At 43.0% G+C, this 57671-nt stretch carries 47 protein-coding genes (1 of these 47 cut by a window edge); 27 read left to right on the top strand and 20 right to left on the bottom strand.

Translation table 11 applies throughout. The annotated features are described in order from the left end of the window. Positions 1-849, bottom strand: partial view of an alpha-L-fucosidase gene (locus tag BMZ72_RS05985; protein WP_177222687.1) — the 5' portion only. It extends 786 nt beyond the left edge of the window; the window shows 849 of its 1635 coding nt (coding positions 1-849); the start codon lies at positions 847-849; the stop codon falls past the left edge of the window. Positions 850-1034: 185 nt separating this feature from the next. Here BMZ72_RS05985 and BMZ72_RS05980 point away from each other — a divergent pair, with 185 nt between their 5' ends. Continuing rightward, positions 1035-2951 carry an alpha/beta hydrolase-fold protein gene (locus tag BMZ72_RS05980; RefSeq protein ID WP_089806198.1) on the top strand — a complete coding sequence of 639 codons (1917 nt, stop codon included), beginning with the start codon at positions 1035-1037 and terminating at the stop codon, positions 2949-2951. A 77-nt stretch (positions 2952-3028) separates the two neighbouring features. On the opposite strand, the gene BMZ72_RS05975 is transcribed toward BMZ72_RS05980, so the two are convergent. Beyond that, positions 3029-3715 carry a hypothetical protein gene (locus tag BMZ72_RS05975; RefSeq protein WP_089806197.1) on the bottom strand — a complete coding sequence of 229 codons (687 nt, stop codon included), beginning with the start codon at positions 3713-3715 and terminating at the stop codon, positions 3029-3031. 436 nt (positions 3716-4151) lie between these two features. Between BMZ72_RS05975 and BMZ72_RS05970 the strand changes: the two genes are divergently transcribed. From BMZ72_RS05970 to BMZ72_RS05955, 4 genes are all read left to right on the top strand, one after another. Further along, positions 4152-5741, top strand: coding sequence for an ABC-F family ATP-binding cassette domain-containing protein (locus BMZ72_RS05970; protein ID WP_089806195.1), 1590 nt, complete (start codon positions 4152-4154; stop codon positions 5739-5741). A 6-nt stretch (positions 5742-5747) separates the two neighbouring features. Next, positions 5748-6338, top strand: coding sequence for a TetR/AcrR family transcriptional regulator (locus BMZ72_RS05965; RefSeq protein WP_089806193.1), 591 nt, complete (start codon positions 5748-5750; stop codon positions 6336-6338). Between the two features lie 169 nt (positions 6339-6507). Continuing rightward, positions 6508-7434 (top strand): hypothetical protein, encoded by a 927-nt coding sequence (locus BMZ72_RS05960; protein WP_089806191.1) that lies wholly within the window; start codon positions 6508-6510, stop codon positions 7432-7434. Positions 7435-7646: 212 nt separating this feature from the next. Beyond that, on the top strand, positions 7647-8936 hold the full coding sequence (locus tag BMZ72_RS05955; protein WP_089806189.1) for an esterase-like activity of phytase family protein: 1290 nt from the start codon (positions 7647-7649) through the stop codon (positions 8934-8936). A 121-nt stretch (positions 8937-9057) separates the two neighbouring features. Here the strand turns inward: BMZ72_RS05955 and BMZ72_RS05950 are convergent, their stop codons facing one another. Beyond that, on the bottom strand, positions 9058-11559 hold the full coding sequence (locus BMZ72_RS05950) for a tetratricopeptide repeat-containing sensor histidine kinase (RefSeq protein ID WP_089806187.1): 2502 nt from the start codon (positions 11557-11559) through the stop codon (positions 9058-9060). Positions 11560-12493: 934 nt separating this feature from the next. Here BMZ72_RS05950 and BMZ72_RS05945 point away from each other — a divergent pair. Together BMZ72_RS05945 and BMZ72_RS05940 are read left to right on the top strand one after the other, a co-directional pair. Next, on the top strand, positions 12494-13450 hold the full coding sequence (locus BMZ72_RS05945) for a heme-binding domain-containing protein (RefSeq protein ID WP_089806185.1): 957 nt from the start codon (positions 12494-12496) through the stop codon (positions 13448-13450). Positions 13451-13454: 4 nt separating this feature from the next. After that, the gene (locus tag BMZ72_RS05940) at positions 13455-13931 is read left to right on the top strand and encodes a cytochrome P460 family protein (protein ID WP_143087615.1); all 477 of its coding nucleotides are present in this window, start codon (positions 13455-13457) and stop codon (positions 13929-13931) included. A 121-nt stretch (positions 13932-14052) separates the two neighbouring features. Here BMZ72_RS05940 and BMZ72_RS05935 read toward each other — a convergent pair whose 3' ends face one another. Continuing rightward, positions 14053-15114 carry an alpha/beta hydrolase gene (locus BMZ72_RS05935; RefSeq protein WP_089806181.1) on the bottom strand — a complete coding sequence of 354 codons (1062 nt, stop codon included), beginning with the start codon at positions 15112-15114 and terminating at the stop codon, positions 14053-14055. A gap of 472 nt (positions 15115-15586) precedes the next feature. Between BMZ72_RS05935 and BMZ72_RS05930 the strand changes: the two genes are divergently transcribed. Next, on the top strand, positions 15587-16813 hold the full coding sequence (locus tag BMZ72_RS05930; RefSeq protein ID WP_089807267.1) for an MFS transporter: 1227 nt from the start codon (positions 15587-15589) through the stop codon (positions 16811-16813). 20 nt (positions 16814-16833) lie between these two features. On the opposite strand, the gene BMZ72_RS05925 is transcribed toward BMZ72_RS05930, so the two are convergent. From BMZ72_RS05925 to BMZ72_RS05915, 3 genes are all read right to left on the bottom strand, one after another. Beyond that, a complete protein-coding gene (locus BMZ72_RS05925) occupies positions 16834-18219 on the bottom strand; it encodes a sigma-54-dependent transcriptional regulator (RefSeq protein ID WP_089807265.1) in 1386 nt (461 codons plus the stop codon). Positions 18220-18407: 188 nt separating this feature from the next. Next, positions 18408-21188 carry a sigma 54-interacting transcriptional regulator gene (locus tag BMZ72_RS36925; RefSeq protein WP_255373122.1) on the bottom strand — a complete coding sequence of 927 codons (2781 nt, stop codon included), beginning with the start codon at positions 21186-21188 and terminating at the stop codon, positions 18408-18410. Between the two features lie 276 nt (positions 21189-21464). Next, positions 21465-22472 (bottom strand): MBL fold metallo-hydrolase, encoded by a 1008-nt coding sequence (locus BMZ72_RS05915; RefSeq protein WP_218155208.1) that lies wholly within the window; start codon positions 22470-22472, stop codon positions 21465-21467. 580 nt (positions 22473-23052) lie between these two features. On the opposite strand from BMZ72_RS05915, the gene BMZ72_RS05910 reads away from it, so the two are divergent. Next, positions 23053-23844, top strand: a complete 792-nt coding sequence (locus BMZ72_RS05910; protein ID WP_089806180.1) for an SDR family NAD(P)-dependent oxidoreductase — start codon at positions 23053-23055, stop codon at positions 23842-23844. Between the two features lie 76 nt (positions 23845-23920). On the opposite strand, the gene BMZ72_RS05905 is transcribed toward BMZ72_RS05910, so the two are convergent. Beyond that, positions 23921-24709 (bottom strand): alpha/beta hydrolase, encoded by a 789-nt coding sequence (locus BMZ72_RS05905; RefSeq protein WP_089807258.1) that lies wholly within the window; start codon positions 24707-24709, stop codon positions 23921-23923. 654 nt (positions 24710-25363) lie between these two features. Between BMZ72_RS05905 and BMZ72_RS05900 the strand changes: the two genes are divergently transcribed. From BMZ72_RS05900 to BMZ72_RS05875, 6 genes are all read left to right on the top strand, one after another. After that, positions 25364-26203 carry a sulfite exporter TauE/SafE family protein gene (locus tag BMZ72_RS05900; protein ID WP_089806178.1) on the top strand — a complete coding sequence of 280 codons (840 nt, stop codon included), beginning with the start codon at positions 25364-25366 and terminating at the stop codon, positions 26201-26203. Then, complete coding sequence (locus BMZ72_RS05895; RefSeq protein ID WP_089806176.1) at positions 26200-26571, top strand: DUF1634 domain-containing protein; 372 nt, start codon at positions 26200-26202, stop codon at positions 26569-26571. The genes BMZ72_RS05900 and BMZ72_RS05895 overlap by 4 nt, the downstream gene beginning before the upstream one ends. Positions 26572-26901: 330 nt before the next feature. After that, positions 26902-28641, top strand: coding sequence for a thiamine pyrophosphate-dependent enzyme (locus tag BMZ72_RS05890; RefSeq protein ID WP_089807256.1), 1740 nt, complete (start codon positions 26902-26904; stop codon positions 28639-28641). A 10-nt stretch (positions 28642-28651) separates the two neighbouring features. Next, complete coding sequence (locus BMZ72_RS05885; RefSeq protein WP_218155207.1) at positions 28652-29911, top strand: MFS transporter; 1260 nt, start codon at positions 28652-28654, stop codon at positions 29909-29911. Positions 29912-29936: 25 nt separating this feature from the next. Continuing rightward, the gene (locus BMZ72_RS05880; RefSeq protein ID WP_143087614.1) at positions 29937-31397 is read left to right on the top strand and encodes a porin; all 1461 of its coding nucleotides are present in this window, start codon (positions 29937-29939) and stop codon (positions 31395-31397) included. A gap of 90 nt (positions 31398-31487) precedes the next feature. Continuing rightward, positions 31488-34931, top strand: coding sequence for a T9SS type A sorting domain-containing protein (locus tag BMZ72_RS05875; RefSeq protein ID WP_089806172.1), 3444 nt, complete (start codon positions 31488-31490; stop codon positions 34929-34931). A gap of 215 nt (positions 34932-35146) precedes the next feature. Here the strand turns inward: BMZ72_RS05875 and BMZ72_RS05870 are convergent, their stop codons facing one another. The 3 genes from BMZ72_RS05870 to BMZ72_RS05860 form a co-directional block, all read right to left on the bottom strand. Further along, complete coding sequence (locus BMZ72_RS05870) at positions 35147-35494, bottom strand: 4Fe-4S binding protein (protein ID WP_089806170.1); 348 nt, start codon at positions 35492-35494, stop codon at positions 35147-35149. Between the two features lie 261 nt (positions 35495-35755). Further along, on the bottom strand, positions 35756-36481 hold the full coding sequence (locus BMZ72_RS05865) for a YoaK family protein (RefSeq protein ID WP_089806168.1): 726 nt from the start codon (positions 36479-36481) through the stop codon (positions 35756-35758). A 60-nt stretch (positions 36482-36541) separates the two neighbouring features. Then, the gene (locus tag BMZ72_RS05860) at positions 36542-37147 is read right to left on the bottom strand and encodes a methyltransferase domain-containing protein (protein ID WP_089806166.1); all 606 of its coding nucleotides are present in this window, start codon (positions 37145-37147) and stop codon (positions 36542-36544) included. Positions 37148-37408: 261 nt separating this feature from the next. On the opposite strand from BMZ72_RS05860, the gene BMZ72_RS05855 reads away from it, so the two are divergent. Together BMZ72_RS05855 and BMZ72_RS05850 are read left to right on the top strand one after the other, a co-directional pair. After that, positions 37409-38116 carry a Crp/Fnr family transcriptional regulator gene (locus BMZ72_RS05855; protein ID WP_089806164.1) on the top strand — a complete coding sequence of 236 codons (708 nt, stop codon included), beginning with the start codon at positions 37409-37411 and terminating at the stop codon, positions 38114-38116. Positions 38117-38178: 62 nt separating this feature from the next. After that, positions 38179-40149, top strand: a complete 1971-nt coding sequence (locus BMZ72_RS05850) for an SEL1-like repeat protein (RefSeq protein WP_089807253.1) — start codon at positions 38179-38181, stop codon at positions 40147-40149. Between the two features lie 138 nt (positions 40150-40287). On the opposite strand, the gene BMZ72_RS05845 is transcribed toward BMZ72_RS05850, so the two are convergent. After that, positions 40288-41076: a hypothetical protein gene (locus tag BMZ72_RS05845; RefSeq protein ID WP_089806162.1), complete on the bottom strand. Its 789-nt coding sequence runs from the start codon at positions 41074-41076 to the stop codon at positions 40288-40290. 103 nt (positions 41077-41179) lie between these two features. Here BMZ72_RS05845 and BMZ72_RS05840 point away from each other — a divergent pair, with 103 nt between their 5' ends. The 4 genes from BMZ72_RS05840 to BMZ72_RS36280 all read left to right on the top strand — a co-directional run bounded on the left by BMZ72_RS05840 (position 41180) and on the right by BMZ72_RS36280 (position 44702). Beyond that, the gene (locus tag BMZ72_RS05840; protein ID WP_089806160.1) at positions 41180-42109 is read left to right on the top strand and encodes a winged helix-turn-helix domain-containing protein; all 930 of its coding nucleotides are present in this window, start codon (positions 41180-41182) and stop codon (positions 42107-42109) included. Between the two features lie 152 nt (positions 42110-42261). Further along, complete coding sequence (locus tag BMZ72_RS05835; protein WP_089806158.1) at positions 42262-43014, top strand: hypothetical protein; 753 nt, start codon at positions 42262-42264, stop codon at positions 43012-43014. A 412-nt stretch (positions 43015-43426) separates the two neighbouring features. Further along, the gene (locus BMZ72_RS05830) at positions 43427-44215 is read left to right on the top strand and encodes a hypothetical protein (RefSeq protein ID WP_089806156.1); all 789 of its coding nucleotides are present in this window, start codon (positions 43427-43429) and stop codon (positions 44213-44215) included. A gap of 220 nt (positions 44216-44435) precedes the next feature. Next, positions 44436-44702, top strand: a complete 267-nt coding sequence (locus BMZ72_RS36280; protein ID WP_143087612.1) for a hypothetical protein — start codon at positions 44436-44438, stop codon at positions 44700-44702. A gap of 695 nt (positions 44703-45397) precedes the next feature. Here the strand turns inward: BMZ72_RS36280 and BMZ72_RS05815 are convergent. Then, the gene (locus tag BMZ72_RS05815) at positions 45398-45730 is read right to left on the bottom strand and encodes a hypothetical protein (RefSeq protein ID WP_089806150.1); all 333 of its coding nucleotides are present in this window, start codon (positions 45728-45730) and stop codon (positions 45398-45400) included. A gap of 263 nt (positions 45731-45993) precedes the next feature. Between BMZ72_RS05815 and BMZ72_RS05810 the strand changes: the two genes are divergently transcribed. Both BMZ72_RS05810 and BMZ72_RS05805 read left to right on the top strand, forming a co-directional pair. Next, entirely contained in the window at positions 45994-46839 is an 846-nt protein-coding gene (locus tag BMZ72_RS05810) for a hypothetical protein (RefSeq protein ID WP_143087611.1), read from the top strand. A 43-nt stretch (positions 46840-46882) separates the two neighbouring features. After that, a complete protein-coding gene (locus BMZ72_RS05805; protein ID WP_089806146.1) occupies positions 46883-48001 on the top strand; it encodes a WD40 repeat domain-containing protein in 1119 nt (372 codons plus the stop codon). An 85-nt stretch (positions 48002-48086) separates the two neighbouring features. Here BMZ72_RS05805 and BMZ72_RS05800 read toward each other — a convergent pair whose 3' ends face one another. From BMZ72_RS05800 to BMZ72_RS05770, 7 genes are all read right to left on the bottom strand, one after another. Further along, entirely contained in the window at positions 48087-48509 is a 423-nt protein-coding gene (locus BMZ72_RS05800) for a cupin domain-containing protein (protein ID WP_089806144.1), read from the bottom strand. A 212-nt stretch (positions 48510-48721) separates the two neighbouring features. Beyond that, the gene (locus BMZ72_RS05795; RefSeq protein ID WP_089806142.1) at positions 48722-49585 is read right to left on the bottom strand and encodes an SDR family oxidoreductase; all 864 of its coding nucleotides are present in this window, start codon (positions 49583-49585) and stop codon (positions 48722-48724) included. A 76-nt stretch (positions 49586-49661) separates the two neighbouring features. Further along, positions 49662-50231 carry a Crp/Fnr family transcriptional regulator gene (locus tag BMZ72_RS05790; RefSeq protein WP_089806140.1) on the bottom strand — a complete coding sequence of 190 codons (570 nt, stop codon included), beginning with the start codon at positions 50229-50231 and terminating at the stop codon, positions 49662-49664. 104 nt (positions 50232-50335) lie between these two features. Next, positions 50336-51235 carry a pirin family protein gene (locus tag BMZ72_RS05785; RefSeq protein ID WP_089806139.1) on the bottom strand — a complete coding sequence of 300 codons (900 nt, stop codon included), beginning with the start codon at positions 51233-51235 and terminating at the stop codon, positions 50336-50338. Between the two features lie 66 nt (positions 51236-51301). Continuing rightward, a complete protein-coding gene (locus tag BMZ72_RS05780) occupies positions 51302-51616 on the bottom strand; it encodes a MoaF-related domain-containing protein (RefSeq protein ID WP_089806137.1) in 315 nt (104 codons plus the stop codon). Continuing rightward, positions 51606-52001 (bottom strand): nuclear transport factor 2 family protein, encoded by a 396-nt coding sequence (locus BMZ72_RS05775; RefSeq protein ID WP_089806135.1) that lies wholly within the window; start codon positions 51999-52001, stop codon positions 51606-51608. The genes BMZ72_RS05780 and BMZ72_RS05775 overlap by 11 nt, the downstream gene beginning before the upstream one ends. Before the next feature lie 185 nt (positions 52002-52186). Next, positions 52187-52840: a hydrolase gene (locus BMZ72_RS05770; RefSeq protein ID WP_089806134.1), complete on the bottom strand. Its 654-nt coding sequence runs from the start codon at positions 52838-52840 to the stop codon at positions 52187-52189. Between the two features lie 316 nt (positions 52841-53156). Here BMZ72_RS05770 and BMZ72_RS05765 point away from each other — a divergent pair, with 316 nt between their 5' ends. The 4 genes from BMZ72_RS05765 to BMZ72_RS05750 all read left to right on the top strand — a co-directional run bounded on the left by BMZ72_RS05765 (position 53157) and on the right by BMZ72_RS05750 (position 57663). Continuing rightward, positions 53157-53750, top strand: coding sequence for a Crp/Fnr family transcriptional regulator (locus BMZ72_RS05765; protein ID WP_089806131.1), 594 nt, complete (start codon positions 53157-53159; stop codon positions 53748-53750). 100 nt (positions 53751-53850) lie between these two features. Next, the gene (locus BMZ72_RS05760; RefSeq protein WP_089806129.1) at positions 53851-54300 is read left to right on the top strand and encodes a cupin domain-containing protein; all 450 of its coding nucleotides are present in this window, start codon (positions 53851-53853) and stop codon (positions 54298-54300) included. A gap of 357 nt (positions 54301-54657) precedes the next feature. Beyond that, positions 54658-55026 (top strand): helix-turn-helix transcriptional regulator, encoded by a 369-nt coding sequence (locus tag BMZ72_RS05755; RefSeq protein ID WP_089806128.1) that lies wholly within the window; start codon positions 54658-54660, stop codon positions 55024-55026. Positions 55027-55218: 192 nt separating this feature from the next. After that, the gene (locus tag BMZ72_RS05750; protein WP_089806126.1) at positions 55219-57663 is read left to right on the top strand and encodes a TonB-dependent receptor; all 2445 of its coding nucleotides are present in this window, start codon (positions 55219-55221) and stop codon (positions 57661-57663) included. The last annotated feature ends 8 nt before the right edge of the window (positions 57664-57671 follow it).

The raw sequence follows: 57671 nt of genomic DNA, 5'->3' as shown, positions 1-57671 counted from the left end.
ATCATCAAAATATACCAGATCCGGATCATATTTGTTGATCAGGTCGATAGTTCTGTTATAGAATTTTTCACAATAGTCCCTGGTCGGAGGACACACTCCGTTCCCCCAGTTCCACTGACGGTGTATCATGCCATTATCAAGACTATTTTCGCTCAGGGGATGATCCTGCGCATAAAGGGCCTGAGGATCAAGTTTATTCCACCACTTGTTTTTACCATCGCTTTTTCTCAATTTTCCATCATAAGGAATGTTAGCATAAGGCCCCTTTGTATCGGCGCGCTGAGCGGTCTCCATCCAACTCCATGTATGTGCAGCATGTACACTAACCCCAAAATGGAGACCCTGATTTCTGGCTGCTTTGGCCCATTCTCCGATCAGGTCCCTTTTCGGCCCCATTTTGACACTATTCCATTCCGGCTGATACTTACTGTCAAACAAATCCATGTTGTCATGATGGTTTGCCAATGCTACAAAATATTTAGCACCAGCCCTTTGATACAAAGACAATAACTCTTCAGGATGCCATTGTTCGGCATTCCATTCATTTATCACATCCTTAAACCCAAATTCCGAAGGATGACCATATTTTTTTAAATGAAAATTATAATGATGAGTTCCTTCCATATACATCTCACGGGCATACCAGTCACCATTCTCAGGCTGACACTGCGGTCCCCAATGTGCCCATATACCAAACTTAGCATCACGATACCATTCCGGTATTTTGTAATTTGACAAAGATTCCCACGTAGGACTAAACGGCCCATTAATCATTTTCTCTCCCGACCCTATACTAATTCCAGACCTGCCTGACAGATTGTTTGACAAAATTGTAGCAGGTAACGCCATTCCCAATTGCTTTAACAATGTCCTTCTGTTCACTTATAATAAATTAAGTGTTATAAATACAATTAACATTGCTTAAATTAGGTAATAAATTCAATATAATTGCATTAAAAGAACAAGACCCGCCACGTTTATGCAGTTTCGTATCAATGAAGCAATAAAACATTAAACCTAAATTTACAATAACTATGAAAAGGCAGATACTTGCCATGGCAGCTTTTTGTATGGCCTATGTAACCGGGCATACGCAGGCGATTGTTACCCATGCGCCTCCAGGATTTGATACCCTGCGCAACAATATTATCCACGGAAAGATTGATACTATCCGGTATTCGTCGGCAACTGTAGGTACCACCCGCAGTGCCCTGGTTTATACGCCTCCCGGGTATTCTAAAAAGAACAGATATCCTGTGTTGTATCTACTGCATGGTATTGGTGGCGATGAGAAAGAATGGCTCAATGGCGGCACTCCTCAGGTAATTCTGGACAACCTGTATGCCGATAGCAAATTAGTACCAATGATCGTAGTTATGCCGAATGGAAGAGCTATGAAGGATGATCGCGCTACTGGTAATATCATGGCGCCCGACAAAATCCAGGCATTCTCTACTTTTGAACAGGACTTACTTCGGGACCTTATTCCCGCAGTGGAAAAGCAGTTCCGGGTGTTTACCGACAGGGAGCATCGTGCCATTGCCGGTTTATCTATGGGAGGAGGCCAATCGCTTAACTTTGGTTTAGGTAATCTCGACAGGTTCGCCTGGGTAGGAGGTTTTTCATCAGCGCCTAATACCCGAAAGCCTGACTTACTGGTTCCTGATCCTGAAAGAGCGAAAAAGGAGCTTAAGCTACTTTGGATTTCATGTGGCGATAATGATAATCTGCTCAGCTTCAGCAAACGTACACATGACTACCTATATGAAAACAAAGTACCACACATCTACTATATAGAACCGGGTAGACATGATTTCAATGTATGGAAAAATGCACTTTACATGTTTTCCCAGTTGCTATTCAAGCCAGTTGACCCCTCTGCTTTTACGAAGTATACGGTGCTCGGTACACCTGCAGTCACTAATGTACGTAATGCCGCTTTTCCGCAGGTATTGCCCGACAACCGTGTTGCATTTCGCCTGAAAGCTCCACAGGCCCAAAGGGTGCAGATCGATCTTGGTAAAAAATATGATCTCATAAAAGATACTGCAGGATATTGGACAGGTACCACTGATTCCGTTGGTGAGGGATTTCATTATTACTCGCTGTTGATTGACGGCTTAGCAGTGGCAGACCCTGCCAGCGAAACCTTTTTTGGAATGGGACGTATGGCTGCTGGTATTGAGATCCCTTTTGCTGATGGCTCTTTTTATGCGCTCAAAGACGTCCCTCACGGCGACGTACGCATTAAACGCTACTATTCACCGGTAACAAACTCCTGGCGCCGCTGTTTTGTATACACACCTCCAGGCTATGATAGTGCCGTAAATCAGCGATACCCTGTTCTATACCTATTGCATGGTGGTGGCGAGGACGAACGAGGATGGAGTACACAGGGAAAAACAGACCTGATTATCGACAATCTCATTGCTGCCCGGCAAACTAAGCCTATGTTGATAGTGATGATGGATGGCAATGTCTCTACAGGAAACTTTAATGAGCAATCGTTGAGGGCCTTTGAAAATGAGCTGATGAATGTTGTTATCCCATTTACTGAAAAAAATTTTCGAACAATAGCGAATGCGGAACACAGAGCGCTGGCGGGCCTGTCTATGGGCGGCATACAAACGCTTTATGCAGGTGTCAATAACACTGAAAAATTCGCTTATCTGGGCATCTTTAGTTCCGGTTGGTTTGGCGGACAACAACCAGTAGCAGAGCAACAATATGAATTTATGAAGCAGTCGGCAGATAAAATCAATGGCAACCTGAAACAATTTTGGATCGCCATGGGAGGAAGAGAGGATATCGCCTATAATAACTGCCAGAATATGCTGACCAGATTTGATGAATTGAAAGTTAAATATAGCTACAGCGAATACCCTGGTGGCCATACCTGGCCTGTTTGGCGTAATAACCTCTACAAGTTTGCTCAGTTGTTATTTAAATAACAACTGAGCTTTGAGGAAGATATATTCTTTGCCCTACACGGTAATTAAATCTGTTAGCTTTTTATTTTACTTCCAGACTAAACTCTTATAGATGTAAATGCACTTTGTATCACTTGCCCTATCTCATTTTTTATGATCAATTCAGAATCCCTGGGTTGATAGTTAATACACTTCATTGAACCATTTTTGTCAAGCACAACGCTGTCATCCCATGTAGATCTTACTATGTACTCATAGGACCTCACTTTATAACCTTTCTTTGCCGCATACCTGATCAGCGAGGCATAGGTCGGTTCATTCAAAAAGTGCCCTTCATCTTTTACAGGATAGGTTCTTTTATCCAGGTGATTGTCGGCCAGGATACCTTCCGCAAGGAAAACATTATAACCCTGCTGATACAAGGCGCTTAAAAGTGATTTGGTAAAAAGTCTATGCTGCGGACGGTAATGTGCTTCATTGATCAGTAGAATCCGATGTTTCGCAGCTTCTCTGAGAATAAGTTCGCGCGCATCAAGAATATGCTTATTACTGAGCGTAATCCGAATAGGTTCTTTCGGTGTAATGATCGAATCTTCATATACCATACTTTCATGGTAATATCCTGCAACAGACAACGAGGACAGATTCATTTCTACGGCATCAGGACCCCGGCTGTTCCTCGCGATTATAGAGTCTGCAAAATCATACCTCGGATTACCCGGTTCGGCCCGGTCTGCCGATAATAAAATGATAAGACAAAAGATGGGAAGGACAACGGCTTTCATGGGTGTGATTCTTCATCAGGATCATATGAGAAAGTACCGTGATCGGGAAATCCGGCTAAGAACAGGGAATAAGGAAATAGTTGTTACGAGTTCCATGAATCAGGGGAATGTTGGTCGATAGTGGTAAGCAATCTTATAAATTAACGAACGGACTATTGATATAGTATATTTCCGGTAATACTTTTTATAAATACTTTGCAAAGTATACAAGTAAAACATGAAACGAGCCAGTTGCTATTATCTTGCACGACTGTTGCTACCTACGTACATTATACCTTTCAATTAGATAGCACAATTTAAATATATCACGGTATTTCAATACAAAAGAGCGCCTCTGCCCCCTTGTCTTTTTTCTTAACATTTTTGTCTAACAAAATAAATATTTATCGCATATTTGTATTGTCAGACGAAAGCGTTAACATTTAAATGAGAACCCGTGCGCGTAATTATCCGATCATTAAGTTATGTGCATCCGGACAATGCAGAGCTATTCCATGATTTGAACCTTGTCTTAAACGAGGGGGACAAAGCCGCATTAGTTGGAATAAATGGTGCCGGAAAGTCAACACTATTGCGCATGATGTCCGGACAACTGCAGCCAACAGCCGGAGAGATCATCAGTGCCGAACAAGCCTGGTATGTACCGCAACACCTTGGTGAATATGACACATGGTCGGTAGCCAGGGCGCTGGGGGCCGATGCCAGGCTAAATGCATTACAGGCGATCCTGGCAGGCAATACTGATTTACAACACTTTACTACACTGGGCGACGACTGGGATATTGAGCACAAAGTGAAACGGGCCCTGGAGAAATGGGGACTCAGACATATCGATGTGAATCGCTTACTCGGGAGCCTGAGCGGCGGTCAGAAAACAAGAGTCTTCCTGGCTGCCATGGATATGAACAGTCCTGCACTTGTTTTGCTTGATGAGCCCTCCAACCACCTGGATAGAGGAACCCGGATGAAGCTTTACCATATGATCATGCAAAGCAGGTCCACCATGTTGATCGTTAGTCATGACAGATCATTGTTGAATCTTATGACCAAAATTCTGGAACTCAATGAAAAGGGCATAGAGGCATTCGGCGGTAACTTTGACTTCTATCAACGTAAAAAAATGGAAAAGGTCCATGCCTTGCGTGCTCGGCTAAACACGCAATCCAAAGCATTGAGGGAATCAGAGAAAAAGGCGGAAGACATGGGTGGACTGAGAGCCCAGCAGGAACTTAAGGGGAGATCGGTGGGACTCAGCAACTCCATACCACGTATTATCGCTGGCGGATTAAAAAATAAAGCAGAGCGCAGTACCGCAAGAATGCTGAATGCCCACGAAGAAAAAGTTGCTAGCCTTCGTCATAACATTGAAGCAACCAAAGCCATGATCGAGGAATATGAACTGCTGAAATTCGATATCAGGACGCCCGAACTAACGCCTGGAGAAGTGCTCATTGATATAGCAGATGTCAACTTCAAATATACCGATAGCACATTATGGCATAACCTTAGTTTTCAGATCAGATCAGGCGAAAGAGTGCGGATCGAAGGAGATAATGGAAGTGGAAAAACCACTTTATTGAAGATCATCACACGCCAGTTACAACCCTTCGCCGGCAGCTATAAAAGTACAGATTTCTCTTATTTCTATCTTGACCAGCACTACTCAGCAATAGATCCGGCACTCACTATTTATCAACAAATAGAATCCTATAATAAATATGGATTGGAAGAAGAGGAACTCAAACAACTACTTGTATATTCTCAGTTTAATCCGGATTATTTTGATAGAAGATGTGCAGGTCTGAGCGGTGGAGAAAAGATGAAACTATTGTTAAGTTGCCTGCTGGTAAGTAACCAGGCGCCTGACGTACTCATTCTGGACGAACCTGGCAATAACCTGGATGTGCAGAGCCTGGGAGTATTAACCCTGGCAGTGAAGAATTTTGGAGGTACCTTATTAGTGATCTCTCACGACGAATACTTCATCAACGAGATCGGAATAGACTATAGCATCAATTTAACTTAAAAAAACATGCCGCTTAAAAACACTGGTACGGAGCAACTCATAAAAGATACTGCCAAGCAACTACTGTTTGCTGAAGGAAAACTACACGCCACCACGCAGGAAATAGCAGATGCCGCCGGCGTTAACAGAACAGCCCTGCACTATTATTTTCACTCCCGGGACCAGCTTATCTCCGCTGTATTTCAGGATGCGATGCACGGGCTGAGTCAACGTCTGGATGAATGTATGCTGTCGGAAACTTCTTTCAGGGAAAAAACTGCAAATATCGTCGCTGTGTTTCTGAAAGACATGATGGCTTTCCCTTACCAGGAAACATTCCTGATTACCGAAATCAATACCTTCGGTAAGAAACTGATCACGAACATTAAATCAGAACCCGTAAAGTCTTATTTAAAAGAGGCTGCCGATGAAATGGAAAAAGGTACGATCAATAAAATGGATCCGATTCATTTCTTAATGAATTTATTCTCCCTGATGTCCTACCCCTTGATCATGGCGCCTCTCTATAAAAAACTATTTCGTGTGTCGGAAAAGGAATTCCAGCGATTAATAGACGAGCGCGGAGGAATTATTATGAATATGCTGTTTAAACGGTGATGACGCTGATATTCGAAATGAGGAATGTTGCCTGTCGCCGCGTGCAACCGGCCCGCCATGTGCATAGTGGAATAATAAATGATCAACATAACAGCTAAAGCGGACAAACAACTTGTACACAAAGATGTTAACTTCATCATCTTACCCAATTTAACCTCAACAATCCCATATGCACAAAAAAATCATTCCCGCTATCGCAATGGCGCTATCCCTGTATGCATGTAAAAAAGAAGTCACGGAAAACAAGTTACCTATTCCTGCTGCTTTGGCTGACATACAGTCATCTTCGAATCCCGACACCGTTTATGGTTCAGACTGGTCGGGCATTGTACAAACGGTGCGTGTTACAGGCCGGTCGGCTGATTACGACACCAGTAATGTTGTGGACGTTGACGTACCGGACGATTATGTACTTGTTGGCGGTGGCACTGTAGGTGTATATCTGTGGATGCAGTACACAGGCTATATCACAGCTGCTATTCCCGACGCCAACTTAAGAACATGGCATACCGCCTCCCAGTCACATAATGTTCCTTATGCGCATCAGCTCAACTCCTATGCTATTGGTCTGAAGATACAGGGCGTAAGCCGGGAAGAGCTGATCTCACACCTGCAGGTGCTATCCGACACTTCGAGCGGATCGTCATTATATGCAGGCATACAGATCGATACTTCCCGCTACAGGCTCATAGGCGGTGGCGGCAAGGTCACATCCGATAATAACGGCCTGCTGCTTTCCAGCACGTTTCCTTATGAGATCTACTGGCGTGTTACTCCAAGAGCATTCAGAGGTTATTCTAATGGCCAGTCAGTAGCTACAGCCATTGGCATCAGTAAAGAATTCCTGGCACTCAAAGGTCTTGAAACCGATGAGGAGTCTGGTGAATCATGGATCAACCTCACTACAATTCTTGGTGAAATACCTATCGATAGCAGCTGGGCAGTGACCGCTGCAGGGGCTTATTCTGAATACCTGTCAGGCATCATGCCCTCGACACATGGTATGTATGCTGCAGGTAATGATCCCCTAAATTCCGTAGATCCATATATGTACACTTATATGCTAAGAATGAGAAAGAAACTGCCTGTTAACTGATAACAGCAATGTCCCCTTACCGGCATATAAAATGCTAAACCCTCTTCTGTAGAGGGTTTAGTATTTGTGCTCCTGATAAGATTCAGATGTTGAACACGACTCCTGACGCCCATCTTCAGCATTGCCCGCCAATATACCACCTGCTTATATCCTCATCCTTAACATATGGGTAACATTCAATAGCTACTTTGTTGGCAAATGAATTTGTACTAATGAAATATCAAGCAATTACACTAGCTGCATTGGCAATTGTATCCTTAAATGCATGTAAAAAGAATGACAATGCAGGAACAACCATCGTTTACCCAGATATGGCGGAAGCAGATAATCCTGCCATATTGTTTACTACTGCTGCGGGCGTTAAGGTATATAATGGCGGGTACGGATCAGCAGTAGCGGCAGACCCAACGCAAAAAGATGTGTTTTATATGCTTACGGACCGCGGATCGAACGTGGCAGGACAGGTAGCTAATTCAATTATTATTGGCAAACCTGATTTTATACCGCAGATCGGGAAGTTTCGTCTGAAAGATGGTAAACTGATCCTGGAGCAGGTAATAGAATTAAAGAACGCAGCCGGCGACAAATTAAATGGCCTTCCTAATCCGGCAGGCATGGGCGCATCCGGGGAAATAGCCTATGACCTGAACGGAAACATACTTACTCCAAGTCCGGATGGGATCGATTCAGAAGGATTAGTGGCAGCTGCAGACGGCACCTTCTGGATAAGCGACGAATATGGTCCGCATATAGTGCATATAGATGCAACAGGAAAAACGATCGAACGCATCAATCCTTTCGGTACCGGCACAGGCAACCGCAAATTACCCGCTGTATTTACTAACCGCCGGGCTAACCGCGGAATGGAAGGATTAACGATCACACCTGATGGCAAAACGTTGGTCGGCATGATGCAATCCCCTATGTACAATCCTTCCAAAACAGCTGTTGCTAACTCTACCGTTCTGCGGATACTGACATTTGACATTGCCACAGCAGCTACCAAACAATATGCCTACCTTATGGATAATACAAGTCTCACAGGAGTAAGTGAAATAGTTGCTGTGAATAGCACTACATTTTTAACGCTGGAGCGTGATGGTCTTTTCGGTGGAGCTACTACTAACCCTGCCACTTTCAAAAAGGTATTTAAGATAGACTTAAGCAATGCAACGGATATTTCTGATCCGGCCAATGGTGCCACTGGTAAGCTGTATAATGGTAAGACTGTAGAAGAGTTGAATGACGTTGCCGGTTTAAAAGGAGCAGGCATTACTCCTGTTACCAAGACAGTTGTACTCGATCTGTTAAAAGATCTGCCTACTGTCTATCCACACGATAAAGCAGAAGGATTGGCACTATTACCAGGTAATATACTTGTTATTTCGAATGATGATGATTTTGGTGTGGTAGACAACGGAGCAAGCGGCTTTTCTCAAAAAATACTGTCTTCGGGATCTATAGATCGTAACCGGTTGTACTTCAAAAAGATCACTTTATAGGATATCTTTGGTGAAAGATATCATCTACTAACTATTACGACTAATTTATTCGTAAATATTTCGCTACGGGCATACAGACTTACAAAGCCGCTCTAAGAAAGGGTTTTGTAAGTCTGTCCCGTTATATGCTGATTTTCTCTGGCGCTTCCTGCCGTACGGCGATCTCTTCTTCATTTAATGGATCTACGCTGAAGATGATGGTTAGCTTCGCACCATTGTTATTTGTCAGCTGCAAGTCACCATGAATGTCTTCACTGAGCCCGCGTATCAGCTTTAAGCCGAGTTTACCGGAATGCCCGGTTGAGATGTTCGGATCAAAGCCAACGCCATTATCGGCAATTACGAGTATGATATTGCCATAGCTCTGTCGCATTGATATTTCAATATTGCCTTTGCGATTTTCCGGGAACGCATACTTGATCGAGTTGGTGATGGCTTCATTTAGAATAAGTGCAATCGGAATCGCCTGAGACAAGGGGAGATTTAAAGGGTCAACTGCTATTTCGAAGCGGATCTGTCCGCCGGTGCCAAAACTATCACCAAGGTAGTGTATGAACTCAGGAAGGTATACAGACATGTCAATGGTCTTCATGTCTCCGGACTGGTAAAGGCGCTGGTGTATGAGTGACATCGCGTAAATACGGTGCTGGACTACTTCCAGGGCCTTTAATGCATCCTTTTCCAGATAAGCGGCCTGTGACTCAAGCAGACAGATAACCGTATGAAGGTTGTTTTTTACTCTATGATGAACTTCCCTTAACAGCCATTCCTTTTCTTCAACAAGCCGCTGTAGCGATGCATTTTTATCACTGATTTCACCCTTTTGCTGCTCCAGCTGAACATTAGTCCTTTGTTTCAGGCGGAACCGGCTATATAACAGGCAAAGAACAAGGAGAAGTAAAGCAGAACCAGCAAGCATGGCTTTCTTAGTGAGTTTATCCTCATTTATCCGGGCTTGCTGAACGGCAGCTTCGCGGTTCAGCAGTTTGATGTCATCTTCTTTTTTTTGTGTTTCATAACGTACGCGTAGCTCGTCCATTCGCTTGGATCCCGCATTGACACGGGCGGTGTCCATGAGTTGCTGCAAAAGCATGGCATGCGCATAAGCACTCTTATAATCACCCATGGCGGAATCGATTCTGGCCAGGTAAGAATGTGCACTGGCTAATGACTCAAAGGTGATGATAAAATTGGGAATGTTTAAGGCGGCTAAAAAGGCCGATCTGCTTTTAGCATATTTATGAATGCGATAATAAAATTCACCTATCTCTAAATACAGATGATCTTCTCCAAGATTTCCTCTGATAGCGACGGTTTCCTTTTGGAGTCGTTCCGCTTCGATATATGCCTGTTCTGCTTTTCGGACATCGGTTGTTCCATAAGCACGACCCAGGGTAAGGAGTGCTTCCTGACGGTCAATGGGATTTGCCGGTGGATAGCTTTTCAGAAGGCGTTCTATTAGTTGGATGGCTTCCTCCGTTTTCTGTTTTGAAATTAGGTTAGCAGCCAGATTAAAGGCAACCGTATACATAGCCGGATCTCCTCCCAGGCGTTCAAACTCTGCCAAAGATTTTCGCGCCCACATGATGCTTTCATCGTAGTTAGGTGTAGCGTAACCCTGATCTGCGACTGAACGGTTGGAAAAAAAGTATGCCAGCGCAATACTATCCTTTGTTAATTCTGCAGTCCGGACTGTCTCCATGGCATATTTCAACTGACTTTCACGATCCCCATTGGTTGCGCCGATGATACTCAGGACATCCGTAGTATAATGTGTGTATGGAAAGCCAATTGCTTTTTCAATCGCAAACGCCTGCAGGAAAGCGTTCTTTGCATCATCTTTTTTACCGGCAGCAAAACTTAAAAAACCAATATTGGTCAAAATCGCAACCCTTTCTTCTTTCTTCCCAAGATTATGGTAGATAACGTCTGCCTGGCGCAGATGCGTAATTCTGTCCAGAATTGTTGTTGGCTGAAAAAAACTATATGTTCCCCAGTAAGAAAACGCCGCTGCCTGTTCCTCAGCAAAACCCTGGCTCCCCGCCAGTGAAATGACCTTAAGAAATAGCGAGTCTGCAATCGCAGTCTGGCTCGTCTTTAGATAGCACTTACCCAGGCCGGTCAGGCATTGGCAAACTGTTTTCAGATCGCCGGTTGTCTGTGCCAGATGTTGTGCTTTGAGAAGATACAATACCGCGCTATCTATGTTTTCTTTTCTTGTACCGGGTTGAAAGGCATACACGAATCCAACCAGTCCATTTATTCTGGCTGCTAACGATGGCGTGCTGCGTGTTGCGGCTATCTTTGCGGACCTGACATCCCTTGTTGCTATCCAGGTGTTCTGAGGGTTCGACAAGATATCGCTGAAGCCCTCTCCGGCGATCAGCCATGTGTTCAGGCGTGCCCTCGCTCCAGCAAGCGCCAGTCCGCTATCGAGGTCAATTTGATTCTGCCTGGCTACATTTAGTTCGGCGGCGGCAAGTTTAAGTAATAAACGCTGTGTGGAATACTGTTGGCTGTTTGACTGACAAAAGCCAACAGTATGAAATAGTATTAATATAAGCTGTAACAGCCAATATTTGTGACGGTCAGATCTACATACCAGATAATTTACGCTCGTCATAAAACACGTTTAAGTGTGTGCGGATAATATTCCTATACATTCACTGTGTTTTTCAATAACTATAAGGTCGGCCTTAAAACAGTACAGGTACGCGTTTTCAAAAGATAGCAGATACTTGTGCACCGGAAGTTATTCCGACATTGACTGGTTGATTCGGTATTATACCCGGGCCGTCAGCCTGCCTTCATTGGCTTTGGAAATCAACACCGGCTTAGAAGCCGCTTCGGTCCTGCTACAGTTACAATAAAAAACCGGACACTCAATTGTGCCAATGCGAGTTATAACATGAATGAAAAAAGGAGCTGGCAGCGGTGGACTCCATTTGGGGAGGAATGACTCGTGTGTGCAGCGCGGCATTGGTGAAGAAAAAGCCAGCTTTTTGCACCTGTATCTATGATCCACATGACTTGAAAGGTGACTATTGCTGGTTTCACCAGGCGGCTGCATTTTTGCTTACATAAGTATCCCGCAATAATGAATATGCTATTAATGGTCATTGCACCGTAAGTTAATTTACCGCATTTTGACCATATTTCCAAGTCTGGCATTCAAATACATTTATTTGAAGATCAGAACCTTACGGCTCCTTTGTTCCTGTTTATCAGCATTCGTTTAAGGCAATAAACGAGTTGCCATCTATCATAAAAGTAAGCGCCTCGTTCATGTCACCCATCCAACAGCAATATGCAGATATCGCCACTGCCCGCATCAGGCGCATAGAATGGTGTGTGCCTCACTATTATTGATATTTCAGATTATTCATTTGCACGAAGCGATATTTCGTGCATGATATTCCATTCACATCTTTATACAATACTGATAAACAAACAAATAGATAGTGGCATATCGTTGGTTTCTTCAGCTTACAATGATGGAATTCCCGACTGAAAAAGGGAATATATCGACGCCTGAATAATATGGAAAAGCAATAGTTATGAGATCGAATGCTAAACTCCCCGGCAGGAAAGCACTTGCCAGTACCGGGCTTATTTTTCTGGTAGTGTTAATCATCCTGCAGTTCTTAAGGCCGGAGATCAGGCGAAAGCCGATTACCGGTGACATTCCTGTTCCTGATAACGTAAAACAGATCTTCAGACGCGCTTGTTATGACTGCCATTCTAACGAAACAAAATTAGGATGGGCTGACCAGATCGTACCGGTTTATTGGCAGGTAGCCAGACATGTTAATACCGGACGCGCACACCTCAATTTTTCTGAATGGGATAAACTTACCCCTGCTGAGCAAAAACAGAAATTATGGGAATCTGTTAATCATGTTTTGCTTGGCGCGATGCCTCGCGCAGACTATTCTTTCGTGCATCCGGCGGCGCGACTATTTCCAGCTGATATCGCAGTGCTGAAGGACTACCTCGCGGGTCTGGTGGACAATCATCCCTCCGACACGGCCAAAATCAATGCGGAAGAAAGGCAATACCAGGAATGGTTGCATAATGATCCCGATCGAGGCATACCTGTGGCATTGAACGGAATCAGCTATGACCCGGATTACAAAAACTGGCAGGTGCTAAGTACCAGCGATCGTTTTGAAAGTGCTACCATGCGGGTCATTTTCGGTAATGATATTGCCATAGAGGCGGTAAAGAACAACAATACCCGTCCCTGGCCCGAAGGCAGCAGGATCGCAAAAGCATTATGGACCCAAATTATTGATTCGGCTGGTAATGCAAGAACGGGCGCATTCGTGCAGGTTGATTTCATGATTAAGAACAGCCAAAAATATGCCTCGACCGGTGGATGGGGATTTGCGCGTTTTAAAACGCTAAAAAAGACCCCATACGGTAACACTGTTCTATTCGCTACCGAGTGTATCAACTGTCACCGGCCGATGAAAAATCAGGATTATGTATTTACCATTCCTTTTAAAAACTGAGAACATGAAAAAGATACCCATTTTCTTACTGGCTACCTTGGCCCTGTTACCAGCTGGATGCTCTGATTCGCCCATCATAGATCACCAGGTCAATACCGATGCATCTTTTCCCGGCAACCTGAGCTTCGATAGAAAAGGCTTAAAAGTGATCAGCACTTTTATTGATCGGAAACAAGGACTGGTCTCGACGCTTTACGGTAATGATATCGCCCTCAACGCGGCAAAGTCCGGGACACAGGAAAGTGCACGCGGACTTGTTATGGTAATGGCAACATGGTCACAGCAACCTAACCCCTACTGGTATGGAAATAATATTCCGGGCCGGTTAAGAACAGTGGAAATGGTGACGTCCAACAGCCAGACAGGCAAACATATGTATTCAACCTGCGACCAGAAGAGCTGGCAGGGCAATAGTGTGATACCCAACTCCGAAGAGAGGATCAGGTATATTCTGGGACTAAAACCATCAGTGATGCCATAAATGAAAAAATGAACCCCGATCGCGTTGTGTCCTTGCTGCATATCAAAAGCCGTTTAACCCCAATCTATCAGGGGTTAAACGGCATTCTGATCAGCACACAGTTACCGTAGTTGCAGAGACATTATTTTAAATATTTCCTCAACTCGGCTGCGGCCTGAATAAACAGGGCTTCAGTCTGTGGTAATTTTGCCAGGCCAGTTAACAGCCCCCAGTCATGAATGACACCGTTATACCGCACTGTGGTAACCGGAACACCGGCCTGTTCCAGCTTTCGACCGTAGGCTTCGCCTTCATCTCTTAAGATATCGTTTTCCGCAACCTGGATCAATGCGGGCGGTAGGCCCTGAAGCTGCCCGGTCGTAGCTTTTAAAGGAGACGCATGTATGTCATCGCGTTTGCTTTCTTCCGGGATGTACATATCATACATCCACTTCATCACAGGCGTAGTTAAGAACCGGTCCCTGCCAAATGCCTGGTAAGACCCGGTAGTAAAATCATGGTCGAGGATTGGCCACATCATGATCTGCACGCTGATATGAGGACCATTATTTTCCTTTGCACGAATTGCGGTAACAGCTGTCATGTTCCCCCCAACGCTATTGCCAACTACTGCCAGCTTTTGACCGTTGACGTTGATCTCAGCTCCATGTTCGGCAACCCATTTTGTGGCTGCATATATCTGATCAATTTGAGTTGGATAGGCAGCATCAGGTGTACGGGTATAGTCTACAAAAACGCCCACAAAACCGGAAAGAACTGCCAGGTTCCTGACCATGTGTTGATGGGTCGGGAAGTCGCCCAACACCCAACCGCCACCATGGATATATATGAACACAGGTAAGACGCCTTTTACACCCTCAGGCCTTACGATTTTCAGTTTAACTTCCAGTCCGTCTTCTTTGATCGTCTTATCGGAAATGGTAACACCCGACATATCCACGGGGTACGCTTTCTGAACATCAACCAATACCTGTCTTGCCTGAGCAGGAGTAAGTGTCTCCAGGCCGGGGCCACCCGTGTTTAAAGTTTTCAGATATGTTTTAACACCTGGACTCAAATGCTCGTCAGTCGCCCAGTCCTGGACCTGAGCGTGAACATTCAGGCTGGCAGCACAGACGAATAAGAAAATTACGGCAATAGCGTTGACAAATTTGTTACGCGTATTAATGTTTTGCTTTTTCATACTTTTTCCTGATTAGTTATTTAAAGAATGATGCTGATTCTGATCATGCAAGGTACTTTTCAAGTTCTGCAGCAGTAGAAAACTTAGCCAATGCAATGCCATGGATTAACTCACAGGTAATCAGGTGTTTGTTAAAATGTTTTGAATTTCAGACCAGCGAAATGTCGCTAATGGCGAGATGATTGTTTAAATATCAAATATGGAATGCGAAAAGATTTGACTGGCGACGATGTCAGGTCATAAACACTCATTCAGCAAGTAGTACCTGGTCATCTGTGCAGAGGGGCCTATTTCGAAAGCATTTATTTCAACAGACATTTGTCGATAAACGATATGTCAATACCGCATTTTTCTTATAAATTTCTAATTGACTGATAAGTAATATCTTATCTGGGGCATGCTAGTTGTAAAAGGTTTATTTCATGCTATTGCTACGCTTGCATTCAGCAGTATTTACTTCAATATCAGGGCTATGAACAGAACAATCAATTTGCCGCGCATATCCGAAGAAAAACGAGAAAGCCTTTTATGGCTTCTGGCGGCAGCGACATTCATCATTTTTTTCCAGGCTTACATGATCGCGCCCCTAATTCCCAACCTGGCTGAAATTTTCAAAGCATCAGAGCAGTTCACCGGACTTTTGATTCCTGCCTATCTTCTTCCATATGGGATCTCAACCTTATTTTTCGGCCTTTTGGCTGACCATTTCCTTCCGACATCAATAATAATTTTATCTCTGCTTGCTTTCACGGTCTTATCGTTATTGACCGCTATTGCGACAAATATTGACCAACTGATATTATGGCGATTCCTTACAGGTATGGGATCAAGTGGAGTTATTCCTATTTCAGTAGCGCTGACAGGCAGATTATACAATTTCAAAGAACGAGGCAGACCCCTGGGTTTGCTGTTTGGTGCTATGGCTGGAGGTGCAGCAACCGGGTCTACTCTCGGCGTCCTGATCGTACCTCTCATAGGCTGGCGTCTTTTATTCATCGGGCTTGGAGTGCTGGCTGCCTTCGTATTAGCGATGCTCGCACTCAATATATCCAGATTGCAATTACCAAAGCTGGCTTCATCTGGTCTGACGTTGAAGAAAGTTTTCCGGATCTATTACCATTTGCTAACTCAAAGACGTGGATTAATGACATATTTCTATGTTTTTTGCAATGGCGTTTTTCATTCGGGAGTATTTACATGGCTTGGGTTATACTTTAAAGTAAATTATAGCCTTCATGAATGGCAGATCGGACTGGCTTTATTGGGATACGGATTACCAGGATTTATTCTTGGGCCACTGATTGGTAAGGCTGTTGACAAAAAAGGGCGAAAAATATTATTGCCTGCGGGCATTCTTATCAGTGCCCTGAGTGTGGGATTGCTGGCTACTCACTCGCCGTTATGGGTAACCTTCGTGCTGGTTTCCAGTCTTTCGCTGGGTTATGATCTGAGCCAACCCCTACTTGCGGGTATAATAACGGAAGTCGGTAAACACCAGCCCGGACAGGCAATAGGCTTAAATGTATTTACGCTGTTTATGGGCTTTGGAATGGGAAGCCTGCTATTCGGCGCCTTGATACCCTATGGGTGGTCTGTTGCACTTCTCACCTTCACCGTATTCCAATTGATCCTGGCGATTATTAGTTTTCGTGTTTTTAAAAATGAAACGAATACCATTGAACAAACAATCCCGACTTAAAGGAGGGCGTATTAATTATCTTATTTTCTGTTATAATGTTTCTTATCGATGCCAAGTTTTTTCATTCTTGAGTTCAATGTAGACACTTTGATTCCCAACATTTGTGCGGCGCCTCCTTCGCCATAAACCTTCCAGTCACATTTGTCGAGGATCGCAAGGATGTAATCACGCTCATTTTCCGCGATGGTCTTTACTTTATCTACTTCGATCTCAATAACAGCTTTGTTCTTATCTTTTGGTAAAACCAGGTTTGTTATCAGGTTACCCATAGATAGCAGCACACTTCTTTCCATCATATTTTCCAGTTCACGGACGTTGCCTGGCCAGCTGTATTGGCTTATCTGGTTAATAACCTCATCGGAAAATCCGGTAATTGACTTGCCTTGTTTATCGGCGTATTTTTTCAAAAAGTAATCAGCTAACAACAATACGTCACCCGGTCTCTCGCGTAGCGGAGGCAAGACTATCGGGAAGATATTTAAACGATAGTAAAGATCCAGTCTGAATCGGCCTGCACTAATTTCTTCCTCAAGATTCCGATTTGTGGCAGCGATAATACGGACATCCACTTTTTTCCCAACACCGCCTATTCTTTCGATTTCCTTTTCCTGTAATACACGTAAAAACTTAACCTGCAGATCTAATGGAAGCTCGCCGATTTCATCAAGAAAAATGGTCCCGCCATCGGCCTGCTCAAATTTTCCGATCCGTCTATTAAAAGCACCTGTAAAGGAGCCCCTTTCATGTCCAAACAATTCTGACTCGATCAGGTTAGCCGGAAGTGCACCACAATTGACTACAATCAACGGTTTATTTCTTCTGGATGAAAGTCTGTGGATGGCCTGGGCAATCAGCTCTTTACCTGTTCCACTTTCACCGAGGATGAGCACTGCCGTATCGGACTGGCTTACTATTTTCACATTGTTAAGGATGTTGATTACTGCGGGGCTCTTCCCAATAATCTCTTTAAGCTCCCCTGGAGCAAAGATTTTACCATTCTTGAGGAATTCGTCGCTGTTTTTAACTTCCTCTTCTGCATGCTGGTGTAAATACCAGGCTACATCAAGCATGACAAGCACATCTTTGGCTCTAAAAGGCTTAACAAGAAATCCATAGGGTCTGGTAGCTTTTGCCGCATCTAAGATTGGTTTGTCTGAGTTTGCTGATAAGTACACAAATGCGATTTTCATCTCTCTTAATCTGGCAGCCAGATCAATTCCGGTGAGATTCCCCTGGAGAAGAATATCCAGCATAACCATATGCGGCTGTTCCTTTTCGATCATCTTCAATGCAATCTGTACTGACCGGGCTATCCCTGTTACTTCATACCCTGCCCGCTCCAGGATCCCCTGCATGTTATTCGCTTCAACGAATTGATCCTCTACAATTAAAATTTTTGTTCTCACATCTTGACATATTAGAATTATAACCATTCTAAGCCCAGTTGCGGACCAGTGTACCTGAATTTAAGCTATTTTTGTGCTATAACCTTGGCCTTATTAACGATCGGCGTGTAAAAGCGCAGGCCAGATGAAACATCGCCCTAACCTGATATTTATTCTGGTGTTTATAAGGCCGAAATAATCATGTACCCTCATACTAAATGCTGTCTCTTAATTCCTAATCTTTTTATTTTTGAATTGAGCGTACTGGGAGGCACTCCTAAAATTTCCGCTGCACCACCAGGGCCGGAGATCCTGCCCTGACAATACTTCAAAATCCTTAAAATATGATCGCATTCATTTTCGTCGATGGTCTTCAGGGAAATCTCTCCATTAGTGGTGATAACAGCATGAGGTAGCTTATTTGAGGGCAAATGGATGTGTTTCAGCGTAGGTCCGGTCGTTAACAAAATACTTCGTTCTATCAGATGTTCAAGTTCTCTGATATTGCCCGGCCATGAATAGTTGATCATGTCCTGCAGTGCCTTATTTCCAAGCGTCGTAATTTTTCGGCCGGTCTTTTTGGAAAAACGATGTATGAAGTGAGTTGCAAGTATAGGGATGTCCTCTTTTCGGTCCCGGAGAGCTGAAAGTTCGATTGGGAAAATATTTAACCTGTAATAGAGATCATTGCGAAACCTTCCTTCATCCACTTCCTTCTCCAGTTCGCGGTTTGTAGCCGCAATGATCCTCACATCAACTTTGATAGTTCCCCGGCCACCAACCCGTTCAATCTCTTTTTCCTGTAGTGCCCTTAACAATTTAACCTGAAGCTCCAACGGCATTTCGCCAATCTCATCCAGAAACAAAGTTCCGTTATTGGCTAGCTCAAATTTCCCCAACCGGCGTTCGGTGGCACCAGTAAAACTGCCTTTTTCATGTCCGAACAATTCACTTTCGATTAGATTCGCAGGTAGTGCGGCGCAATTAACTTTCACCATCAGTTTGTTTTTTCTGGGTGAGTTATTATGAATTGCCCGTGCGATGAGCTCTTTACCGGTGCCTGTTTCTCCCAATATCAGCACAGTGCTATCTGATGATGCCACCTGGGTGACCATCCGAAAGACTTTCTGCATAGCCTGGCTTTCACCGATGATCTCCGCATAGTTCTGATTAACTTCTATCTCTTCTTTTAAATAAATTGTTTCCTCCTCGAGCTGTTGTTTATAGCGATTAATTTCTGCAAACTGTCGATTCAGCTTTTCGTTAGCGATTATATTTGATAGTGCGATCGAGATCTGAGAGCAAATGCTTTTAAGCAATATTTCCTGATGTTTGATCTGATTAAAATCGGGATGAATGAAACTCAATACAGCACTACCTTCTGTGCCAGGTTGTATGAACATGCCTATGCGCTCATCTTCTCCCCCAGCCCTTTCGCGCCAGGCGTTTGTAACGAGCAAAGCGGAACTTTCATTTACCTTATAAAGAACAGGACCTTCTGAATTCGTAACGAGATCCAGCAACCCATCCGGAAAGGCTAACAGCGATTGCCGGTGAAAGAACGGGTCAGCATTGAAGTTGATTGGGTCTTCGGTGTCGTAAAGCAATGGGCTCCATTCGTTATTTTCCGTATTCAACAAGTGAATAATGTAATCCTGAATACCGAAAAGTTCGTGCAGCTGAATTTTCAGGGTCCTGGACAGCAGTGCTTTGTCTCTGACAGGAGCAATAGCATGACTAAACTTTAACAAACGTCCTTTCTCGTCCTCTCTGCTTTTGATTTCCTGATTGGCCATAATATTTGCGACAGAGATACAGAGCTGATGCGACAGGCTTTCAATTAGTTGTAACTTGTCATTGGTGATAATGGATTTATCGGCGAAATAGATCATCCAAAACCCAAACACTTCGTCTCCCTTAGCGAGACGAGTAACCAGCAAGACCTTTTGTTGTAATTGTTGGTTGATGGCAATGTATATTGGCGGATGCTCCTCCAGGGCAAGTTCACCAAGATCATATAATAATGGCGCTGCGGTTTGTCTGGCACAGTTTAAAATAGCATCACTTATCTTGTTATTACTGTCCTTCTCACCAAAATTGGGAAAATGAGTTTTTGCACGTGCATCTTCATCAAGCAGGAAGGCGCTGTATGTCTGATCTTCATTGTCGCATACAGCAATCATCGTATGGCTGCACCCCAATAGCTTCTTAAACTTATCCTTAATAAATCTGGCCAATTCATCTGTGTTCCTTACTGACGCTATGTCCGTGTTGATGGCCAGCAATAGCTCCATTTCATTCTTTCTGCGTAGTGTCTCTTCAATCATGTTGATATTGGAAAGTCCTACGGAAAACTGTGCGCTGATTCCCTTTAATAGATTTATTCGCAAAGAGCTGACAGCATGTGGATACATATGCAAAAACAAGTACCCTAGAGTTTCTCCGGTTACCTTCAGCATGACAATTGCGAACTCGCTCCAGCCCTTTGTGTCCCAGGTTTTGAAAAGCTCTACCAATGGAAACCTATCCGCATACGCAGAAGTGTCAAAGCACACATCTGAAATGACACTGATCATGTTTTCTAATGCGGTGGCCAGAACCGGGTCCTTTACTCGCCGGCTGGACTTTTTAAGTTTTATATCGCTCAGAATGTGTTCCTTTTCAAATTCGTGAAAGTGATAGTCATCCGGATCGGTGCCATGCAAGATGATGGTAAGTCCTTCGATATCAAAAAACGTGGCTAACCTGGCATGCACGGCCTCAAAAAGATCGTCGTTATTCCTCGATGCAGCGATCTCACTACTGAGATTCAATAAAATGGTCTTTTCATCATCATCTGTTTGAAGTGTATCCGAAGAAAGTTGGCCTAGAATAGCATCTTTAAATTTTTCAGAAAGACTTTCTATGCTTTGAAGGTGCTCATTAAGCATTTCTGAAAGTCCTTTATGCCTACCCTCTTCAATTCCGGGGAGTTTATGAAAGTTTACCATATTCAATAGTTTGATAGATATGAGTAACTGATTGACCTGGCAAATGAAACTATTGATAAATGTGGCAAATTCAATGCCTTTAGATAAATGGCTGATTTGAATAATTTTATAGATAGATGTTTTTTTGTCTTAGCGATATATCGCTAAGACAAAGGAGCTCATTATTGATATATCACTAATAGGATCATCAACAACGTGGGCGTCTGGCATATTGTCTAAGGCGAATTGTAAAAAGGATCGGACAAGAACAATAGCTCTCATCCGATCTGCAACTAATCAAACACCAGTAAACACGAGTTTAGTGAAAAAATCACCTGTGATGACATACTTGCCGAATACAGGATCAAAAGAGGCTGTCGGTTTGGCTGCAATCGTCTCGTTCAAAGTCCTCCCTTGTTTTTTTAATTTGGAAACACGTTCCCTTACAGTTGAAAGCATGTCGTGAAATTGTATCAGCTGTGCATGGTTACCTACCGCACCATGCCCTGGGATAACAATTGTGTGCTTATTGGTCTGCGCTACATTCTGAGCCGCTGCAGCAATCATTCCATCGATGCTTCCGCCGGTCGCATAATCGATGAATGGATAATAGGCGTTCCAGAAAGTGTCCGCAACATGCAGGATATCCGCATTCGGAAAATATATAGAAGAGTCTCCGTCGGTATGCGCCGGCTGGTAGATTTTCACGTGAACATCTTCGCCGTTAAAATGGACATTGTGCTCTTTTTTATAGGTAACTGTAGGGATCCCTCCTGGTGGCAGAGGGTCAAAGGTATAGTTCCATTCCGGCTGAAATATTTTCTTCGTCAGGTGATCACGCGTGATATCCTGTGATACTATTGTTGCACCTGCATCGTGCATCCATTCATTGCCGCTGGTATGATCGAAATGCCAGTGACTATTGATAAGCAACTTCATAGGTTTGTCACTTATCGAATTTAATGCAGTCTTTACGTGTGCTTTCGATACATTTATGCCGGCATCTATCAGCAGCTTTCCTTCCGGGCCATTCAAAACGGCAATGTTACCGCCAGATCCTTCCACCATATAGATATTACCTCTTAGTTTGGTTACATTGATTTTGGAAGTGGCAGCAGCTCTATTTATCTGTTGAACCGGGCCATCTTTTACCTGGGCCGTTAAAAACCTGGGAGCCAGCAGTACGCCGGCAGTAATCTTTGCAGCAGTTGCTAAAAATTTTCGGCGACTCAAATTAGTTTGATCTGTACTCATAGTGTTGTTGTTTAATTTTTTAATCGATAAAAATTTAGCCAGGCCGTGCATTTATGCCGGACAGGTTGTCCAACGCATTAAGCATTGCAACGAACCTTAACGACCAACATAAAGTAAGATTGATGCCAGTCGATAGTATTCTGGTAGTCAGGCTATTACAAAACATTCACCAACATGCCGGCTGCGACATATCGCTATTTTCCCCGTAACAATTGAAATGGCAACGTTTGCCAGGGTAATTCAGATACATCAGACAACAAGATTCTTCATTTGGTGAAATATCTGGAAGTTGATGTAACAGGATGCGTGTCGGGTCACTCTCTTATAGTGAAGGAATGCTTTGTTGGGATTTCGGAAATACAATACTGATTATTGAAATATCGCCATTACAGTCATTAATGCTATCTGTTAATCGAATGATAATCATGTTTTTAAAGATGGTATGATAATTTCTCATTGCCGTAGTTACCAGCGTATAATGTCTCGGCAGGTGTCTGTTAGCGATTAAAGGTTGACAAAAGGCAACGATTGTCTAAAGAAAAGTCGAATTAACGATTACAATCAATACCCATCTGGCTGGGAGAAGTTGAAGAACTATTTCAAAATTGAAAATTTATTAAAATCAATTTTTATGGAAAATCAGCGTAATGAGTTGTCTCAACCCGTCGTAGCGGGGGGAAGATTAAAAGGCAAAGTAGCACTGATAACAGGAGGAAATAGTGGTATCGGACTGGCCAGCGCAAAGCGGTTTGTCAATGAAGGCGCCTTTGTGTATATAACGGGGCGGCGTCAAAAACAACTGGATGAGGCGGTAGCAATCATCGGAGGAAATGTCACCGCTATTCAGGGAGATGTCAGCAATCTGGCAGATCTTGATCGCATCTATTCAATCATCAGATCCGCACACAACCATTTGCATGTTGTATTTGCTAATGCGGGACTGGGTACTTTGGAGCCTCTTGGGAGTATAACTGAACAGGGATTTGACCTGGCATTTGGTGTCAATGTTAAAGGTACACTTTTCACCGTACAGAAAGCGCTTCCCCTGCTGTCCAGTGGAGCATCCATCATCCTGACGGGGTCAACTACCGGCGTAAAAGGCACGGCGGCTTTCAGCGTTTACAGTGCTACAAAGGCGGCAATACGGAACTTCGCAAGAAGTTGGGCACTTGATCTGCGAGGTACAGGCATCCGGGTCAATGTACTTTCGCCAGGTGCAACATCCACACCGGGACTGCTGGATCTGTTAGATAGCACAGGAGCCCAGGCGGAGGCGCTCCAGCAGTTTTGTGATCAGTCGCCGCTCAGCCGTGTCGGAGATCCCGAAGAAATTGCAGCTGTCGCTGTATTCCTGGCCTCAGATGACAGCACATATATGACTGCATCTGAAATTTTTGTAGACGGCGGCCAGGCGCAAATATGATTCGACAGATAAGGCCGCAAGTCCGAAAATAGTAATCCCCCGATGTTTACATCCGGGGGATTTTTTGCGAACATTCTTATCTGCTTACCTTATTGGCGGCAGCTATGACAACAGCGGCTACTTCGGCAGGATGACTCATGAAAACAACATGACTTCCTTTCAACCGGGTAATAACACTTTTGGACCTTTGGTACATATTCATAGTAATTTCCGGGTTGATACTTTTATCACCATCCGAAGATATTCCAAAAGTAGGCCTGGTTTTCCAGGCCGCTTCTGTAACCGGTGTTCCAAAAGCGGCAGCAGGAATAAATCCTGAAGAGGCATACATGAAATCAGCAGTTTCCTGGCTGAGGTCCACACAGAATCCTGCATGGAACTTTGCCCTATCGTAATAAACGTTACCTTTTTCATCAGGTGGTAGTAACCCATTCTCCGGCTTTGCCGGTGCACTGGACGCAAGTTGAGCGGTAGTTTCACCTACTTCGGGCTGAAACCCGTTGACATAAACAAGCGCAACAACTTTCGGATGTACACCTGCCTGTGTGATGACTGTACCGCCCCAGGAATGCCCGATAAGAACAACAGGACCATCTATTTTATCAAGTGCGAAGTTCGTTGCATCGACATCTGCCTGAAGCGATGTACAAGGATTTTGAACAAGTGTGACATTATATCCAGCTCTTGTAAGTTCCTTGTAAACACCCTGCCAGCCAGACGCGTCAGCGAAAGCCCCGTGCACAATTACAATGTTTTTCACCACGGACGTTTGAGCATAAGCCCTCGTTGTAAACATCATCGCACATGCCAGCAGCAATAGAAAAGTCAGGCTGACTGCCCTTTTAGTCAATTTCTCTTTTTTCATTTTCAGTTCATTAAAGTTTAAGGATGTGATTTTCACGGATGTTAATCCAATCAGATACCAGAGTTTAATGAACTCACAAACAGCAAATTACAGACATTTTCTATCGATCCCTGGTTGCGGGATTTCGTGTATGTGAAGCGCATTAGCCAAATCTTACAGGCCATTCGTTTGCGACCATACTGTCCATCTGCCCATTTAAAAGACCTGGTAGTCGGTTAGTTTTCCATTCCCGCAGTAACCATTTTAACATTGATCTATGTACAACATAAGCCTGACTGGGTTCATCGATCCTTTTCGGCGGTTTTACAAGCTATTGCAGCGGTAGTAATTCTTTACCTGTTGATCATGACTGTATCAGGATTCTTACCAAATTATACCTGGCACAATGCCTGAATGCCGCTGTCGGCGATAAGTGCATGGGACCTTATTCAATGTTTTTATATCGATAATCGAATACATACCAGCGAAATGAAGAGACCTGTATAGGTCAAAAAATGCCTCAACTTTTTGGCTTTCATGATGTTGCCGTATGGCATTTGAGTTGTACAAATAAACTGGACACCCTGTAATGTTTCGGGCAACCCAACTGTAATTATCCAATATAACGATACAATAAACATTCGGCATTTTGCTACTTAAAAAGGAGGTGAACAGATGACAATAATCAGCTTGACATTGATAATATTAGCAGGCGCATATCTTGCAGGGCTGATCGGTTCTATGACTGGTCTTGGTGGCGGATTTATAGTGATACCACTGCTCACCTTGATTCTTCATGTGGATATTCGCTACGCCATAGGGGCATCGCTTGTGTCAGTAATTGCTACTTCTTCAGGAGCAGGAGTCGCGTATGCGAAAGAAGGCGTCGCCAACTTAAGACTGGCAATGTTTCTGGAGATAGCGACAACTATAGGTGCGATCGCCGGCGCTTTTTTTTCGGCGTATGTACCAGTACATATCATTCCTGTGCTCATTGGAACCATTCTTATTTTTTCAAGTGTCATGTCCTTACGGAAAATTAAGGACACCAAATGTGAACATCCGTCACAACTGGGGTACCGGTTAAAGCTCAATGGCACCTACAGAATGGGCGCTCAAAACATTAATTACTCAATAAGAAATATAACCGGCGGATTCTTTACAATGCTGTTTGCCGGTTTCACATCTGGTCTATTGGGTATCGGCTCCGGCGCACTAAAGGTTTTAGCAATGGACTCGGTAATGAGGGTGCCGTTTAAAGTATCTACAACAACCAGCAACTTTATGATTGGCGTTACGGCAGCAGCAAGCGCGGTGATCTATTTTCAGCACGGCTATATGGATACGGTCATAACTATGCCCGTCGGAATTGGCGTTCTTTTAGGGTCGTTAACAGGCGCCCGGTTGTTAGCCAGGATTAATTCTCCAAGGACCTTACGTCTAATTTTTGCCATTGTTGTTTCCATGCTCGCAATTCAGATGATGTACAATGGTATTAAAACACACAACCAATGAAAAAATTCGATGATATTGATCTTGCCACCGTTATTGCCAAAGCGCTGAGAACCGGTGTTATTTCAGCTTTTGCATGTATGCTTACCGGCGGCATTGCCTATCTGATCAAACATGGGAATGATCAAAGCCGATTTACAACATTTACGTTAACCAGAATAAAGATCTCAGACATCTTCAGTGGTTTATCATTTCTCGACAGCCGCTCAATAGTCTATGCCGGCCTGATTTTGCTGATCGCGACACCTGTTATGAGAATACTACTTTCTGTTTTCAGCTTTGTATTGGAAAAAGACTATTTCTATACTGCTGTCACGCTTTTGGTGCTGCTGATCATTTTCTTTAGTATAATCAGCGGACACGCAGCTTAATCCAGACCATTGCCGTTACCCGGTCGCTTCTCTCCTCTCATATAAAGTCAATCTCATTCACTGTAAACTTCTCCCTATAAGCGCCGGTCGTTTGCGCGTGTGGCATCCCAAACACACACCATACTTATCACAAGCAAATTGTTGGCATTTCGCACCCGGCAAAAGAAATATTGAAATATCGTTGCGTGATTGTGATAAACATTGCACTAATTGATTGATATGCAGCTGATTAATTTATGGCATTTGTTTTTGATGATTAATAGTGTTTGGCAGCGATAAAATCGTCTCCGCTAAATGCAGTTAAACTCAAACAACATTAAAATCAATAACATGGCCAGGAATGTAGCAGAGCAACTTGTAGCGTTACTCGTAAAAGCTGGTATTAAACGCATCTATTCAGTTACCGGCGATAGTTTAAATGAATTCAACAATGCCGTCAGAAAGGATGGGAACATCCAATGGATCCATGTCAGGCATGAAGAAGCTGGTGCGTTCGCTGCCGCCGCAGATGCAGAGCTCACCGGTTTAGCCTGTTGTGCGGGCAGTAGCGGTCCAGGGCACGTGCATTTAGTCAACGGGCTATATGATGCGCACAGATCGGGGGTTTCTGTGCTCGCGATCGTAGCTACGTGTGCAACGGGTGAATTTGGTACCGGATATTTCCAGGAAACCAGCACAACAAAGTTGTTTGATGATTGCAGTCATTATAACCAGATAGCGAATACGCCGCACCAGCTACCACGTATGGCGCAAGCAGCAATACAGCATGCAATCCAAAAAAAGGGTGTTGCAGTACTGGGGCTTCCCGGAGACGTTGCCGGACTTGAAGCGGTCGCCAGTGTTTCTTCAGATCGCAACTATTTCGCAAAAGCACATATTCTGCCGGCAGAAGAAGATCTCCGGCGACTTGCGGACCTGATCAACCGGCATAAGAAGATCTGTATTTTCTGTGGCATTGGCGCCGCTGATGCCCATGATGAAGTTGTTCAACTATCGACTCTTCTGCAGGCGCCGGTCGGCTACTCATTCCGGGGCAAAATGAGTATTCAACCTGACAATCCGAATGAAGTGGGCATGTCGGGATTACTCGGGTTACCTGCAGCATATCACAGTATGCATGAAAGCGATCTTATCCTGCTGCTCGGAACTGATTTCCCATATGCCCCTTTCATTCCTAATGATAAAACTATTGTTCAAATCGACATACAGCCCGAACGCCTCGGACGTCGTGCGAAGGTCGATCTGGGACTTTTCGGTGATATTAAAGACACTATAGCGGCGCTACTTCCCATTCTCTACAAAAAAACAGATGGCTCATTTTTGCAAGCCCAATTGCAGGTATATGAAAAGGTAAAGGAACATCTAAAAATTTACGTGAGGGATAAGGGCAAACGAGACGCAATACATCCTGAAGCTGTCGCATCGATCGTAGACAGATTGGCATCAAATGATGCCGTATTTACCGTCGATACTGGTATGTGTTGCGTCTGGGGCGCCCGGTACATCACCGCCAATGGCAAACGAAAGCTCATCGGTTCATTTATTCACGGTTCTATGGCAAATGCCATGCCTCAGGCGATAGGTGCAGCGATGGCTTTACCTGACAGGCAGATTGTCGCCTTGTGCGGTGACGGAGGTATATCTATGTTACTGGGCGACCTGGCAACGATTAAGCAATATAACCTGGATGTCAAAATAATTGTCTTCAATAACCGATCTCTGGGTATGGTGAAACTTGAAATGGAGGTCGCTGGAATCTTAGACTATCAAACTGACATGGTCAACCCTGATTTTTCATTGGTAGCAAAAGCGGCAGGGATAAGAGGAATTAACATACACGAACCGGAACAATTGGAACCGTTGCTGGCAGAAGCCTTTGCAAATCGCGGCCCGGTCCTGATTAACGTCTTTACCGATCCAAATGCCCTCGCCATGCCTCCTAAGTTAGATTTCAGAATGATCAGGGGTATGTCCCTCTTTATGGGCAAAATGATGCTCGGGGGAAAATTTGAAGAAGTAATAGAAATGATCAAAGCAAATTATAAGCACCTGGAAGACTTGAACAATTAATCGATGAATCATGAGAAATAATATGACTGGCGAAAAAGTTCCGGGGAGGACAGGGATCTTTCAGGATCGCACGTTTATTATTGCGTGGGTCTTCGGACTATTGTTCTATTTCCTTGAATATGTAATAAGATCGGCGCCTGCGGTAATGATCACCCAGCTTACAGCGCTATTTAAAGCAACACCACTTGGCCTGAGTAGCATACTGGGGACTTATTATTATACCTATTCTGCTACCAGTCTTATCGCAGGTGTTTCCTTGGACCGTTTTGGGGCAAAGTATCCGTTAACATTTGGCACTGGTATACTTTTTCTGGGCTGTATGCTGTTTGCTATTCCAATGGCCGTTATGGGCGATATTGGCCGCTTGCTGCAGGGAGCAGGATCAGCTTTTGCGTTCACCGGATGTGTATATCTGGCAGCACACGGCTTTGCTCCAAAATATCTGGCAACGGCTATTGGTGTAACACAGTGTATCGGTATGCTGGGTGGTTCAGCAGGACAATTCGTTACGGGGTCGCTCCTGAAGTCCACGACTGTCACCACCTTCTGGATTGTCGCAGGTATAGGCTGTGGCATTATCTGTTTACTTCTTTTTTTCAGTACGCCTAAAGAGAAGATGAGAAGATACGAGGGACATGTAGTTTTGAGTATCCTTAAACCCTATCAAATTGTTTTCACGAATCTGCAATCCTACCTAAGCGGCTTGATTTCCGGCCTGTTGTTCGCTCCGACGACAATTTTTGCGATGACCTGGGGTGTCACCATCTTACAGCATGACAGAGGTATGTCTTATGACGTTGCAGTAGTCTCCTGCTCCATGGTGCCGCTTGGTTGGGTGATCGGCGCACCTCTGCTTGGCTGGATCTCTGACCAGATAGGTAAACGGAAGCCGGTCCTACTTATCAGTATCCTCTGCATGCTGGTCTGCCTGGTGCAACTGGCCTACATTCCCAACCTGTGCCGCCCGGTAGTAACCATGCTGATTTTCGGAATTTTTTCTGGTGCGGCAATGATACCATACTCCATTATAAAAGAAGCCAATCCCGATAGCGTCAAAGGTAGTGCGACCGGCGGAATCAATTTTCTGACATTCGGCGTCACAGCCATCCTCGGGCCTGTATTTGCCCATTTCTTCGGTAAGACCTTACTCACTACAACTGATCCTCAGGCACATTTTGCAGGGGTAATTATATTCCTGCTGGCAACTACAACAATTGCACTCCTACTTAGCCGGATTATAACGGAGACTGGCCAGGCAGTAAAAAAGTAATGATCGCTTACACAAATCAATGACCATGAACTCGCAGAAATACATCAGGCACACGCTTGCAACCATTCTTTTAATACTTGGCAGTACTGTTGTATATGCCCAGGGTGGTTCCCCGTCATACACAGATGGCCTTACAGTAAAACTGGACAGCACTGGTAGAAAATATGTCCGTTTTTTAATTTGGACAGACTTCAGGGCTCGTTATACGGACCTCAATCCTGGTACTGCGGTAAACGGTATTGCTAAAGAGCACATGTTTGATTTCAGCGTTCGGCAATTTCGACTCGCTCTTTATAGCCAGTTAAGTCCGCGGTATCTTATTTTAGGGACCATTGGGATGGATAATCAAAGCTTTTCCAGCGGCGGTTCCGCTGGCGGTGGCAATACAGGCAACGGTGGTGCTACTTTCAACGGAACACTGGGTAAAAAACCCTCCTTATATGTGCACGAGCTATGGAATGAATTCACCGTCGTTCCCGATAATGATTTCAAAACAAAAAAGCGAAATTTTGCATCTCTCTATATCGGTACCGGTTTGCACTACTGGGTAGGCATCAGTCGGATGTCTTCGTTAAGTTCATTTAATTTCCTTGCGATAGATGCCCCTATATACAACTGGCCCCTTATAGATAATTCAGATCAATTGGGCCGTCAGGTTGGTGTATATATTAAAGGAAATATCGGTCCTGTAAGTTATCGTTGGGCGGTCAATAAGCCTTTTACAATCGTAAACCCTGCAATTGTCTATAATAGCCCTAATGCGCCGGAATTGAATTATGCAGTTGACAACAATGCGAAAGGAGATCTTTCAACGACAGGGTATGCTGCGTGGAATTTTTTTGAGAGAGAAAATACGTTGGTTCCTTATACTACAGGTACCTATGTGGGTACGAAAAAGGTGTTTAATATTGGTGCTGGTTACTACCACACTGGCAATGGTACCAGCACACAGGTCGATAACACAACAATATCTGCCTTCAAATACCATGATATCAACATTTGGGCAGCCGATGTATTCGCAGATATTCCCTTTGGTGGCGATCGACAGAACTGGGCTATCACCGGATATAGTGTCTACTATCATGATGACTTTGGACCGAACTATCTGAGGAATGGCTCAATTATCAATGAGAACGTCGGCCCGGCTAAAGGCTATACCGGCGTCGTATCTCAGGCCGGATACGGGAATCTTGCTCCAATTATAGGAACAGGATCATCATGGTTTACCCAGGCGGGCCTTCTTCTACCGAAAACGCTATTAAAAACAGATGCGATACGTATTCAGCCTTTTGCTGAGTATAGCCTGCAGCAATTCGACAGATATGGAACTTCAAAATTTACCTGGTGGAGTGCGGGTGGAAACATTTACCTCGATGGCCATCACGCCCGGATTTCCTTTAAATACCAAACCAGGCCTATTGTAATTGACAACCACCAGGCGTACTCAAAAGGAACTTTCGTTATCGCGACACAGGTGTTTTTGTAAAAGATTTCAGGTAAATCCGACTTGAAAGAATCAGAATTCAGTGAGAAAATTATATATATTTACACTATTCTTTCGATTAATCCCCCTACCATGAAATATTATTGTTACCTGGCCACATTAGTTGCCTGTTTTTGTTTAACCCGGTCCTCCTATGCACAGTCGGGAAATATTCCCTCCTACTACATGAAGGATACAACTGTAACAGTAGATGAATGTTATTTTTTTGATGAAGGTGGTCCCGATGCAGGATATACCGGAGGCACTAAAACAATGACCTTCACTTCTAATACAGGCGGCCCCCTTTGTATGAACATCGATAGTCTGGGCTTTGCTGATGACTTTGATGTATTGGAAGTGTTTGACGGCAACTCCGTAAACGCACCGTTGCTGGGTGCTATCAGCAGTGGTAAAGTAGAAGGTTTCCCATGGGCCTATAAAGCTACTGGTCCCAGTTTAACTTTCCGGTTCAAGGCGTCCTTCTGGAAACCTGAAACAGGCAAAGGCTGGGCCACACACATTTATACCTACAACGCCAACCCGCCGGAAGCAAAGCTGGACATGGTGTGGACAGGACTCAGACGCGGCAGCATGGATACCACCGATTATGACAAAGATGGCGATCCCGATATCGTAAGCGGCGGCGCCATATTTCGTAATGATACCCGCAAAGATTCTATATTTCTTTTCAAAGACAGGGTGTTGACTTCTATCGGGAACTGGCAGAACTGCAATGCCGAAACCGCTGATTTTGATGGCGATGGCGATATGGATGTTTTCGTAACAGGTGAAACCGGCGGCATCAACGTTATTACTGCCAAACTTTACCTCAATAACGGAAACGGTACCTTTACCCCGTCAACGCAAACCTTTACACCAGTTACACAGGGCGATCTGAAATTGCTGGACTATAATAAAGACGGCAGGATGGATATCTCCTACACGGGACTGTCCTCTTCTCCCGGAAATTATATCATCAGGTTATATCTTAATAACGGAAATAGTGTATTTACCGAACAAGCAGTGAACGTGCCCGTAACAGATAACTCTTCACTGGATTGGGCGGATGTTGAAGGAGACGGCGATATGGACCTCTTATTCAATGTAAGAAAACCGGGGAATTTTATAATAGTCAACCTGTTTATCAACAACAATAATATTTTTACTGAACAGGATATTCTTTCAGATCATCTGATTGCATCTTCTGTTCAGGGCGACATTCGTTTTGCAGATATTAACGGCGACCAGCAACCAGATATCACTGTCAGCGGACAAGATGGCGGCTGGCAGGTAATGCCCATAGGTATTTACATCAATCACGGTAATAATACCTTTGAACAACTACCACACAACCTCCCCCTGATGTATGATTGTGAGCTTGAATGGAAGGATTACGATGGCGACGGCGATGCTGACCTCCTGCTAACAGGAACGAATACGCTGCAGGGAGACTGGTATAACGTTGGGGTATACAGGAACAATGGCAATGGCGACTTTACTGCATTCAATCTACCCAATTCCGGTTACAGCCATGTACGCTGGGGTGATATTAATGCAGACGGCAAACAGGATGTATTGGTGCTGAACCAATACGAATACAGCTACATTGCTAAGAACATGGGTAGTGACTCTTTTGCTGTTGCAACTTTTCCACTTCCACTTATGAGTCAGAACGGTGATGGACTGATCGGCGATTTTGATGGCGACAGGATACCAGACTTATTGTTGGCAGGCATTCTTTCTGATCTCAACGAAGATTATAACAACAACTCCTACTTCAGGGCAGGTGTTGGCATGAAATCTCAGTGGATCCCTAAATTTACCATGGTTGCCGATCTGCTGCTGGATAGCAATCCGCCAGGTACGGAGAATCCTGTGTATCAATGGGCTGATTATGACAATGACGGTCTTGCAGATATAATTGTGCACGACCCACGCGGCGAAGCATTAAAAGCATATAAAAATCAGGGGAACGATACTTTTAAATGCGTATACGCTTCTGCACAACCTGCCGGTTACAATCTCTTTGTAAGAGGAGCTGCTATGGCTGATCTTGACAATGACGGAAAAAACGAGCTGGTGGTAGCTCCCAATATTGTTTCCAGATGGGATGGAAATGATTTTACGCTGCTATATAATGAAGGCCAGGAACGCCCTATTGACGATTGGTATCTGTTAGCGCTGGCTGACTATAACGATGATGGTTACAAAGATCTTGCACTTTGGTCAGGCGGCATAGTTGAAATCTTTAAAAATGACCACACGGGTAAACTGATATCGCTGGATAAGCGGTATGAGATGAGACCTGTTAATCATGCCAACTTCATTAAATGGGCAGACCTGGACAATGACGGTGACCTGGACATCGCCACCAGTGACGGTATGCTTGAAAACCACGGCAACGATAATTTTGAATACCGGACAGGTCCTCCTCAATATGCAAGTGCAGCCGTTACTGATCTGAACGGAGACTATTTACCTGATATCTTTACACAAGGGAGGACTTATTATAGCCAGGGACCTAACTACTTCTATAAAGATATAACCTATACCGCAGCCTGGCATGATGCCTACGCTGGCAGCATTATATCCCTGGATGTGGACAAGGACGGAGATCAGGATATCATCTGCGGAACCGATCGCTACCCAAAAGCGTTGTTACTGAATAATAGCAATTTTGCACCGGGCATTCAGCTGCCACAGCCAGCTATTGACGGACTGAAAAGTACATACTGTGATGCAGCAGGTATGGCTACAGGCCGCATCACCAACCTTCCTCCTGCAGCATATAAGGCCAGGGTAACAGTTAAACTGGACGGCACAATACTTACAGCTGCGACGGACGGTAGTTTCACATTTGATCTTCAGCCACTGAGCAGCGGCTCACATCTGCTGAAGGTGACCGTTGCCGCGCAGACCGCGTCCACAGTATCAGAAGAGGTAACCTTTACACTTGATAAGGCAGTTACACCCCAGGTGGATGTAACCGCTAACATGACGACTATTATATCCCTTGGCCAACCGTTAGTGCTCACCGCTGCTAACATTACTGGTGGTGGAGACAATCCATTGTATGCCTTCGCAAGTGATATGGCGTTTACAAAAATGTTGCAGAAGGACAGCAATGCCGTTACTTTAACAATGCTACCACAACTGCTAAAAATAGGCATCAACAAACTGTTTGTACGTATGCGTAGCAGCGAACAATGCTATAATTCCCTGACAGCAATTGACAGCATTACCATCACCAGGGACATCGCTACCGGCATCCAGGATCCTGTTGCTGAGGATAATGCCATCTATCCGTTTCCCAATCCGTTCCGGGATAAGGTGTATTTAAAAGGATTATCGCCATTACATACCTATACTGTAACCCTCCAGGATCTACAGGGACGGGTTTTATACAGTACAAAGCTGATCAATCCATCCAATCCACCACTAAACCTCCCCGTTAATCCGGGCATTTATTTGCTGACGATCTATGATGAGCATAATAAAAGTTTGTTAACAACACTTAAACTGGTAAAGGCAGAATAGAAAAAACACTTTGATATCATGATAAAAAGAGGTCGTCTCATAAAAGAGGCGGCCTCTTTTCATTTGGGCTGTATGGCGGATCAAAGCAACGTATTATCGTTTAAAGTAAATGTAAAAAGGAGAAAAAGCAACTAGCCTTTTCTCCTTTTTAGTTTGGTATGCCTGCCATCGTTTTTGCCTGATGAGCAGCCACCGATAATTTTTATACTTTCTGATTAAAGATGTAATTTATCTTTCTTGTTCAGCAGTTCTTCTATTGACTCCCGGTACATTTCGTCTGGTACACAAGAGTCAACCGGGCATGCAGTCACACATTGCGGTTCCTCATGAAATCCCTGACACTCCGTACATTTATCAGGAACGATGTAATACGGTCCGGTTGACAAGGGAGCATTGCGCTGGCTGGCATCAATAATTGATCCGTCCTTCAATACAAAATCACCTTTAACCGATGTGCCGTCAGCCATTGCCCATTCTACGCCTCCCTCATAGATTGCGTTATTGGGACATGCTGATTCGCAAGCTGCACAGAAAATGCAGTCATCTGTAATTTTAAGAGCCATAAGTAATTAAATTTGGAAGCTGTCTATGCTTCATTAAATAATAATCATTACGGTGATAAAATTAATAGAAAAATACTTATTACTTCATTTTTTTTCTCCCTCCACTTCTCCTGTAAGCAATCCCCTACTACCTGATTTGAAAATAATACTCGTTCTTAACGTCTGCTGCTATTTAAGTATTGCTCCTCATATTATGATGAAAATCAACAAAAAAATAGATAAGGCGATCCTCAAAGAAGTAAAGGTATAGATGAATGTGGTCTATTTCTTATTCAGCCTGGAAATGATACGTCTGGAATTAACCCTGAAAAAATCATAGCATATGGCGGTTAACAAAATGCCGATGGCAATATAAAAACTATGATACTGAAATTTTATAAAAGCAAACCCACCGAGAATACCGCCCGTTAGAAAAAATAATATAATGACAAGTCTCAGCACTATTTTTTTCTGAAGCAATGCATCTTTCCGGGGATATTTGAGCAATGCTGCGGACAGATCAACTCCGAGATCTGTAAACATGCCGGTAAGATGGGTAGTTCTTACAACGGCACCAGAGATGACAGACACCAATGCATTCTGCATTCCCATTGCAAAGAGCAGGCTACCTGCAAAATATTCGGTTTTAACAGTGGTGTGGTCGAAAGTATGTCCGAAATACCCTACAAAGTAAAAGATTACTATTTCTATTATAATAGGTATTGTATAGGAATGCCGCTTATCTCTGCCGGCCATCAATACATAAAGACTACAGAAGAACGCGCCGGACAAAAATAACAGCAGCCAGAGGCCGATCATTCGTACGGCGCGAAAATCTCCCTCTGTCAGCTTTACAGCAAGTAGAACCGCGTGCCCGGTTAGATTGGTGGTAAGTATAAAGAACCCTAAAAAACCTGATGCGTTTACAAATCCGGCGGTTGTACATAGTAATATAGCCAGACGGATATTTTGTCGAAAACTGCGTTTCTGCCTCCGGTATCTGAACATCTAATCAATCTTTAAGATCACTATCACTCAGCAAATTTTATTTAAACTTTGATATTACATCTATCTGTCCTTAATCCAACAGTTAAATAACATATCCACATCACTTTCTACCAGGCGATATCCTCCGGGAATACGCTCATATGAGCTTTGAAAGGTAACAAGGCGGGTTCCCTCAGGTCTTTGTTCGAGAATTTTGTATAGGTATTCTGTATAATAATCGTACAAACTTTCAGAATGATCAATGTTGTTATCTATATACAGGCTTTCATCGATCAGGTTTTCATAAAACGAATTGTAATAATAGAAATGATCAAATCCTGAATAGTCCAGTTGTGTAAAATTTGCATGGATAAAGGTAGCGTTGGTAATCCCTAATTGCTGTTGCACCTGATTAGCGACTACTATCAGACTTTTCCTCTGTTCCACTCCGTAAAATTCACAGTCAGGATGATGATAGCCTGCATTCAGGCAAAACTTACCCACACCTGACCCTATGTCCAGGATTTTCGCGCCCGGGGTAGCCGCCAAAAATCTACCAGCTTTTTGAGCTACCTCAACAGGTGTCCAGTGCAATCTGGACAAACTACGTATGGTAGGCGGATACAACTCATCAAAATTACTATTTGTTAAAAAAGTCTCTTCCAATGCTATTTTATCTGTATTCATAATAGTCTGCGATAAGTTGATACCGGTATTTTTCTCAATACAGAGAATACCGGTCAGTTTGAATGCCGCATAACTACTATAGGAGGCGTATCATTTACATTTAAACTGATCCATTCCTGGCCTTTGTCATAATAAAGCTGATCCTTATAGTGTTGCGCATTCGTTATGCAAAATTATCAACTTAAAGTTTCATTACCTTTGTAAGTAATCAATTTTAAAGTTGATAAAAGTCAACTTTCACTTATTATACATCCGGCTGATATGAGTTTGAAAGGTATCTTTCCAATAGATAAATGGATTTTCCGTTCCAGGTCAATACTGGAAAGCTTAACTGCAGATGAAACGGAGAAGCTATTGTCAGATGCGGTGGAGCAATATTACCCGAAGGGGCAGATCATCTTCAGAGAAAATAATCCCGCTTTTGGTATCTATTATATAAAAGAAGGGAAAATCAAAAAATATAAGCAAGACAGGAATGGCAATGAACACATCATATATGTGGCAAATGCAGGAGAATTGATAGGATATCACGCCGTATTAGCAGACAATACCTACCCGGATTCTGCCGCTGCGCTCGAAGATTGCACAATCGCCTTTATTCCAAGACATGCTTTCCTTTTAACAATAGCATCATCACCTGATTTATCCAGACATCTGTTAGGGGCACTCAGTCATGAATATAGCGTTCTTTCAAATAGTTTGTCGATCGTAGCCCGACACTCTGCCAAAGAGCGGTTGGCTATCTCACTAATTGTGTTGAGAGAAAAATATAAATTGTCTGAATATGATACAGGCGATATCTGTATCACTATTTCCCGTAAAGATCTGGCCAGTATGACTGCCACCACAGAAGAAAATGTGGTGCGCATGTTAAAGGAGCTTAAAAATGATAAAATTGTAGGTACGATAGGCCGGAAAATCATCATTTATGACGTAAAGTCATTGATAAAAATGACGAACTATCAATAGCTGATAATGCCCTGATGGGGTCCTTCCGGGAAGATATCAATTCCCTTGATTACCTTTGCAGCATGTCGCACAGCGTATACTTAATTAACACCAGCTCTCCATCAGCAATAGCTCGTCAGCATACAATGATGATGGAATGGGGATATGAGATGCCGTTATTATTACAACCTTTGTTAATAAGTGGCGGTTTTATTGAAAATAATGTTTTATACTATGATGCCAGATCCGGTATCGAAAATCTGAAAAAGTTTTACAACTTTCTGGATTCCACAACGTCTCTCATTAACAACAAAAGCCTCTTTACAACCTGCAAAGATAAGCTGTTCAAATATCTGGATGGTCTGGCACTCCCCTATTTTGCCATGAATGCCCGGAATGCATTCAATATGGAAGAGACGCCGCACGACGAACAGGCCGCTATCTGGATGGCAGATATCGCGTATAACAATGCCATCATTACCAGTGCTATGGATAATAACGATATATCCCTGTTGGCTTACAATAAGCTCAAACACGTTAGTATGGCATTTCATTCATTTGCTGAACTGCTTAATTATGGGGAGTATTATTATGGATGGGGACATATCTATCAGGAACCGGAAAGAGAGGAAATTTACAATGAGCATGGATTATGGGGATTAAAAACTTCCAAAGGAGAAATATTGCTGCCTCCTCAGTTTGACGAATTTTATGAATTTGGCGAACAGGACATTGCTGTGGTAATGAAGGCACAGAAATATGGCTACGTGCACAGATCAGGCGATATCATCGTGCCGCCGGAATGGGATAATGCTTATGATTTCGATTATTCTGATCTGGCAATTGTTCAGCGCAATGGTCTGCTGGGATTAATCGATCTTTCGGGCAGGATTGTGGCTGAACCAGTATATGAAGCGCTTAACAAGTTCGGATATCATGGTCATTACATTGCAAACAAGAATGGAAATTGGGGCATATTGGCCGGGGATGCAAAAGTGATCATCAATTTTAAATACGACAAAATAGAGCTGTTGCATGAAGATGTGGTCATGCTACAGAAAGATGGGCTTTACAGTCTTACTGAAGATGGTGAACAGTTTGAGCTGATAGTACGTAAATCCCCTCATCAGGGATTTGCCTGGGCTTTCAAGGGGAAAGACGTATACCTTATAGATAAATATGGGATATCAAGAGCCAATAAAGCACTGGTGCAACAGGATGCCGAAAGTGAAGGCTATAGCTTTTATTACGATGACATAGTGCGTGCCCGACTCCTGGCATATGGAAAGACGCCCGATGAAAATACTGTTACAGACGCTTACACACCGGTGGAAGAATTGTATAATATCGGCGTAGATGCTTATGACAGACAAGATTACTCTTCAGCCATTTATCACTATACCCTTGCCGCTGAAAAAGGCTTTGGTTATGCGATGAACAACCTGGCCTATATCTATTACATGATCGAAGGATATGTCGATGATGACAAGGCATTTTACTGGTATGAGAAGGGAGCTGCCGCCGGCAATACAAATGCGCTCAATGGATTGAGCCTGTGTTACCAGTATGGCATAGGCACTGACCCTGATATAGAAAAAGCCATTGACCTGTTACTACAGGCAGCTGAAGAAGGTATGGCTTCGGCACATAATAACCTGGGCTTTCTACTTTATGACAGAGATCCTGAACTGGCATTATATCACTATCATCAGGCGGAAAAACTGGGTGAACCGGACAACGGTTTGCTGGGATCCATGTATGAAGAAAAGGGGGATTTTGAAACCGCTCTCCGGTACTACCAAAAGGACGATTCCGAACTCAGTGCGTTTAACCAGGGAAATTTTCATCTGAAAGGATTAGCCACAGCAAAAAATATAAAAACAGCAATAGACCACTTTACAACAGCAGCAGCGGGTGGTTATGATAGGGCGCATATTGAACTGGCACGAATATATCTGTTTGAAGAGGGTTTTATTGATCAGGAAAAAGCAAAAGCACATATAATGGCAGCGAGAGAAGCAGGTCTTGAGATACCAGATGAATTATTAACGTGATGCGAATGCTATAGTGAAGCTACAATCCACTAGTGGACATAAAAACAGCAAACCTCTTCTATGAGCAGGTTTGCTGTTTTGGGCTAAATATTCTTCATACTATAATGTCGTGAACTCCATCATTCCGTACACTAGCTATTATATATCGGATTTCGTTTCTTTTTGTAAGATCAATTTTTCTGCATTAATCTTTCCACAATAAATCTCTTTATCGTTAATTCTATAAAACAGATCTTGTCCTTTTAGGCTAAGTCCTGTTCGCAAGGTACCGTTTACGGCCCGGTGAGTGAGCGCTACCACGTAAAACGTACCTGAATCACCAGGATAAATGGTCCTTTTTAACGAAGGAGCTTTTTGAAGCGCGTTATCTAAAGATGCTGCAACCGGCAGCCCATAGTTAAACAAATCCTCTTTTTCGTGTGTCATTGTATCAGCAGGAAGGAATATTCTATAATAGCTGCCCGCTGAAGAAGGAAGTTCAAATGAATCCACAGGAAAATCAATCGCCAGTTCAAAAGGACGAGGTGTTTCATTGATGATGCGCGTCCAGAATATAGCATAAATATATACATTCCCCTTGGGGTCGGTATATTTTAGCCCACCTCTGGGAAAGCTGTTTTGTATGATCAGGCGCTTACCGATAGCATCAGCATATGTGTATTTAGTATAGACGTATTGTTCATAAGAGCTGGGAGAGGTGACTACGTTTGTCGTTTCAGACTTGCTATTCTCTTTTGAGAGGTTCGCTTTGTTTTGTCCTCCGCAGGAAGTGAAGAAAACAAGTATCAACGATAAAACAGGTATCTGGATGTATTTCATAATTTCTTTTATTTTACTTTGGTAACAGTTACAAGGATCCAGTAGCGGCCAATCCAGGTTCTTTTTTTCAATTTTCAGTAAATACTTAGACATTTCTTTATTTTCCATATCCGGTTAAATTGATTCGGCGAATCTACTTTGATATCTTTCAGTGCAGAGAATCCGGATTGTAAATAGAATTGTAAACTTTGTAAATAAATAATTGACAATCATGCATTTTAATCAGAGTCTCCTTTCCGGGAAGCGCAAATACCTGTTCGGATTAATGCTATTCCTGTTTGCCGCCGTATGCTGTGTGGCTTTCAGTATGGAAGGTAGCGACGATTTTGATCTCTCCAGAAGGGAAGTGTTATTCCGCAGGATCGGACATGAACTACTTTTACAGTCGGGCGATAGTACATCAACGGTCCTCCCGGTAAGAAAGATCGCTGAAAATGAATACCAAATCAGTTTTGAGCATGAGTTTGCCTTTCAACCGGACTCACTGGTGAATACTACCCGGCGTTTATTGGCCCGGGACCCGTTCGTACGTGATTATGTTGTTAAGGTGCTGAACTGCAGCAACTCCAGCGTAGCTTACGGATATGCTCTATCCAGGGATAAAAAAGATGACATTGTCACCTGTATAGGGAGAAAGCAACCTAAAGCATGTTACCTGATCAACATTAAATTCAAACCGGTGAGCGTAAATACAGCTAAAAAGAGGTATTTATTAGGGAGTCTGCCCTTTTTAGCACTTGTTGGTTTTATGCTGCTTAAATCTGTTAAGCCACCAGTAGTGTTACCGGAGGCTTTACCAGCCGTTGTACCGGAAACGTTACCCGGGATTGTCTCACATACAGACATGATTACTTTGGGCGCAGTTTTGTTTGATACGAAGAATCGTAAGCTCATAATAGATGAAAAGCAGATCGACCTTACCGCAACTGAAACCCGTGTCTTTCAGATTTTCGCGTCGTCTCCTAACGAGACAATCGAAAGAAGCCGGTTACAAAAAGAGATCTGGGAAGATGAAGGAGTTATTGTAGGTCGTAGTCTGGATATGTTCATCTCAAAACTTCGGAAAAAGCTGGAATTTGATCCAAACATCAACATTGTGGTTATACGTGGAAAAGGATACAAACTTGAAATCAGTGCTTAAAAAATCGCCATATTCAACGGCCTCTGCCTGGCGTGGCTTTATTCCCTCTCCTGCTACAAGCCAGGATTTTTTGAAAAGCACCAAGCCCAGATATGATTTTTTAATATATAAATACTACATTAGCTTCCTGTTAAACAGATATCCCTATATTTATGCCCACAAGAAAACAAATTTGGATTTCCATTGCGGCCGGTTTATTTATACTTGGCGCCATTGGTAAATGCAATGACCACTTCAACAAAAACAAGAAAGACGCAACCCAACCCAAGACGTCACGCAATGGCCAGCACGACAGTACATCAGTTGCAGCTGCTAAGTCGGCTGATACTTCAAAGTGGCAGTATTATAATAAGGAAGATCGGATGACATCGACAATTTCCTATTATGCCGCCGATCTTTACGCTGATGAAAGAATAACTACTGGTGGCTATTACCAGGACCGGTCATCATCAACGACCACTTCGAAAACAACAATCAAAGAAAAAAGGTCATGGTTCCAAACCAAAAAAACCAATGATCGTAAAAAATTTGAGGCTACCACCACAACGACTACCACAAATGACAACAGTCCTGAGTGGGTATCCTATACCGGCTATTTGTTCTTCCATCTTAAATACGATGACAAGAAAAACACTACTGTTGAAATCCTCTCGTCTACCCACGTTTTAGACGTGAATTTTAAGACCGTCAGAATACGTTTTGACGACAATGAGCCAAAGCGGTACAATATCACAGTTAATACAGCTAATAAAAGTGATGCGAATGGATTTTACATTAGTTCGCCGAAAGAAATTATAGCGATGTTAAAAAAATCAAAGAAAGTATTGGTGGAGATTGTTGCCGAGGGTAGCGAACTTCAAAGAATATTTACTTTCCAGGTAGCAGGATTACAATGGGAACATTAGGCTATACCGTTATATTAACTTCTTAATGGAAATGGGAATCTGCTCTGGTAGCAGGTTCCCATTTTCGTTTCGCTTCATTTCCACTTTAAACATCTGATAATCAAACATTAACCAGTTCAATTTCATAGAAGGTCATCCCAGGTGCTGATCCCGGGCGCCATCCATTTACCTCACATAAACTTATCAAGTTTGTAATTACACCGGTATAAAATGCTGCCTTAGTTGTTTATATAAGGTCGCAGGAGGCGTTTGCAACATCTTTCTGGTAAGCAGGAATAAATCATCATATGCAAATTCATGGTAACCCAATTTCGATGACCCGATAACCCAATAAATACAATTGACAATTTGATTAAACCTTATTACCTCATCTTATTACAATCACCTATATCATCAATTTAAAAACACAGTTATGAAACAATCAATCACAGGATGCCTTCTTGCTACCTGTATTATTATGGCCGGTTGTCGAAAGGACGAGAACCCCACTCAATCTCTTAACCCAAATTCATTGGCAAGCGCAGGCACTGCTGCAGGTACACTTGCAGAAGGTGTAGATGAAGCCAGTGGGTTTATGGCGGATAGTTACCTGGCAAACAATGACCTTGATCATGGAGGTCCTGGTCAGTATTGGAGTCCGATGGAGCCTTTACCGGTGGGACACGTCAACTACTACTATGGAAAAATAGAAATTACAGCGAAGTATAGAACACGTAACCTGCGCCCAATGGTTACTATCTTCTACCAATATGATTACGACAGGCTCAAAGGCCGCATTTACAAAATTGGTGCTCCTGAACAAGGTGAGGGAGAGGGACAACTAAGTTTCATTGGAACTTCCGGAGAAATAGACGGGGACTATGTAAACGGTGGGATAAATGCCGTTACCGCCAGAAATCCTAACGAGACACTGATCGCTGATGGAAATGCAGTCTATGGCGCCAATGAAAAAAGGACCATCGTTGTCTCTGTTAATGGAGGTATAAAAGTATTATTTGGTTTTAAAGCCGCTGAATTGGAAATTGGATCTGAACTTGAACAAGGATTTACCATCCAAAGGGCTACTAATGAAACAGGTTTCCACTCAGGGGATGTAGCGTACACCATTAAGGTGCCTGTCAGCGGCTGGACACAACTCTATCCAGTTTTTCAAAGATCAGTAACTATAAAAGGCGCTTTTTATGGCACAATTCGGGATTAGATTTCTTTTTCCATTGATATTGTCAATACTTGTTTGCACTGGTTGTAAAACGGACCGGCAATATCAAAATGGTTTCACTGTCCAAATATCCCATTCTGCTTTTCTCGAGAGTAAAAAGGATTGGAGTCAGGTATACAGTTTTAAGCCTATCAGTATGGTCTACCAGCCAGAAAAAAAACTGATGGTTATAAGCAGAACGATGATACCAGACTCTTTGCATATGTTTACGCTATCAAAGGAGGAAGAGCATAGAATTACCAGGAAATACGGAGCGTTCGAATTCCTGGGCGTGTTTGAGGATCACAATGTGCCACCGGAGTTTTCACACCTCTTTTATGTAAACCCAGATAACATGGACATTTTGCAGGTAAATAGGATGACAACTGATGCCAAAGGAACAGAAAAACTCACGGGCGCCATTCTTTACATGCGAGATTCTATCAACTATATGAGTGCTGACAGACTTTTTTTCAAACCGGGTGAATAGCATGCTTATATAGATATTCTACATCCGTTAAAAGATATTAAATAAAACACCTGATAAATAAATCCCCCGGGAGGTAGCTATTTCCTGGGGGATTTATACGCATAAAAGAGTCTATCCGGAAAATGGATATGTTCTGATTGAATAATTAAATACATAAATTTATTATTTTTAGCGCCTTAATACCTATATATTGAAGCCTGTTATATATTCAATTAAAAAGAGAATCCTATTTTCTGGGTAAAATTCCTACTGGTCCTCCTCGTCATTTTCTATGCATGGTCTATTGCGGGAACGCTTAATTTGCTGGTCGACTATGTAAACTGTAAAAGTTGTCATTTAAATCTCTACCTGTTCCTGAAATTCTTTTCACTGTTCTACATACCCTGGGCCTTTTATAAGCTGTCTAAACCAAAGAAGCTATGGGGCTGGATTTACATTTATGCCGAGCAACTGTTTTCCCTGGTGATTCACCTGGGAATGGGATACACTTACTTTAAAGGTAATGGCAGCATCGACGGTTTTCTGACACCGCTGATGATAAGGGGATTCTTTGCGTATTGCTTATGCATAGATCCGCTGGCGGATTACTTTGGCGCCTATATTGGCTATAGGCAAATAGCCAGAACGGTGATAGTGCCACTTGCTGTGATCTATATTTTAATAATGTACCTCTTCTGAATATAAGAACCATATGGTCACTTTCGCTTCTCCCTTACCATGTCCTCATACCTGGCCAACACCATGTCTTTTAACTCATCAAGGGGCTCACTTTTTATGGGATTAAATTGCTGTTTTTTAATTACCCCAATTAATAACTCGCCATTCCATTCCCTGATGTAGTAGTTATAAATCTCCTGAAATCCGCTTTCTTTGTCTATTTCAAGAACAGTCACTGAGATAATATCAATAGGCTCGGTTGGTGATATTTCATATGACTGTGGCTTTGAGGTAAAGTTGACGTTAAAAGTATATGGCTTTCCTTTACTATCGGGACGAATATACGAGAAGGCATTGGAGCTTGCTATCATAAATCAGCATTTACCCGCAAATTAGGGCAGAAGATTTCATAATACCAAATTATACCTTTCTTCATTCATTGCCATTCGGGATGGGCTGTGACCGCCTATAAATGCAACACATCTAATCTTTGAGGTCAACCATTTGTAAAAATGGTTTGTTGATCTTTTAAAAAAGAGCAATTTTCGCCATCAACAGTTCAAAAGAACCCGGAAAAAAGGATATTTACAATTAAATGCTAAAAGTTGAAAGCAGACTAAACAATAAAACAGATATGAATACACTATCCGCCCCCAAATTATTATTGTTAGCCCTTATTGTATTGGCTGGATGTAAAAAGAATAACACTCCAGATGCAGATCCTTCAAACCCCCTGTATCTGCCGGTAATGGTTTATTATACGTCCGATAATAGTGGTACCAATGAAAGATTTGCTGCTGACAGTATTGCGTACAATGCTGATAACACGCCATCAGCATTATTTATGCAGCAGAATCAAAATCAGGAGTGGCGGCAGCGTATTCAATTCGCATATAATGAACGGCAGCAATGTATTTCAGTAAAATGGTTCAGAAGCAATGAACTCATAGCACTGGATTCGCTGGTTTATGCGGGCAATAAAACAATCGTTTACAAAATAGAGCCTGTAAATCATAGTCTCACAGACAGTCTCTTTATTACATTCAATAACAATCAGGCATCACTGTTCGGAAGCAAGGATACTGTATCTGAAGCGAATATTAAGATGGTCCGCTATACTGAACTCACATATAGTGAAGGTAATCCCCTAAAGATCGTTGATCACCGGTTCGATAGTTATTTTGGCGAGGCCACATCAGCAACTGAGGAGTTGACCTGCACTTACGATAATCACCCCAATCCGCTCTATGAAGTATTTTCGCGCAATCCTTATATCATCAGTATTATACATCAGGATGACAACACACTTTCTGTAGGCAAGAACAGCCTGACAAGCCTTATTATCAAAAATAACGGTGGAAGCAGCCCTACAATTAATTTTGTTAATCAATATGATGCTGATGGTAAACTGTCATCCTCGCAGGCCAGTGCACTATCTGGCGACAAATTCGGTATCGAATATAGTTATATTAAGAAATAATAAAAGGCGGCTAATAATTGAACCGCACCTAATAACGCGTTACATGCAACATATTTTATCAGACGCACAGACAGGAAAGGAAATCACGTTACGCTGTGATGACGCTATTTTCACGACAGAGACCAACACTGGTGGTAAGATTAAAACAACCAGTAAGTCAGCTGCTGATACAAAAGCGGCGAGCCAGCTGTTTTTCAGGAAAGAATGGGAATTGCTGAAGAAGGGAGCAGTATTGCATGCTGATCATGCAGCTGCCGGAGAGCCACTACTGCATCTTTTTATAGGAGGAGGTTATACAGGCTGCCTGTCATTCGAAGCGACTCCGCAGGGCATCTATGTGTATCGTTCCGGCGGCAAAGAAATTGGATTACAGGAAGAGTTACTGTGTATTGACAATAAGGGATTAGTTAATGAGGTCCTGGCTTTACCAAAAGTGCTGCCCTGGGAAATTTGTTATGATAGATCCACTAATCAGCTGCTGCTTGATCTTGATCATTACATTTATGACTATGACTTAAGTTCAGGTGCTTTCAGACAACTGACCGATCATCTTAGTCAACCTGCGAGTTTCGTGTCTGTTGCAGCAGGCAGCAGAGCTTATGCTACCCACCCTCATTATTATATTCAGCGCTCTCATAACAGTAAGCGAATTGAAACGACTTTTGAGATAAAGATTATTAACGGTTCTATTCCATTTTGTGCTGATCTGTCACCGGATGGAAAATTACTCGCCATGCACAACCGGGAGCACCATATAGCGTTAATTGATACAGATACCGGACAGTTGATCAAGACCCTGGAGTTACCGTTTGCAATGGCAGAACTCATTGCGTGGACCGGCGATGGCAGTGAACTCATTGTCCACGAACGGTACAGTCACTTACATTTCTTTAATATAACTACCGGAAAGGAGATATTCTATGAAAGCCTGGCCATACCGGCGTATTCAAAGGATTTAAGGAATTTTTGTTTCAATGAAGACCAATCATTGCTGGTATGTCAGCAGCGGACTACCGCTTTCGTATTTGACTTTATCAACAAGCAGTTCCTTTATAGTTTTCCGATACAACATTGCGTAAAAAGTGCGGAAATCAAATTCATCGATACCCGTCAGATAGGTGTGCGTACAGACTATGGTTGCTTCAGCATTTATGCTTTGTAGCATCATATTCCGCGTTGACTCCTGCCCGGGATTATGACTTTCCGGGCAGGCGGTCAATCGCAAGAAACAAATATGCTTCAGCTCATTATTTCTTAACGGCCAGCGGCTGTCCGTCGCCACCGAGGTACACAACAAATAACACGACATCAGTATCGCCTTTATTAGTGCCTTTGTGGTAGGTATCATAAGATTCAACAAAACTTGCACCTTCCTTATATTCAGCGGGCTGGTGCCCCTCTATCTCAACTGTCAATGTACCTTGCAGTACATAAGAAAACACAGGGATCAGGTGTTTGTGCCATCCTGTAGTCTCTCCTGGAGGAAAAGTGATTTTCGCCATTGTAACCTTTGCATCCTTAAACTGTGGGTATGCGATTTTCTGGCCGATAGAGTTGACAGTGGTGTCGACTAACTTTTCGATCTTCAGTTTTCCCGCATATTGCTGTGCATGTACGGCTGTTGTGACGAAAATGAGTAGTGTCAGAATGGTCCTTAACTTAGAAGACATTGATTTTTGAATTTTGGTGTAAATATATCATCAAACTATTAATTTCATAGCATGCAATCAACAGGAGTATGAAATGGCTGCCCCACCTGGAATTCATGTATGATTTCTCATTATCTGATATGTTTGTTTTCCTGTGTCTTATGATATATAGACATTAAATGGCAACGGCAGTAGTTTTACTACTGCCATTACATAATTACGTCACTTTCACTTTAATCCAGTAACTCTCCCATGCCAAAGCGTTTTAAAGCCTCTGCAAACTGAGGTTCTATTGCCTTGTTGATCGCTTCAATATATTCTCCGGTCGTCGGATCTACAACTGTTCTTAATGGTCTTTTACCTTTTTCAACATTTATCAATTTGACAATGGCGTCGGCAACATCCTGAGGATTAGGATTAGCGGTTTGGATCAATTGTGTCATTGCACCCACCATCTTGTTAGGCATATCCGCAATAGCGCTATAATCCTGAAATATTGAAGACTCAGATGCCGGCTGCGTCTTTTGCCCCATTTCGGTAGGAAATGCCCCTGGCTGTACGATGGCCACATCAATACCTAAACGCTTCAGCTCATAATGTAAACCTTCGCTTAACCCTTCCAGACCAAACTTTGATGCGCTATATACTGTTGCAAAAGGAAATGAAACCCTTCCGAACCCACTGGTGACATTAATGATCAGTCCATCTGATTGTTTACGCATAGCCGGCAGGACCTGTCTGATCAACCTCCAGGGTGCAAAAACGTTTACATCGAATACGGCTTGCACATCCGCAGTAGTAAAGCTCTCTGCTACCCCATTCATAGCAAAACCGGCATTATTGACCAGTACATCAATGGTGCCTTCCTTCGCGATGACAGTTTCCACAGCCTGTTTTACACTTTCGTCATCGGTCAGTGTCACATCCAGCACAGTGACATTCTTCACTGCTGAGAGTGCATTCGCCTTTTCTGCATTTTTACCACCGGTATCTCTCATAGTTGCGTATACCTGGTGACCTAAAGCCGCAATACTCTGGGCGGTTAGCCAACCGAATCCGCTATTTGTTCCTGTTATTAATACGATCTTTCTGCTCATCTTTTTTTGTTTAATGAATGTTGCAAATATTGGCAATACAGACCGAAAAATATTTACCACATGGTAAAAAGCACTGTTAACGGATATTCTTCCGGATTCTGCTCAGGGATTGCTGTGTAACGCCCAGGTATGAAGCGATATAAGAAAGCGGTATGCGGTTGATAAGCATCGGGAAGTTTTCGAGAAAGCTCAGATATCGGGTGGTGGCATCCTCCGATACCAGCGGACTCCTTCGTTCCATTGCTACTGTCAGACATTTTTTAACAATGTTAGCCTTGATCATCTCAAAGCCTACGATAGTATTGGAGATCTCATCCCAGTCTTTCTTTGTAAACACGAGGACTTTACTATCAGTGACTGCCTGTATATATTCCACTGCCTCTACCTGCGTTTCAAAGCGCTGGTTGTCTGCCACGAAGTTATTTTCATCAATAAAATAATTGGTGATCTCTTCATTCCTGTTATTATAATAACAAAAGCGGAATACACCCTCTAAAACAAACCCGACATATCTCGGTATCTTTCCGGCTTCGGAAAAGTATTCGTCCTTTTTGAGTTCAATCACTCTGGCCTTACTTAGAATAAGATCGATCTGCTGTTTGTTCAGATCGCCGAATTGCAATAAAAGATTAATCAGCGCTTCCATCGGTGAAATATAGCATTTATTACAAACCTGTCGTTTACCATATGATAAAAAATGTAATTGCAGCCACCTCATCAGGAAGCTCAGTAATGTATACGATAAGCGGATCAGGCCTTGCTACCTGATATCTTTGCCCGTTGCTTTTCATAGTCTATTTTCCCATATCCGCCGTTATAAAATTCCCTGTAGGCATTAGCAATTTCCAGCCTGGAATTCATGACAAAAGGCCCTTCAGCGACAATCGGCTCCTTATAACGTTCACCACCGAACAGGATAAAATCGCAGGCTTCATTATTTTCATTTTTAAGTTCGATAGTACCTGCATTCCTGTCAAATTCTATAAAGTCTCCGGCATCGAAATGTTCATCATTTAATATAGCCGTATGCAGCGGCAGAAAGGCTGCTACTTCAACATCATCAGGAAACTCAGTCGTGAAACTGGCACCGGCTTCCAGATGAATATGGTAAAGGAACTGCGCTGAGTAATCCGGAATAGCAGACCTCAACTCCTCAAATGAACCGACGATCACTTTCATCCATCCCTTTCCTTCCGACAGATCTTTTACAGGTACCTCATTGCCTTCAATAGCGAGATAGGCTGGTTTCTGAGCTTTGATCGCGGCCGGAAGATTGATCCAGAACTGAAAGGCGTGCGTTATTCTGGAGTCAGTCCGGGAATCATAGTTCAGCGTCTCATCATGGATGATCCCATTACCGGCATTCATCCACTGAACGCCTCCGGAATGCACCATGGCATAGTTCCCTGCACTATCAAAGTGCTCATCTTCCCCACTGATAATATAGGTTAAAGTAGCGATACCCCTGTGTGGGTGAGCCCCGGTACCGGTTTTATTGACCTTTGTCTGCGTCTTTGGTACGATATGATCTAAAAAGACGAAAGGGCCTACAGCATCTGCATATCTGTTACCCAATATCCGGTATATTTCGAGTTCGCCAATATCCGCTCTTTGTCCCTGTGTTGAAAAACTACTTTTCTTCTTATTCATACTGATTTTGTTTTCATTAATTAATGGTCACTGGCGATATTATCCTCACCTTAAATGTCGTCAGCCTTATAAAGGCCGGATAGTGCCTTTCATCGTATAAAAGCTTCCATCCGGCAAGGTGGCATTACTATATAATATCCCGTTTTCGTGATCTTCAATATGCGTCACTGTTGCACCCGTCGCTTCTTTCCAGGCGACCATATAAACGCCTGGACGTACTTCAGCGATTGTGATATTTACGCGCTCGGTATGTCCTTGTTCTCCTGGTCCTCCGCCTTCAACGATCCTGAAGAGTAATACGTCATTTAACTCGAAGAATAGCTCAGATCGGAAGGCTCCAAGATCAGCCAGGAATGATTTACCCGATAAATTATTGTTCATGAGCCGGATTTGAGTAATTGAATGAGGTCATCGGATTGCCGCTGGCGGTTTTCAAAGCAGGTACTTCAGACTGCACCACGTCCCAATGTTCTGCGATCTTTCCGTTCTCTAATCTGAAGATGTCAACCACGATCAATGGAGCGGGTCCCCAACCCTGAACCTGACTGTGTGCCAGGACGAGATCGTTTGATTCTATCAGAATACCAGGTTCCCATTTGAATGCCGGATCAATAAAAGCCAGAAGCCCTTTCAGTCCCTCATGCCCATCAGTCATGGAGGGGTTGTGTTGTACATAATCTTTATGCCAGTAACGTTCTATAGCTGTCTGATCGCGGTCAGTGAAAAATTCTTTCATGGCCTTTGTTACGATTTCTTTATTGGTCATTTTCGATTTATAAAAGCTTGATAATTAGTTTACTGTTTCATTGCCTATCTCCTCCCTCTCCCCCGTTCACGTCATATTCAATCAGAATGGCAGCCCCCTCCGTTATATCAGTATATAGGCGTGTTCATATAAACCAAAGCAACATCCTGAAATAACCCGGATGTTGCTTTGATATCATATCGGTATTATTTCGCCGGTACAGGCGTAGCCAGCAACTGCTGTTCCCAGGCATATGCGACACCGGTTGCACCAGTATGTTCCATCATCAGACCCGCTAATTCAGCAGCTGTCTCTAGACGGGCCCAATCGCGTTGCCATTCGGAAACAACCGCTACCCAGTTGATCGGCGTAATGGCATGTTGTTCCATACGGCGTACTGCCATATCGTGCGCCTCTTTCGAAACTGATCCGGAGGCATCCGTAACAACGAATACATCATAACCTTCTGCTGCGGCCTGAATGGCTGGCATAGCTACACAAACCTCTGTCCATAAGCCGGCAATGATGAGCTGTTTACGCCCGCTCTTTGCAACAACCTCTGTCACGGCAGGGTCCTGCCAGGTATTGATCCAGGTACGATTGATCGGTTTCTGTGCCGGATATACATCCTGGATCTGTTTGATGATGAAACCGCCACGTTCTTCCACAACTGTAGTGAGAATAGTAGGCACCTTGAAGATCTTTGCTGCTTTTGCAAGCCCCGTAGTGGCATTAATAACCATCGTAGGCTCGTGACTATTCAGATTAGCGAACTGGAAAGGCTGATGGTCGATCAGCACTACAATACTGTCTTCAGGACGCAACAAAGCATCAAGGCCTCTTTTTACAATGTTTGGCATGTTTTGAAAATTGTATGGTTAAATAATTGAACGTTGCGTTACCGTTGAAAACTGACTTTTTTGATGAGGCAAATTTCATGTTCTGAGACAAACAGGAAGATGACATTTGCCGTAAAAAAACGTAGACATTTGTCTATGTTTTTTTAATTCTCTTTCTTAAATGAGGATGCTGGAGGAAAGATAATGTTTCGCAAGTCACACCATATCAATAGTTTAAGTATTGTGTATTTAAAGAGACTGCGAAAAAGATGGTATTAGTTTTATATTTGTGCTTCGACCTTTTGTATTTAATGTTAAAAAATATGCGCGCTTAAACATGCATGATGTTTTCTTTGACTATCTTCAGAAATTCAGTCCCGACCCACTTTCAGACGACGAAAAGGCATTAGTGACACAGACGTTCGTTGCATCCAGATTGAGAAAAAGACAATTTATGCTACAGGAAGGCGATCTGTGCAAGCATTTTGCATTTATCGTTAAAGGTGCTATGCGAATGTATTCAGTCGATGATAAGGGTATTGAACATATTGTAAGACTGGGTGTGGAGGGCTGGTGGATGGGAGACCGGGAAAGCTGGTCGATGCAGACATCCAGTCTATATAACATCGATGCATGGGAGAACTGTGATCTGCTTTACGTCACCCGGGAAGATACCTTTGAGCTAATGAAGAGAGTGCCCGCGTTCTGTGAAATGCTACGGCATCTTGACGAGCGGAACCAAATTGCTAATAACAGGAGATTAATGTCTGCAATAGGTTCAACGGCAGAAAAACGTTATACTGATTTTGTTGAATGCTATCCTGAACTTTTTGAACGATTCCCACAGCATATCATTGCGTCCTATTTAGGTCTTAACAAGGATACGCTCAGCCGTGTTAAAAGGCAATACTTTCGAAAAAAGGATAAATGAGCCGGGGAGCAGCAAAGTTATTTGAAAAGGAGAAATACTGAAATTCCTATTCAACCTGTAAACAACGTTTTGTAAATTAGTTATACCTAAACCACGTATAATGACAAAACGAGAAATCACCTATGTATGTATCACTGCACTAATAATGTGCATACCCATGGCTATCATTGCGCATAATGATCAGCAGGTACCCTTATCATCTACAATATACGACTGGAATAAAATAAAGGTTGAAGCTACCAAAACAGGAGAAAAGCGGCAATTCCTTCAGGCGCCTACACCGACACTGGACGAACTGGAGCTACATGTAACTACCCTGAATCCAGGAGAAGCACCTCATCCTCCACACCAACATCCTGACGAAGAACTGATCATTATCAAAGAAGGAACAGTTGAATCGACAGTGAACAAGACGACTAAACGTGTCGGTCCAGGCTCCGTCATTTTCCAGGCATCCAATCAACTGCATGGTATTAAAAATGCAGGTACCACGCAGGCCGTGTACTATGTTATTAAATGGAAGACAGAAAAGACACCTAAAGTGCAATAATTCATATTCCGGGTGAATAAAGTATTAGGCCTGCCCATGAAGCGGTTTTATACTTTATTCACTTTCTGAGACATTTATAACTTCCCGTGATCGTATTTCAGAAAGGCTTCAGAATTCAGCCTTTACTTTGCAGTGAACTTCGGATAAAAAACGAATTCTTTTGCAAACTGATTTCGCCGGATAAAACCGGATGGATAAATAAATTACCGCTCATCCCTCATAAGCATAATATCTATTTGCAGGAAAAGCCATTTCCGCTCGATGAGGTATTCGCCCCCATTATTAATAGTCTGATAAGCGCCCGGCAAAAAGAAGAAAGATTACGACCCATTTATTGAAGCTAAATCATTAGAATTAATGGTTACGCTATTGGAAACGCCTAAGCCAATCTTTGAAGGGCAGCCACTACGGGAAAAACATGCTGCTCTGGCGACGAAGGCAAAAGAAATCCTGGATGAATATCGGGGAAAGAGAGACTTTACGATTATTGATCTGGCAAAGGAACTGGACTCAAATGAGACAACTTTGAAGCAGGCTTTCAAAAAGAAGTATGGAACGACTATCTGGAGCTATTTTAATGATAGGCGAATGAAGCATGCTATGAAGGATCTACATGCGGGGAAATCCGTTGCCGAAACTGCGATGCTGGCTGGTTATGCTACAATTGCCCATTTTTCCACCTCTTTCAGGAAGCATTTTGGAATATTGCCCTCCAGTATTCAATAGTTCAACACATCCCAATATCCATGCTGCAGGCAGTCTGATTGTATAATATGACCTCATTATAATCATAAAGATCGCTTTAATATAATTACACCTAAGTTGGCCTCAGGATGTTTTCAGATTCACCCGTTAGGTTTGCGGTCTATAAAATATAATAAGAATGAGAAAACTACTGGCTATTGTTATCCTGATAGCATGTCATTGGGCGCATCATCGCAGGAACGAAGTCCCGGACATGGAAACGGGACTATTACAGGAAAGGTGCTTGAAGCAAGCGCAGCAGCCCCCTTGGAATATGCTACAATAACTGTATACCCTATACCATCTACCAAACCCCTTACCGGTACAACGACCAGCTCAAATGGACAATTTACCATATCTGGTCTGGATTCCGGCACTTACAGGATCGTTGTTGAATTCATCGGATATAAATCTTTCGAGATTCCGTCTATTAAAATAGCAAAAAATCAAACAGTCACTATTCCGGTAATTAAACTCCCGGTAGATCAAAGGACGCTACAAGCTGTTACTATTACGGCACAGTCAAAACTTATTGACAATAAGATTGATAAAATGATTTTTAATGCTGAAAAAGACTTAACCTCACAAGGTGGAGTTGCCACTGATATTCTGAAAAAAGTGCCGCAGGTATCTGTAGATGTAGACGGGAATGTTCAGCTGGCCGGTAATGGAAGCATCCGGTTTCTAATTAATGGGAAGCCATCTACGGCGTTCGGGAACAATGTAGCCGATGTACTCCAGTCTATTCCGGCAAGTCAGATTAAGAGCGTTGAAGTAATTGCTAATCCGGGGGCGAAGTATGATGCACAGGGATTAGGAGGAATTATCAATATCATTCTTAAACAGACCACTGTAAAGGGCGTTAATGGGAATATTTCCCTGACAGCAGGTACCCGTATGGAGAATGGGTCGTTTAACTTCAACGCCAGAAATAATAATTTCGGATTTAACGCCTTTGTGAGTGGCAACTCCCGGTTACCTGTCAATACGCCCTATACCAATCAACGTAATTCCATAGATACTATTAATAAAGTGAACGATTGGCTATTTCAGGAAGGAAAGACACGCGTTAAAAGGTATGGTGTAGAAACGGGTATAGGACTGGACTGGGTATATAAAAAGTATAATAGTTTTACAGCATCGTTTAATTACAACATTTTTGGTAATGATAACAGTGGTTTAATTAACCAATCGCAGGTAACAAAGGACTACCCTGGTAATGTGATCGGGAATATATTAAGCATAAATAACACCAGTACAACTAACCGGTCCCATAACATAGACGCTGCCTTTAACTACAAAAGATCATTTGACAAGGAGGATCAGGAGCTTGAGTTTTCAGTCAATACCAGTATAGGACGATCCTCACTGCAATCAAGTAATGAATTATTCTCCTTACCAGAGAATGCTATATACTACGGCGTAAGAAACCGAAATCCCGGCAAAGAAAATGAAACACAGATCGCACTGGATTACAGTCAGCCGCTATCAAAAAAAGTAATCCTGACAACCGGTATTAAGACAACATTTCTTGATATAAGCAGTGACGCGGCCGTACAGGGATTCCTGCCAGACGGCAAATTATATATCTATGATAGTTCATTGTCTAATAACCTGGATTATCATCAAAAGGTATATGCCGGCTATGCAGAAGTTGCTTTCCCTGTCGCCAATCTGTTTGAGGTAAAAGCAGGCACCAGATATGAACGTACAGAAATATCCTCCTACTATTCAAATGCACAACAACAGGTGAAAACACCTGGTTATAATACCCTGGTTCCTTCTATCTTCCTTTCTAAAAAGCTATCTGAGAACGATGTATTGAAATTAAGCTACTCCAAAAGAATTGAGCGACCTGACTATGGAGATCTGAACCCTTTCATTAATACAAGCGATCCTAAGAATGTCACTGCCGGTAATCCATATTTACTACCTGAATTAGGACAACGTGTTGAATTGAGTTATAGTAAGGACCTTAATAAGCTCGGTTCTTTTATGATTACCGCCTTTTACCGGCATAATAGCCATGATATACAGCCTTATGTCAGATATTACCCATCACTGCAGGTGGGCGATTCAGTGTATCTAAATGCGTCCGTAAGCAGCCGCGAGAATATTGGCACCGAAAACAATACAGGGTTCAATCTATTCAGCGATTTACACCTGGGTAGCAAATTGGGTATCAGAACCAATATCTTCATGTTTCATCGTCAGATCATCAATGCGATCGATGCGGGTAGCACCAGAACAAGCTTTAATTATCGTATGAATCTGAATGCTACCTATCAGATCAGCAGTCTGATTGCTGCGGAGTTTTTTGGAAATTTCAATTCAGCGAGAAATGAGGTACAGGGTAAATATCCTTCCCTGACAACTTATAGCTTTGCCATAAGAAAACAGTTATGGAACAAAAAGGCTAGTATCGCTTTAAATGCCATCAATCCCTTCAATGAATATGTAACACAGAAACTGGATATTTATGGTTCTAATTTTACAACGACAAGTATCCGTAAAATACCATTCCGTTCTGTAGCCATTAATTTTACCTGGAAATTTGGATTACTGGAATTCAAAAAAGAAAAAGAGCAAAATAATGAGTTGAATAATCTAACGCCATAGAGGATCCG

Origin of the sequence: Chitinophaga sp. YR627, from assembly GCF_900114995.1 — a bacterium.
GTDB lineage: Bacteria > Bacteroidota > Bacteroidia > Chitinophagales > Chitinophagaceae > Chitinophaga.
This window is presented reverse-complemented; position numbering and strand designations above follow the sequence as displayed.

Bases quoted from the DNA above. Each gene is read 5' to 3' on its own strand.
- BMZ72_RS05980 (WP_089806198.1), top strand. From the start codon at position 1,035: ATGAAAAGGCAGATACTTGCCATGGCAGCTTTTTGTATGGCCTATGTA.
- BMZ72_RS05975 (WP_089806197.1), bottom strand. From the start codon at position 3,715: ATGAAAGCCGTTGTCCTTCCCATCTTTTGTCTTATCATTTTATTATCG.
- BMZ72_RS05965 (WP_089806193.1), top strand. From the start codon at position 5,748: ATGCCGCTTAAAAACACTGGTACGGAGCAACTCATAAAAGATACTGCC.
- BMZ72_RS05960 (WP_089806191.1), top strand. From the start codon at position 6,508: ATGCACAAAAAAATCATTCCCGCTATCGCAATGGCGCTATCCCTGTAT.
- BMZ72_RS05955 (WP_089806189.1), top strand. From the start codon at position 7,647: ATGAAATATCAAGCAATTACACTAGCTGCATTGGCAATTGTATCCTTA.
- BMZ72_RS05950 (WP_089806187.1), bottom strand. From the start codon at position 11,559: ATGACGAGCGTAAATTATCTGGTATGTAGATCTGACCGTCACAAATAT.
- BMZ72_RS05945 (WP_089806185.1), top strand. From the start codon at position 12,494: ATGAGATCGAATGCTAAACTCCCCGGCAGGAAAGCACTTGCCAGTACC.
- BMZ72_RS05940 (WP_143087615.1), top strand. From the start codon at position 13,455: ATGAAAAAGATACCCATTTTCTTACTGGCTACCTTGGCCCTGTTACCA.
- BMZ72_RS05935 (WP_089806181.1), bottom strand. From the start codon at position 15,114: ATGAAAAAGCAAAACATTAATACGCGTAACAAATTTGTCAACGCTATT.
- BMZ72_RS05930 (WP_089807267.1), top strand. From the start codon at position 15,587: ATGAACAGAACAATCAATTTGCCGCGCATATCCGAAGAAAAACGAGAA.
- BMZ72_RS36925 (WP_255373122.1), bottom strand. From the start codon at position 21,188: ATGGTAAACTTTCATAAACTCCCCGGAATTGAAGAGGGTAGGCATAAA.
- BMZ72_RS05915 (WP_218155208.1), bottom strand. From the start codon at position 22,472: ATGCACGGCCTGGCTAAATTTTTATCGATTAAAAAATTAAACAACAAC.
- BMZ72_RS05910 (WP_089806180.1), top strand. From the start codon at position 23,053: ATGGAAAATCAGCGTAATGAGTTGTCTCAACCCGTCGTAGCGGGGGGA.
- BMZ72_RS05905 (WP_089807258.1), bottom strand. From the start codon at position 24,709: ATGAAAAAAGAGAAATTGACTAAAAGGGCAGTCAGCCTGACTTTTCTA.
- BMZ72_RS05900 (WP_089806178.1), top strand. From the start codon at position 25,364: ATGACAATAATCAGCTTGACATTGATAATATTAGCAGGCGCATATCTT.
- BMZ72_RS05895 (WP_089806176.1), top strand. From the start codon at position 26,200: ATGAAAAAATTCGATGATATTGATCTTGCCACCGTTATTGCCAAAGCG.
- BMZ72_RS05890 (WP_089807256.1), top strand. From the start codon at position 26,902: ATGGCCAGGAATGTAGCAGAGCAACTTGTAGCGTTACTCGTAAAAGCT.
- BMZ72_RS05885 (WP_218155207.1), top strand. From the start codon at position 28,652: ATGAGAAATAATATGACTGGCGAAAAAGTTCCGGGGAGGACAGGGATC.
- BMZ72_RS05880 (WP_143087614.1), top strand. From the start codon at position 29,937: ATGAACTCGCAGAAATACATCAGGCACACGCTTGCAACCATTCTTTTA.
- BMZ72_RS05875 (WP_089806172.1), top strand. From the start codon at position 31,488: ATGAAATATTATTGTTACCTGGCCACATTAGTTGCCTGTTTTTGTTTA.
- BMZ72_RS05870 (WP_089806170.1), bottom strand. From the start codon at position 35,494: ATGGCTCTTAAAATTACAGATGACTGCATTTTCTGTGCAGCTTGCGAA.
- BMZ72_RS05865 (WP_089806168.1), bottom strand. From the start codon at position 36,481: ATGTTCAGATACCGGAGGCAGAAACGCAGTTTTCGACAAAATATCCGT.
- BMZ72_RS05860 (WP_089806166.1), bottom strand. From the start codon at position 37,147: ATGAATACAGATAAAATAGCATTGGAAGAGACTTTTTTAACAAATAGT.
- BMZ72_RS05855 (WP_089806164.1), top strand. From the start codon at position 37,409: ATGAGTTTGAAAGGTATCTTTCCAATAGATAAATGGATTTTCCGTTCC.
- BMZ72_RS05850 (WP_089807253.1), top strand. From the start codon at position 38,179: ATGTCGCACAGCGTATACTTAATTAACACCAGCTCTCCATCAGCAATA.
- BMZ72_RS05845 (WP_089806162.1), bottom strand. From the start codon at position 41,076: ATGGAAAATAAAGAAATGTCTAAGTATTTACTGAAAATTGAAAAAAAG.
- BMZ72_RS05840 (WP_089806160.1), top strand. From the start codon at position 41,180: ATGCATTTTAATCAGAGTCTCCTTTCCGGGAAGCGCAAATACCTGTTC.
- BMZ72_RS05835 (WP_089806158.1), top strand. From the start codon at position 42,262: ATGCCCACAAGAAAACAAATTTGGATTTCCATTGCGGCCGGTTTATTT.
- BMZ72_RS05830 (WP_089806156.1), top strand. From the start codon at position 43,427: ATGAAACAATCAATCACAGGATGCCTTCTTGCTACCTGTATTATTATG.
- BMZ72_RS36280 (WP_143087612.1), top strand. From the start codon at position 44,436: ATGTTTACGCTATCAAAGGAGGAAGAGCATAGAATTACCAGGAAATAC.
- BMZ72_RS05815 (WP_089806150.1), bottom strand. From the start codon at position 45,730: ATGATAGCAAGCTCCAATGCCTTCTCGTATATTCGTCCCGATAGTAAA.
- BMZ72_RS05810 (WP_143087611.1), top strand. From the start codon at position 45,994: ATGAATACACTATCCGCCCCCAAATTATTATTGTTAGCCCTTATTGTA.
- BMZ72_RS05805 (WP_089806146.1), top strand. From the start codon at position 46,883: ATGCAACATATTTTATCAGACGCACAGACAGGAAAGGAAATCACGTTA.
- BMZ72_RS05800 (WP_089806144.1), bottom strand. From the start codon at position 48,509: ATGTCTTCTAAGTTAAGGACCATTCTGACACTACTCATTTTCGTCACA.
- BMZ72_RS05795 (WP_089806142.1), bottom strand. From the start codon at position 49,585: ATGAGCAGAAAGATCGTATTAATAACAGGAACAAATAGCGGATTCGGT.
- BMZ72_RS05790 (WP_089806140.1), bottom strand. From the start codon at position 50,231: ATGGAAGCGCTGATTAATCTTTTATTGCAATTCGGCGATCTGAACAAA.
- BMZ72_RS05785 (WP_089806139.1), bottom strand. From the start codon at position 51,235: ATGAATAAGAAGAAAAGTAGTTTTTCAACACAGGGACAAAGAGCGGAT.
- BMZ72_RS05780 (WP_089806137.1), bottom strand. From the start codon at position 51,616: ATGAACAATAATTTATCGGGTAAATCATTCCTGGCTGATCTTGGAGCC.
- BMZ72_RS05775 (WP_089806135.1), bottom strand. From the start codon at position 52,001: ATGACCAATAAAGAAATCGTAACAAAGGCCATGAAAGAATTTTTCACT.
- BMZ72_RS05770 (WP_089806134.1), bottom strand. From the start codon at position 52,840: ATGCCAAACATTGTAAAAAGAGGCCTTGATGCTTTGTTGCGTCCTGAA.
- BMZ72_RS05765 (WP_089806131.1), top strand. From the start codon at position 53,157: ATGCATGATGTTTTCTTTGACTATCTTCAGAAATTCAGTCCCGACCCA.
- BMZ72_RS05760 (WP_089806129.1), top strand. From the start codon at position 53,851: ATGACAAAACGAGAAATCACCTATGTATGTATCACTGCACTAATAATG.
- BMZ72_RS05755 (WP_089806128.1), top strand. From the start codon at position 54,658: ATGGTTACGCTATTGGAAACGCCTAAGCCAATCTTTGAAGGGCAGCCA.
- BMZ72_RS05750 (WP_089806126.1), top strand. From the start codon at position 55,219: ATGTCATTGGGCGCATCATCGCAGGAACGAAGTCCCGGACATGGAAAC.